Source organism: Nannocystis pusilla (assembly GCF_026626665.1).
GTDB lineage: Bacteria > Myxococcota_A > Polyangia > Nannocystales > Nannocystaceae > Nannocystis > Nannocystis pusilla.
The window spans coordinates 7,609,966-7,666,781 of the sequence record NZ_JAPNKE010000002.1 but is presented as its reverse complement, the minus strand read 5'-3'; the positions used below and the strand labels follow the sequence as shown (position 1 = coordinate 7,666,781).

The 56,816-nt window shown below is 72.3% G+C and carries 46 protein-coding genes and 5 pseudogenes (2 of these 51 only partly in view); 22 read left to right on the top strand and 29 right to left on the bottom strand.

Going from position 1 to position 56,816, the window contains the following annotated elements:
* The 7 genes and pseudogenes from OV079_RS33665 to OV079_RS59045 form a co-directional block, all read right to left on the bottom strand.
* Positions 1-436, bottom strand: the 5' portion of a protein-coding gene (locus OV079_RS33665) for a hypothetical protein (protein WP_267773376.1). Its footprint begins 134 nt before the window's first position; 436 of the gene's 570 nt are visible here — the first part of the coding sequence; it begins with the start codon at positions 434-436; its stop codon lies off the left edge, out of view.
* Between the two features lie 70 nt (positions 437-506).
* Positions 507-1,073: a hypothetical protein gene (locus tag OV079_RS33660; protein ID WP_267773375.1), complete on the bottom strand. Its 567-nt coding sequence runs from the start codon at positions 1,071-1,073 to the stop codon at positions 507-509.
* 184 nt (positions 1,074-1,257) lie between these two features.
* Positions 1,258-1,818 carry a hypothetical protein gene (locus tag OV079_RS33655; protein ID WP_267773373.1) on the bottom strand — a complete coding sequence of 187 codons (561 nt, stop codon included), beginning with the start codon at positions 1,816-1,818 and terminating at the stop codon, positions 1,258-1,260.
* The gene (locus OV079_RS33650; protein WP_267773372.1) at positions 1,791-2,423 is read right to left on the bottom strand and encodes a hypothetical protein; all 633 of its coding nucleotides are present in this window, start codon (positions 2,421-2,423) and stop codon (positions 1,791-1,793) included. Before OV079_RS33650 ends, OV079_RS33655 begins: the two co-directional genes overlap by 28 nt.
* Positions 2,424-2,483: 60 nt before the next feature.
* Entirely contained in the window at positions 2,484-4,046 is a 1,563-nt protein-coding gene (locus tag OV079_RS33645; protein WP_267773371.1) for a TolC family protein, read from the bottom strand.
* A gap of 142 nt (positions 4,047-4,188) precedes the next feature.
* On the bottom strand, positions 4,189-7,260 hold the full coding sequence (locus OV079_RS33640; RefSeq protein ID WP_267773369.1) for an efflux RND transporter permease subunit: 3,072 nt from the start codon (positions 7,258-7,260) through the stop codon (positions 4,189-4,191).
* A 148-nt stretch (positions 7,261-7,408) separates the two neighbouring features.
* Positions 7,409-8,047 (bottom strand): annotated as a pseudogene (locus tag OV079_RS59045) (efflux RND transporter periplasmic adaptor subunit); the annotation flags it as partial.
* A gap of 670 nt (positions 8,048-8,717) precedes the next feature.
* Here OV079_RS59045 and OV079_RS59040 point away from each other — a divergent pair.
* A pseudogene (locus tag OV079_RS59040) lies at positions 8,718-8,867 on the top strand (helix-turn-helix domain-containing protein); the annotation flags it as partial.
* Positions 8,868-8,908: 41 nt separating this feature from the next.
* Positions 8,909-9,307 carry a hypothetical protein gene (locus tag OV079_RS33630; RefSeq protein WP_267773367.1) on the top strand — a complete coding sequence of 133 codons (399 nt, stop codon included), beginning with the start codon at positions 8,909-8,911 and terminating at the stop codon, positions 9,305-9,307.
* Here the strand turns inward: OV079_RS33630 and OV079_RS33625 are convergent.
* Positions 9,250-10,176, bottom strand: coding sequence for a hypothetical protein (locus OV079_RS33625; protein ID WP_267773364.1), 927 nt, complete (start codon positions 10,174-10,176; stop codon positions 9,250-9,252). The genes OV079_RS33630 and OV079_RS33625 overlap by 58 nt on opposite strands.
* A 212-nt stretch (positions 10,177-10,388) precedes the next feature.
* Here OV079_RS33625 and OV079_RS33620 point away from each other — a divergent pair, with 212 nt between their 5' ends.
* Genes OV079_RS33620 through OV079_RS33610 form a run of 3 tightly spaced genes read left to right on the top strand, consistent with a single transcriptional unit; the run spans position 10,389 to position 17,364 of the window.
* A complete protein-coding gene (locus tag OV079_RS33620; RefSeq protein ID WP_267773361.1) occupies positions 10,389-16,337 on the top strand; it encodes an AAA family ATPase in 5,949 nt (1,982 codons plus the stop codon).
* Positions 16,337-16,996 carry a response regulator transcription factor gene (locus OV079_RS33615; protein WP_267773359.1) on the top strand — a complete coding sequence of 220 codons (660 nt, stop codon included), beginning with the start codon at positions 16,337-16,339 and terminating at the stop codon, positions 16,994-16,996. Before OV079_RS33620 ends, OV079_RS33615 begins: the two co-directional genes overlap by 1 nt.
* A complete protein-coding gene (locus OV079_RS33610) occupies positions 16,993-17,364 on the top strand; it encodes a response regulator transcription factor (RefSeq protein ID WP_267773357.1) in 372 nt (123 codons plus the stop codon). Before OV079_RS33615 ends, OV079_RS33610 begins: the two co-directional genes overlap by 4 nt.
* 413 nt (positions 17,365-17,777) lie before the next feature.
* Here the strand turns inward: OV079_RS33610 and OV079_RS33605 are convergent, their stop codons facing one another.
* The 4 genes and pseudogenes from OV079_RS33605 to OV079_RS59030 all read right to left on the bottom strand — a co-directional run bounded on the left by OV079_RS33605 (position 17,778) and on the right by OV079_RS59030 (position 19,825).
* Positions 17,778-18,062 (bottom strand): hypothetical protein, encoded by a 285-nt coding sequence (locus OV079_RS33605; RefSeq protein WP_267773355.1) that lies wholly within the window; start codon positions 18,060-18,062, stop codon positions 17,778-17,780.
* A gap of 207 nt (positions 18,063-18,269) precedes the next feature.
* Positions 18,270-18,683 carry a hypothetical protein gene (locus tag OV079_RS33600; RefSeq protein ID WP_267773353.1) on the bottom strand — a complete coding sequence of 138 codons (414 nt, stop codon included), beginning with the start codon at positions 18,681-18,683 and terminating at the stop codon, positions 18,270-18,272.
* A 212-nt stretch (positions 18,684-18,895) separates the two neighbouring features.
* Positions 18,896-19,505: pseudogene (locus OV079_RS59035) on the bottom strand (LysR substrate-binding domain-containing protein).
* 146 nt (positions 19,506-19,651) lie between these two features.
* Entirely contained in the window at positions 19,652-19,825 is a 174-nt protein-coding gene (locus OV079_RS59030; RefSeq protein WP_420829441.1) for a LysR family transcriptional regulator, read from the bottom strand.
* A gap of 205 nt (positions 19,826-20,030) precedes the next feature.
* Here OV079_RS59030 and OV079_RS33590 point away from each other — a divergent pair, with 205 nt between their 5' ends.
* Positions 20,031-20,498, top strand: a complete 468-nt coding sequence (locus tag OV079_RS33590; protein WP_267773351.1) for a MarR family winged helix-turn-helix transcriptional regulator — start codon at positions 20,031-20,033, stop codon at positions 20,496-20,498.
* 19 nt (positions 20,499-20,517) lie between these two features.
* Positions 20,518-21,309 (top strand): nuclear transport factor 2 family protein, encoded by a 792-nt coding sequence (locus OV079_RS33585; RefSeq protein WP_267773350.1) that lies wholly within the window; start codon positions 20,518-20,520, stop codon positions 21,307-21,309.
* 13 nt (positions 21,310-21,322) lie between these two features.
* Here OV079_RS33585 and OV079_RS33580 read toward each other — a convergent pair whose 3' ends face one another.
* The 3 genes from OV079_RS33580 to OV079_RS33570 form a co-directional block, all read right to left on the bottom strand.
* Complete coding sequence (locus OV079_RS33580; RefSeq protein WP_267773348.1) at positions 21,323-21,457, bottom strand: hypothetical protein; 135 nt, start codon at positions 21,455-21,457, stop codon at positions 21,323-21,325.
* Between the two features lie 16 nt (positions 21,458-21,473).
* On the bottom strand, positions 21,474-22,481 hold the full coding sequence (locus OV079_RS33575; protein WP_267773346.1) for an FG-GAP repeat domain-containing protein: 1,008 nt from the start codon (positions 22,479-22,481) through the stop codon (positions 21,474-21,476).
* A 79-nt stretch (positions 22,482-22,560) separates the two neighbouring features.
* Positions 22,561-23,079: a hypothetical protein gene (locus OV079_RS33570; protein ID WP_267773344.1), complete on the bottom strand. Its 519-nt coding sequence runs from the start codon at positions 23,077-23,079 to the stop codon at positions 22,561-22,563.
* Positions 23,080-24,343: 1,264 nt separating this feature from the next.
* Here OV079_RS33570 and OV079_RS33565 point away from each other — a divergent pair.
* Positions 24,344-25,195 (top strand): MYXO-CTERM sorting domain-containing protein, encoded by an 852-nt coding sequence (locus tag OV079_RS33565; RefSeq protein ID WP_267773342.1) that lies wholly within the window; start codon positions 24,344-24,346, stop codon positions 25,193-25,195.
* 250 nt (positions 25,196-25,445) lie between these two features.
* Here OV079_RS33565 and OV079_RS33560 read toward each other — a convergent pair whose 3' ends face one another.
* Entirely contained in the window at positions 25,446-26,081 is a 636-nt protein-coding gene (locus tag OV079_RS33560) for a glutathione S-transferase family protein (protein WP_267773340.1), read from the bottom strand.
* A 309-nt stretch (positions 26,082-26,390) separates the two neighbouring features.
* On the opposite strand from OV079_RS33560, the gene OV079_RS33555 reads away from it, so the two are divergent.
* A complete protein-coding gene (locus OV079_RS33555) occupies positions 26,391-27,407 on the top strand; it encodes an NADH pyrophosphatase zinc ribbon domain-containing protein (RefSeq protein WP_267773338.1) in 1,017 nt (338 codons plus the stop codon).
* Positions 27,408-27,842: 435 nt separating this feature from the next.
* Entirely contained in the window at positions 27,843-29,198 is a 1,356-nt protein-coding gene (locus OV079_RS33550; RefSeq protein WP_267773337.1) for a phosphatidylethanolamine N-methyltransferase family domain-containing protein, read from the top strand.
* A 46-nt stretch (positions 29,199-29,244) separates the two neighbouring features.
* Here the strand turns inward: OV079_RS33550 and OV079_RS59025 are convergent.
* Together OV079_RS59025 and OV079_RS59020 are read right to left on the bottom strand one after the other, a co-directional pair.
* Positions 29,245-30,335 (bottom strand): annotated as a pseudogene (locus OV079_RS59025) (aldo/keto reductase).
* Positions 30,336-32,441: 2,106 nt separating this feature from the next.
* Positions 32,442-33,341, bottom strand: a pseudogene (locus tag OV079_RS59020) (serine/threonine-protein kinase); the annotation flags it as partial.
* Between the two features lie 283 nt (positions 33,342-33,624).
* On the opposite strand from OV079_RS59020, the gene OV079_RS33535 reads away from it, so the two are divergent.
* On the top strand, positions 33,625-34,731 hold the full coding sequence (locus OV079_RS33535) for an ADYC domain-containing protein (RefSeq protein WP_267773332.1): 1,107 nt from the start codon (positions 33,625-33,627) through the stop codon (positions 34,729-34,731).
* A 48-nt stretch (positions 34,732-34,779) separates the two neighbouring features.
* Entirely contained in the window at positions 34,780-34,926 is a 147-nt protein-coding gene (locus OV079_RS33530) for a hypothetical protein (RefSeq protein WP_267773331.1), read from the top strand.
* Positions 34,927-34,931: 5 nt separating this feature from the next.
* On the opposite strand, the gene OV079_RS33525 is transcribed toward OV079_RS33530, so the two are convergent.
* Both OV079_RS33525 and OV079_RS33520 read right to left on the bottom strand, forming a co-directional pair.
* The gene (locus OV079_RS33525; protein WP_267773328.1) at positions 34,932-35,243 is read right to left on the bottom strand and encodes a hypothetical protein; all 312 of its coding nucleotides are present in this window, start codon (positions 35,241-35,243) and stop codon (positions 34,932-34,934) included.
* 304 nt (positions 35,244-35,547) lie between these two features.
* The gene (locus tag OV079_RS33520) at positions 35,548-35,844 is read right to left on the bottom strand and encodes a hypothetical protein (protein WP_267773326.1); all 297 of its coding nucleotides are present in this window, start codon (positions 35,842-35,844) and stop codon (positions 35,548-35,550) included.
* A 568-nt stretch (positions 35,845-36,412) separates the two neighbouring features.
* On the opposite strand from OV079_RS33520, the gene OV079_RS33515 reads away from it, so the two are divergent.
* The 5 genes from OV079_RS33515 (at position 36,413) to OV079_RS33495 (ending at position 41,543) form a co-directional block, all read left to right on the top strand.
* Entirely contained in the window at positions 36,413-37,339 is a 927-nt protein-coding gene (locus tag OV079_RS33515) for a sensor histidine kinase (protein ID WP_267773324.1), read from the top strand.
* The gene (locus tag OV079_RS33510) at positions 37,336-38,697 is read left to right on the top strand and encodes a sigma-54-dependent transcriptional regulator (protein ID WP_267773323.1); all 1,362 of its coding nucleotides are present in this window, start codon (positions 37,336-37,338) and stop codon (positions 38,695-38,697) included. The genes OV079_RS33515 and OV079_RS33510 overlap by 4 nt, the downstream gene beginning before the upstream one ends.
* Positions 38,698-39,259: 562 nt before the next feature.
* Positions 39,260-39,583, top strand: a complete 324-nt coding sequence (locus OV079_RS33505) for a hypothetical protein (RefSeq protein ID WP_267773322.1) — start codon at positions 39,260-39,262, stop codon at positions 39,581-39,583.
* A 738-nt stretch (positions 39,584-40,321) separates the two neighbouring features.
* The gene (locus OV079_RS33500; protein WP_267773320.1) at positions 40,322-40,543 is read left to right on the top strand and encodes a hypothetical protein; all 222 of its coding nucleotides are present in this window, start codon (positions 40,322-40,324) and stop codon (positions 40,541-40,543) included.
* 37 nt (positions 40,544-40,580) lie between these two features.
* On the top strand, positions 40,581-41,543 hold the full coding sequence (locus tag OV079_RS33495; RefSeq protein WP_267773319.1) for a hypothetical protein: 963 nt from the start codon (positions 40,581-40,583) through the stop codon (positions 41,541-41,543).
* Between the two features lie 866 nt (positions 41,544-42,409).
* Here OV079_RS33495 and OV079_RS33490 read toward each other — a convergent pair.
* Positions 42,410-43,123 carry a TSUP family transporter gene (locus OV079_RS33490; RefSeq protein ID WP_267773317.1) on the bottom strand — a complete coding sequence of 238 codons (714 nt, stop codon included), beginning with the start codon at positions 43,121-43,123 and terminating at the stop codon, positions 42,410-42,412.
* Between the two features lie 83 nt (positions 43,124-43,206).
* On the opposite strand from OV079_RS33490, the gene OV079_RS33485 reads away from it, so the two are divergent.
* Entirely contained in the window at positions 43,207-44,055 is an 849-nt protein-coding gene (locus OV079_RS33485) for a LysR family transcriptional regulator (RefSeq protein ID WP_267773315.1), read from the top strand.
* 315 nt (positions 44,056-44,370) lie between these two features.
* A complete protein-coding gene (locus OV079_RS33480; RefSeq protein ID WP_267773314.1) occupies positions 44,371-47,529 on the top strand; it encodes a carboxypeptidase regulatory-like domain-containing protein in 3,159 nt (1,052 codons plus the stop codon).
* 85 nt (positions 47,530-47,614) lie between these two features.
* Here the strand turns inward: OV079_RS33480 and OV079_RS33475 are convergent, their stop codons facing one another.
* The 3 genes from OV079_RS33475 to OV079_RS33465 all read right to left on the bottom strand — a co-directional run bounded on the left by OV079_RS33475 (position 47,615) and on the right by OV079_RS33465 (position 49,350).
* Complete coding sequence (locus OV079_RS33475) at positions 47,615-47,977, bottom strand: GFA family protein (protein ID WP_267773313.1); 363 nt, start codon at positions 47,975-47,977, stop codon at positions 47,615-47,617.
* Between the two features lie 182 nt (positions 47,978-48,159).
* Positions 48,160-48,354, bottom strand: coding sequence for a hypothetical protein (locus OV079_RS33470; protein WP_267773312.1), 195 nt, complete (start codon positions 48,352-48,354; stop codon positions 48,160-48,162).
* A 255-nt stretch (positions 48,355-48,609) separates the two neighbouring features.
* Positions 48,610-49,350, bottom strand: coding sequence for a hypothetical protein (locus OV079_RS33465; protein ID WP_267773311.1), 741 nt, complete (start codon positions 49,348-49,350; stop codon positions 48,610-48,612).
* 144 nt (positions 49,351-49,494) lie between these two features.
* On the opposite strand from OV079_RS33465, the gene OV079_RS33460 reads away from it, so the two are divergent.
* Complete coding sequence (locus OV079_RS33460) at positions 49,495-49,617, top strand: hypothetical protein (RefSeq protein WP_267773310.1); 123 nt, start codon at positions 49,495-49,497, stop codon at positions 49,615-49,617.
* Between the two features lie 55 nt (positions 49,618-49,672).
* Here OV079_RS33460 and OV079_RS33455 read toward each other — a convergent pair whose 3' ends face one another.
* The 5 genes from OV079_RS33455 to OV079_RS33435 form a co-directional block, all read right to left on the bottom strand.
* Positions 49,673-50,872 (bottom strand): NAD(P)/FAD-dependent oxidoreductase, encoded by a 1,200-nt coding sequence (locus OV079_RS33455; protein WP_267773308.1) that lies wholly within the window; start codon positions 50,870-50,872, stop codon positions 49,673-49,675.
* The gene (locus OV079_RS33450; RefSeq protein ID WP_267773307.1) at positions 50,869-51,066 is read right to left on the bottom strand and encodes a ferredoxin; all 198 of its coding nucleotides are present in this window, start codon (positions 51,064-51,066) and stop codon (positions 50,869-50,871) included. Before OV079_RS33450 ends, OV079_RS33455 begins: the two co-directional genes overlap by 4 nt.
* 33 nt (positions 51,067-51,099) lie before the next feature.
* On the bottom strand, positions 51,100-51,750 hold the full coding sequence (locus tag OV079_RS33445) for a TetR/AcrR family transcriptional regulator (protein WP_267773306.1): 651 nt from the start codon (positions 51,748-51,750) through the stop codon (positions 51,100-51,102).
* A 4-nt stretch (positions 51,751-51,754) separates the two neighbouring features.
* The gene (locus OV079_RS33440) at positions 51,755-52,960 is read right to left on the bottom strand and encodes a cytochrome P450 (RefSeq protein ID WP_267773305.1); all 1,206 of its coding nucleotides are present in this window, start codon (positions 52,958-52,960) and stop codon (positions 51,755-51,757) included.
* Positions 52,961-53,721: 761 nt separating this feature from the next.
* Entirely contained in the window at positions 53,722-54,213 is a 492-nt protein-coding gene (locus OV079_RS33435; RefSeq protein WP_267773303.1) for a hypothetical protein, read from the bottom strand.
* Between the two features lie 561 nt (positions 54,214-54,774).
* Here OV079_RS33435 and OV079_RS33430 point away from each other — a divergent pair.
* Entirely contained in the window at positions 54,775-56,142 is a 1,368-nt protein-coding gene (locus OV079_RS33430; RefSeq protein WP_267773301.1) for a serine/threonine-protein kinase, read from the top strand.
* Positions 56,085-56,816, top strand: the 5' end (the start) of a protein-coding gene (locus OV079_RS33425; protein ID WP_338089114.1) for a tetratricopeptide repeat protein. It continues 810 nt past the right edge of the window; 732 of the gene's 1,542 nt are visible here — the first part of the coding sequence; it begins with the start codon at positions 56,085-56,087; its stop codon lies beyond the right edge, outside the window. The genes OV079_RS33430 and OV079_RS33425 overlap by 58 nt, the downstream gene beginning before the upstream one ends.

Sequence of the window (56,816 nt, the reverse complement as noted above, 5' to 3'; positions counted from 1 at the left end):
CCAGCGAGAGGCGCAGCGCGTGGGCGACGTCGGCGACCGTCAGCGGGCCGCGCACGCGCGCGCCGAGGGCGAGGATCTGCTGCTCGCGCGCCGCGTCGAGGGAGCGCTGGCTGCCGCGCGAGAGCACGTGGATCACGCCGGCGGCGACCCACAGGGCGGCGGCGATCGCAATTCCCGGTAGATACAACAGACCCGGCAGCGACAAGCTGCTGACGAGGCCGATCCACGACAGCAGGACGACGCTGCCGAGCACGGCCACCGCGATCACGACGAGCCGGCCGTGCGTCGCCAGGCCGCGCTGGACCAGCCCGCGCGTGCGCGCGTCGGCGAGGCGCGCCTGCGGGACGGGCTCTCGCCGCTCGAGTGTGGCCTGGTGGATGCGGATGCCGTTCGGACCGCCGAGCGAGAGGGTGGCCGCGTGGTCGTGATCGTGCATGGAGACGTCGAGTCCTGGGAGAACGAGGGGATGAACGGGGCCGTGAACGCGTCGCGAAGGGCTCGCGCGGTCACTTCGGCTCGACGCGCTTGATGCCGCCGTGACGCGAGCAGCAGCCGGAGCGGGGCTCCGTACAGGTCGCCGAGGGCGTGCCGTCGTTGCACTCGATCCCGGGCTTGCCGAGGTCGGGGTTGTCGGTGCGGGCGAGCGCGCAGTAGGTGCCGGCGACGCCGATGGCGGTGATCAGCGCGGCGGTGAGGAGCGGCGGGACGGTGAACTGCCCGCGTCGGGCCGGCCTCGGCGGCGGCGGCGGCGGACGACCGGACGCGGCCATCGCCGCCTCGAAGATCGCGCGCAGCTTGTAGATCTCGGGGGCGCGCAAGGGGCGGTCGTCGGCCAGCTGCTTCCAAAACTCGGGCAGCGGGTAACCGGAGTGGCGCTGAATGAGGCCGCACAGGGTGTTGGCGTACTCCTGCGGCGAGACCCGCTCGTCAGGCAGCCGCGACCCGGCCTCGGCGAGCAAGGTCAGCTCGAGCAGGAGCCGCATGTCCTGATTGCTGTACGCTTCCGCCAGGTAATCGCGCAGCGCCTGCCAGGCGCTGGCGTTGGTGGTGGGAGAGCTTCGAGGCGAGGTCATGACGGATGCATGGCCGGCGAGACGAACGCGACCTCGAGCGGTAGTGCGTGTCCGCGGCGCATCCGGTCATGCCGGGCAACAATTTCGGGCCACGCGAACGCCGTCACGGACGAAGTGCGCGACGCGTTTCAGCGGGCCCCGGCCAGGATGTCGGACGATGGTCGACACCCCGCGGGCGCCGACCTCACAGCGTGTTCAGTGTGTACGACGTCTGCTCGAGGGTCGCCAGCTTGTCGCGCAGCTCCTCGGCGATCGCGTCGACCGTCGATTCGGGCAGCTCGCCCTCGACGGTCATCTGCAGCTCGAAGCCGCCGCGCACGAAGCGGACGACCACGCCGTCGACGCGGATGCGGGTGGTGTCGAACGAGTCGTCCTCGTCGGGCATGACTTCGTGGGCGACCGACGGGCGGTACAGGTGCTCGGCGAGGTCGAGGTCGGGCGGGGCTCCCAGCGCGGCGTCGAGTTTGGTGAGCTCCTCCGCGAGCTCCTTGGCCCAGCCGACCTGGCGATACCAGCAGGCCTGGCCGAGCTCCCACAGACGGTTGCGTTCGCCGTCGCTGCGGCGGAACTCGCGGCGAGGCCAGCGGCGATCGGTGAGACGCTCCCATTGCCAGGTGTCGAGGTCGAGGCGCCAGTCGTCGATGTTCTCGACGATCGATTGGCCCTTGCCGCGGTCGAGCTCGCCGCGCTGCACCACGATCGCGCGGCCGTCGTCCGTCAGCGTCGCGGTGTGTTCGAAATCCACCCGGGCGGGGTGCCGCCGGTGGGGATGGTGGAGATCGCGAAGGTCGCGAGGTCGAGCGCGAGCACCGGGGTGTGGCCGTACTTGCGCTCGCCGGTGTAACCGATGCTGCCGATGAGGATGATGCGGTCGCCGACCAGCGTGGCGGAGTGAGAGTCGGTCGGCGGGAAGACGTCGCGCGGGTAGCCGAAGATGTCGATGTGGCCGTCGGGGTGGCGCACGATCACGTCGTTGTAGATGTAGAAGTCCGAGTCGTAGTAATCCTCGTGCTCGCCGGCGATCTGAACGATCCGACCGTCGGGCAGCTCGGTGCTGCTGCAACCGAAGCGTTCGAAGCACCAGCCGGGGCCGGCGTAGAGGGCCGTGGGGCCGTCGAAGCGCTTGTTGGCGGCCCAGGCGTTGACGCCGGCGCGGATGATCCACACCCACACCGGATTGGTCATTCGCTCCGGGTTGGCGGTGCCGGGACGCGGCGAGCGCCACTCGAGGAACTCCTCGCGTCCGAAGGTCGGCTCGGGCGGCGGCTCGGGTTCGACGTCGTCGTCGTCGTCCTCGACTTCGGTCGCCTCGGTCTCGGGGTCGGTGTCGTCGTCGGCGCGGGTCGTCATCGGCTAGCGATGACTCTTAGCACGACGGGCCGGGCCGCCGCGGGCGCTGGCGCCCGCGGCTCACTTGGGGTTCAGGCGGCCGGTGGCGTACAGCAGGCGGGTCGTGGCGACGTGGAGGTCGATGCGCGAGTTGACGGCGCGCAGGGCCGCCTGGACCTGCTCGCCCTCGGCGGCGATGATCTCGTTGGTCGTCGCCGCGCCGAGCTTGTAGTTCTCGCTGGCGACGCGGTAGGCCTCGACGGACGAGGCGAGGCCGCGGGTGCTGAGCTCGATGGCCGCGAGGGCGCGCTCGCGGTCGTGGTAGGCCTGGGCGACCTCGATGGCGATCGCGCGCCGCATCAGCTCGGCCTGCAGGACGAGCTCGCGCTTGTTGGTCTTGAGCTCGCGGACCTGGGCCTTGGTGCGCAGGCTCTGGTTGATCGTGTAGCTGAGCTGCACGCCGACCGACCACGACGCGCGCCACACCGGCGACAGCGGGAAGAAGCGCTGGTTGGGGTTGGCGTACAGGGCGTCGGCGAAGGCGTCGAGGCGCGGGTAGTACTGGGCCCGGGTGGCGCGGATGTTCTGGTGCGTGCCGTCGACGGCGCGCTCGAGCGAGCGGACCTCGAGGCGATTGGCCTGCGCCTCGGTGATGAGGTCGTCGACGGACGGCAGCTCGCCGAGGTCGGGCGGCGGGGCGAGGATGTCCTCGCCGACGTCGTAGGCGCGGGTCGGCTCGTTCATCATGACCGCGAGGTTGCGCTCGGCGATCTTGCGGAAGGCGCGGGCGTCGGCGATCGCGCTCTGCTGCGAGGACACCAGGGCGTCGACGCGGAGCACGTCGGAGCGGGTCGCGGAGCCGGCGTTGAACAGGTTCTCGGCGTCGACGAGGCGCGACCGGGTCCGCTCCAGCGAGTCCTCGATCACGACCAGGGAGGCGACGCCGCGCAGCCAGTTGTAATAGGCCAGGCGGGCGTCGGTCTGGACCTTGACGCGCTCGGCGTCGCGGGCGAACACGGCCGACTCGCGCGCGGCGAGGGTGCCCTTGCGGGCGGGCGCGAGCGAGAGGATGTAGTCGGAGATCGGGACCGAGAGGTTGGCCGAGAGCGAGTAGGAGTTGAGGGGGATCTGGATCTTGAACGGCGGGGTGATGACGAGCGGCACGCCCTGGGGGTCGAGCGCGCACTGACCCTGGCCGCCGGGGCAGTCGCCGACAGTGATCGGCGCGACGCCCTCGGACGGGCCGTTGACGGCGGCCACGCTGGCGCCGCCGCCGAAGTTGATCGCGGCCTTCGACAGCCGCGAGTAGCTGGCCTTGACGCCGAGCGTCGGCAGGAAGCTGACGATCGCCTGGTCGACGCGGGCCGCCGCGCGCTCGATCGCCTCCTGCTTGATCTGCAGGGACGGCGAGGCGGCCACGGCCTTTTCGGCGACGGCGTCGTCGGTCAGGCCGCCGGCCACCGGCACCAGGCCCTTGCCGAGCGGGCTCTCGCGCAAGATCCGCTCGAGCTCGTCGGTGTCGACGGCGAGGGCCTGGGAGGCGGCCGAGTCGGGGCTGGCGGCCCGGCGCGGGTCGGGCACGGCGGCGGCGTCGGACGGCGGGGCGGCGAGGGCGACCACGAACAGGGAGGCGATGGCGATCATGCGGCAGTGCTCGATCTGGCGCCGCCGCGCAGGGGCGGGCGCCGGAGTCCGAAGTGACAGTGAAGGTGTTTCAGACGGGTCCGTCGCGGGGCGACGGCGGATGGCCCTCGGGACAGGCTGTCCCGAGGGCCATGTCACGGTGCTAGTCGAGCTTCTCGGCGGGGGCGTCGCCGAACAGCTTGCGGGCGATCCAGCGGGTCGAGCGGGCGGTCACCATGCGGTCGAACAGGAGGTACGAGACCGGGACGACGACGAGGGTGAGCACGGTCGAGGTGATCATGCCGCCGATGACGATGACGGCCATCGGCGCGCGGGCCTCGCCGCCTTCGCCGAGGGCGAGGGCGACGGGGACCATGCCGAAGATGGTCGCGGCGGCGGTCATGACGATGGGGCGCAGGCGGACGCGGCCGGCGCTGACGAGGGCGGGGACGATCTCCTGGCCGCGCTTGCGCTCGTCGTTGGTGAAGTCGACCAGGAGGATCGCGGTCTTGGTGACGAGGCCCATCAGCATGATGAGGCCGATGAACGAGAACACGTTGAGGGTCATGCCGGCGAGGTAGATCCCGCCGAAGGCGCCGATGACCGACAGCGGCAGCGAGATCATGATGACGACCGGCTGGACGAAGCTGTTGAACTGGGCGGCGAGGATCATGTAGACGAGCACGACCGCCAGGCCGAGCGCGAGGATCATCGCCTCGAACGACTCCTTCATCATCTCGGCGTTGCCGATGTAGCCGGTGTTGAGGTGGCCGGGGATGACGCGGGCGGCCGCCTCGTCGAGCAGCTTCTGCGCCTCGCCGAGGGTGGCGCCGCGCAGGTTGGCCAGCAGCAGCACCTGGCGCTGGCGGTTCTGGCGCTCGATCTCGCTGGGGCCCGACTCGCGCTCGATGCGGACCAGGCTGGCGAGGTCGATCATCTGCCCGGTGGTGGCGCGCACCTTGAGGTTGCTGAGCGCCTCGATCTGGGTCCGCTGGGCCTCCGGCATCTGCACGATCACGTCGTAGATGTCGGCGCCGTCCTTGAGGTCGGAGATGGTGTCGCCGGCCATCAGCGAGCGGATGGTGCGGGCGACGGAGGCGATCGGGACGCCGAGGTCGGCGGCCTTGTTGCGGTCGACGTGGACGGCGAGCTCGGGCTTGCCGCCGCGGAAGGTGATGTCGAGGTCGACGAACTTGCCGGTCTGGGCCAGCTCGTCGCGCAGGGCGGTGGCGGCGGCGGTGATCTCGGCGAGGTCGTTGCCGCGGATCGAGAACTGGATCGGCTGGCTGCGGCCGCCCTCGCCGCCCAGCGGGCTGATCTCGGCGACGGTGACCTGGACGCCCTCGATGCCGAGCATGCGGTCGCGGACCCATTGCATGGCGTCGCGCTGGCCGAAGCCGCGGTCGTGACGGCCGATCAGGATGACCTGGATCTCGGCCTTGTTGACCTGGGCCTGCTGGCCGCCGCCGATGGTGGTGAAGGTGGTCTTGACGCCCGGCAGGTGCTCGCGCAGGTCGGCGGCGACCGCCTCGGCGGTGTGGATGGTGGCCTCGAGGCCGGTGCCGGTCGGCAGCTCGACCTGGACGGCGAACTGCGAGCGGTCCTGGCTCGGCATGAACTCGCCGGGCACGCGGGTGACGAGGGCGACCGAGCCGACCAGCGAGAGGATCGCCAGCAGCACGGTGGTCCACGGCCAGCGCAGGGCCCAGCCGAGGATGGCGGTGTAGATGCGCTCGAACACGCCGAAGGCGCGGTTGAAGGCGCGCGCGAACCAGCCCGGCTGGTGCTCGTGGCCGTGGCGCATCAGCACCGACGACAGCATCGGCGTCAGGGTGAAGGAGACCAGCATCGACAGCAGGACGGCGACCGAGACGGTGATGCCGAACTGGAAGAAGAAGCGGCCGATGATGCCCTTCATGAAGGCGACCGGCACGAACACCGCGACCAGCGAGAGGGTGGTGGCGATGACGGCGAGGCCGATCTCCGACGTCGCGTCGAGGGCGGCGCGCATGCGGCCCTTGCCCATCTCGAGGTGGCGGTAGATGTTCTCGATGACGACGATCGCGTCGTCGACCAGGATGCCGATCGACAGCGACAGCGCCAGCATCGAGATGTTGTTGAAGGTGAACCCCAGGTAGCTCATGAACGCGAAGGTCGCGACGATGCTGGTGGGGATCGCCACCGCGGCGATGAAGGTCGCGCGGAAGTCGTGGAGGAAGATGAGGATCAGGAGGACGGTCAGCGCCGCGCCGAGGGCGAGGTCGAACTGCACGTCGTGGATCGCGTGCTCGGTGAACACCGAGTTGTCGGTCGGGATCGCCGCGGTGATGCCGTGCTTCGTCAGCTGCGGCTCCATCTCGGCCAGCTCCTCGCGGATCCGGTCGGCCAGGGCGACGACGTTGGCGCCGCTCTGCTTGCGGACGATGAGGCCGATGGCGGCGTTGCCGTCGAGGTAGGAGGCGGAGCGGGCGTCCTCGACGTCGTCGAGCACCTCGGCGCAGTCCTTGACGCGGATCGCGGCGCCGCCGACCCCGACGATGACGATGTCGCCGATCTCCCCGGCGCTCTTGATCTCGCCCTTCGTCTTGATGGTGAGCTCGTTGCCGCCGCTCTTGATGTAGCCGGCCGGCAGCTCGAGGTTGCCGGCCTTGATCGCGTTGATGACGTCGTCGACGGTGAGGCCGAAGCCGGTCATGCGCGCGGGGTTGACGAGGACCTTGATCTCGCGCTCGCGGCCGCCGATGACGTCGACGATGCCGACGCCGGGGATCTGCTGGATGCGCTGCTTGACCTCGTCCTTGGCGATGCGCGTCAGCTCGCCGATCGGCAGGTCGCCGGCGAGGGCGACCGAGAGCACCGGGGTGGCGCCGACGTCGAGCTTCTGCACCGTCGGCGGGTCGATGCCGGTCGGCAGCTCGCGCTCGATCGCGGCGACCTTGTCGCGGACGTCCTGCACGGCCTGGTCGCCGTTGACCTCGAGCTCGAACTCGAGGATCACCGCGGTGACGCCCTCGTAGTTGCGCGAGGTCATGCGCTTGACGCCGCTCAGCGACTGCAGCGCCTCCTCGATCGGGTCGGCGACCTTGGACTCCATGGTCGCCGGGTCGGCGCCGGGATAGACGACGGTGGTCGTCACGACCGGGAACTCGACGCTCGGGAACATCTCGACCCCGATGCGCGGCAGCGCGTAGAGGCCGAACACCATGAGCGCGGCGATCAGCATCGCCGCGAACACGGGCTGCTTGATCGATACTTCGGCGAGCTTCACAGCGGGCCCCCGCGGCCGAGGACCGCTTGCGCTTGGCGCTGGCGACGGGCTGGGCCTTCTGGGCCTTCTTGGCGGGCTCGGCGGGGGCGGCGGCGACCTCGGCGGCCGGCGCGGCCAGCTCGACCTCGACGTACATGCCGGGGCGCAGCAGGTTGTCGGCGTTGTCGACGTCGGCGACGATCTCGATCGTGCGCGTCTGCGCGTCGACGGTCGGCTGGATGCGCACGACGGTGGCGCTGCGGGCCAGCTCGAGCGCGCTGAAGTGGGCGGTGATCGTCTGACCCTCGCGGATGGTCTTGAGCGCGGTCTCGGGGATCCGCGCGCGCAGCTCGATGACCGACTGGTCCTGCACGACCATCACGACGGTCGGCGGCATCATCGTCACCGACTCGCCGACGTTCTTGAGCTTCTTGGTGACGACGCCGTCGATCGGGGAGGAGACGGTCGAGTCGCCGCTGTTGCGCCTGGCCATCGACAGGGCGACCTCGGCCTGGGTGATGCCGTTGCTCGCCGCGGTGAAGGCGTGCTCGGCCCGCTCGAGCACGGCGGGGGAGATGCTGCCGCTCTGGGCCAGCTTGCGCTGGCGCTCGAGCTCGCGCTCGGCGTTGTCGCGGCTGATGGTCGCGGCCTGCAAGGAGGTCTCGGCCTGGGCGATGCCGAGGCGGCTGGCGCGGGCGTCGAGGCGGAACAGCAGCTGGCCCTTCTTGACCCGCTCGCCCTCCTCCACCATCACGTCGACCAGAGTGCCGCTCATGCGCGGGCTGAGGTCGGCGCTGTGCTTCGGCAAAGCAGTGGAGACGTAGCGGCCGGCGGCGCTGGCGACGGCCGGACCGGCGGCGACGCCCTGCTCGGGCCGCGGCGGCGGACCCGGGACCCTGGGCGCGTCAGCCCCGTCGGCCGCCCGCGCGGGCGGCAGCCCGATCTTCGGCTGGTCGCCGCTGTCACACGCGAATGGAAGGAACAGCGCCGCCCCGAGCAGCAGGCGCGAGAAGTGCACGGATGTCATGGTGCTGGCCGCCTCAATTGGTGAATCGCTACGGTTGTCCGCGCGCGTATCATTCACGCGCCACAATGCATCGACCAGGGCCTTGTCATCACAGGTGATGACAATGTCCGGCGATTTAGGGCAGGCGCAAATCGCGCCTTGGGAGGGAGTTAGTTAGTGAGTGCCCACGTTCTAACTCGGGCCCAGGGCGGGTGCAAGAAAAATAAATGAGCCATCACTTACTTTGAATTCTGCGGCCTGACCGGGGCTGAGAGGCCGTTCGCTGCATGTGCGGAATCGCGCCGGGTCCCGCGGCGCCCGGGCCGACCCGGCGAGGGCGAGCGCGTCCACACGCACCGCGGCAGGCGCGCGGGTGTGAGCGACCGATGATTGACGAGGGTGGCGTGTTCAATGGAAGGTGGCACCCTCCAATCGGCCAATGCGACCGCGTTCCTTCACCGACGAGGAGCTCCTCGACACCGCGCGCCGGTGCTTCCTCGAGCACGGCCCGAGCGTGTCGACGGACGTGATCGCCCAGGAGCTCGGGGTGTCGCAGGCAGCCCTGTTCAAGCGCTTCCGGACCAAGCAAGAGCTGATGGTGCGGGCGCTGATCCCCGCACGCCGCCATGGGTGGCGGAGATCGAGCAAGGCCCCGACGCCCGCCCGGTGCTCGAGCAGATGCGCGAGCTGGCGGCCAAGATCGACGCGTTCCTGGTCCAGCAACTGCCGTGCATCTCGGTGCTGTCGGCGGCCAAGACCCACCCGGCGAAGGTGCTCAACTGGGAGAAGGAAGGCTGGCCCGGGATGCCGGCCCACCGCGCGATGGTCGGGTGGTTCGCCCGCCTGGCCGAGCAGGGCCGCATCGTGGCGCCCTCGCCGACCGCGCTAGCCACGGCGTTCAGCTCGAGCCTGCAGGTGCCTCACTTCATGAAGCACGCCCTCGGCTCAGCCGCCCCCGAGCTCGGCGAGGATTATCGCGAGCGCGTGGTCGAGACGTTCTGGCGCGGCATCGAGCCGCGCTCGGCCTGAACCAAAGGGCATGTCCCACGGGACATGTTCGGAGAGACATCAACTCCGCAGCCCGCGGCGGACGTACCAGGGCCGCTCGCTCCACGCCGAGGCGACGGCGCCGACGATCGCCGAGCGCGAGACGAGGATGACCCAGAAGTAGACGTCGATTGCAGCGACGGCGGCGGCGCGTCGGCGACGAGCCAGGCCACCGCGGCGAGGTAGACGTCGAGGTAGAGCAGGACGCCGATCCCGAGGAGGACCAGGAGGATCGCGCAGCGGGCGAAGAGGTCGTCGGCCCGGCGCTCGAGGGCGCCGCTGAGCGCCTCGGTCGAGAGCACGAGTCGACGCCGCGGCGGGGCGGAGAGCACGAAGGCCTCGGCGCCGCGATACGGGTCGCCGCCCCGCGGGTCGCCGCTGACGCGCAGGAGCCCGCGGACGAACACGGGCTCGTCCGCGGACAGCCGGGCGAACCGCTGGCGGCGGGCCTCGCGGGACCCCTGGGCGGGCCCCAGCGCGTCGAGCAGCAGCGGGTCCGCGCCGGGCTCGACGCGCACGGCGACGCCGCCGGCGAGGCGCAGGACGAACGGGCGCGCGGTGACGGTCCGGCTGACCTCGCGCCAGTCGGTGCCGTCGCGTTCCTCCGCGATGACGACCTCGACCGGCGCGGCCCCGCCGTCGGAGACCTCGACGGTGCCGGCGAGCGCGGCCGGTCCGCTCGCCGGCGGCGCCGTCGTCGGGTCCAGCGAGGCCTTCTCGAGCGCCGCCTGGCGCCGCAGCCGCCGCGACAGGGCCCAGAACACGAGCGCGGGGATCAGCAGCGCGAGCGCGGTGCCGCCGACGCTGCCGAGCGCCGCCGCTCCGGTGATCTCGCCGACGCCGCGAGCCATGCCGATCGACGATACCGCCTCGCGGGCCGCCTGCGCGACCGGGGCCCGATCCCGCGCCGGCGGATGGCTACCCGACCAAGGTCGGGTTTCACGAGAGTCGGGGTTCGTCGCCCTCGGTTAGACTCCGGTTCGCCCGGACGATCGCGCGTTCGCGGGCCACACACATGGCACAGACCACGCTCGAGAGTCCTGGGGGAGCCGGCGGCGAGCCGATGGCCGTCGATGTGGAGCGCCTGCAGCGGCTGTGGGAAGACGGCGAGGTCGCGCTGTCGCGTGGGGTCCGGCGCGGCGACGGAGCGGCCGTCCTGATCGCGCTCGGGCCGGTCGCCCGCCTCGAGCACGAGCACGCGCTGCGGCAGGCGATCGAGCCGTCGTGGGGGGCCCAGCCGCTGGGCCTCGCGCGCGACGGAGGGCGGCTCGCGCTGGTCCTGCGCGACCCGGGCGGCGAGCTGCTGGAGCGCCTCGTCGGCCGCGCGTGGGACATGACCGCTTTCTTGCGGGTGGCGATCGGCCTCGGCATCGCCCTCGACCGCGTGCACGAGCGCGGCATCACCCACAAGGATCTGCGGCCGGCCAACATCCTCGTCGACGCCCGCGCCGGCGCGGTGTGGCTGACCGGCTTCGGGGTCGCCTCGCTGGCGCTGCGCGAGCAGCAGAGCGCGGGCGGGCTCAGGCCGGCGAGCGCTCTGGCGTACGTGGCTCCGGAGCAGACCGGTCGCATGAACCGGTCGATCGACGCGCGCAGCGATCTGTATTCGTTCGGGGTCACGCTCTATCAGTTGCTCACCGGGGCGCTGCCGTTTGGCGCCACGGACCCGGCGGAGCTGCTGCACGGGCACCTGGCGCGCGAGCCGAGGCCGCCGCACGAGCTGCTGCCGGACATCCCGCGGCCGGTGTCGGCGATCGTCACCAAGCTGCTGGCGAAGGCGCCGGAGGACCGCTACCAGTCGGCCCGCGGGGTGCTCACCGACCTGCGGCGCTGCCTCGCCGAGTGGGAGTCGTTCGGCCGCGTCGAGCCGTTCCGCCTCGGCGCCCAGGACGTGGCGCGGCGGCTCCGCGTGCCCGAGAAGCTGTACGGCCGCGAGCGCGAGACCGACGCGTTGCTGGCGAGCTTCGCCCGCGTCGAGTCGGGCGGCGCCAAGGAGCTGGTGCTCGTCAGCGGTTATCCGGGCGCCGGCAAGTCGTCGCTGGTCGGCGAGCTGCGGCGCGAGCTGCTGCCCGCGCGGGCGCTGTTCGCCAGCGGCAAGGCCGACGAGTCGACCCGCGCCGTCCCGTACGCGCCGTTCGCCCACGGCTTTCGCACGGTGATGCGCGGGATCCTGGCCCAGAGCGAGGGCGAGGTCGGGCGCTGGCGCGAGTCGCTGCAGCGCGCGCTCGGGCCGCACGGCAAGCTGATGGTCGACCTCGTGCCCGAGCTGGCGCTGGTCGTCGGCGAGCAGGCGGCGGTCGCCGAGCTCGGCCCGGAGGAGGCGAACAACCGCTTCTACGCGGTGTTCCGCCGCTTCCTCGCGGTCCTCGCCACCGCCGAGCGTCCGCTCGTGCTGTTCCTCGACGACCTGCAGTGGGCCGACGAGGCGACCCTGGCGCTGCTCGAGCACGTGGTCCGCCAGGACGACGTGAAGCACCTGCTGATCATCGGCGCGTATCGCGACCAGGAGGTCGGCGCCGATCACCCGCTGGCGCGGACGCTCGAGCGGATGACCGCCGCCGGCGCGACGCTGCGCGAGATCGCCGTGCCGCCGCTGCAGGTGCAGGACGTCGAGAAGATGTTCGCCGGGGCGCTGGGCTGCGGCCGCGAGCACGTGCGCCCGCTGGCGCGGCTCGTCTACGAGAAGACCAGCGGCAACCCGTTCTTCACCATCCAGTTCGTCACCGCGCTCTACGACGACGCGCTGATCGGCGTCGACCCGGCGAGCGGCAGCTGGACCTGGGATGTCGCGCGGATCCAGGCCCGGAACTTCACCGACAACGTCGTCGAGCTGATGCTGACGCGCTTCGGCGGCTTGCCCACGGCCACGCGCGAGGCGCTGAAGGACCTGGCCTGCCTCGGCCGCACGGCGTCGGCGCGGACCCTCGAGGCCGTCCACGGCGAACACATCCACGCGGCGCTGGCGGAGGCGATCCGCTCGGGCCTGGTGTACCAGCTCGACGGCGCCTACACGTTCCTCCACGACCGCGTGCGCGAGGCCTCGTACGCGCTGCTCGGCGAGGCGGAGCGGGCGGTGGCCCACCGGCGCATCGCGCAGCGCCTGCTGGCCAGCACGCCCGGCGAGCGGCGCGAGGAGGCGGTGTTCGACATCGTCAATCAGTACAACGGCGGCGCGGCGCTGGTGGTCGACGACGACGAGCGCCTGCTGCTGGCGGAGCTGAACCTGCTCGCGGGCCGGCGGGCCAAGGCCGCCAGCGCGTACGCCCAGGCGCTCAAGTACCTGACGCAGGCCCACGCGCTGCTGCCGGCCGACGCGTGGGAGCGGCGCCGGGCGCTGGCGTTCCCGATCGAGCTGGCGCTGGCGGAGTGCGAGTGGCTGAGCGGCGCGACCGCTCCGGCCGAGACGCGGCTTTCGTGGCTGGCGGCGCGGGTGACCGACCCGGTCGACCTGGCGGCGATCGTGTGCATGCAGATCCACCTGTACACGACCACCGATCGGTTCGACCGCGTGGTGCCGATCTGCCGCGATTACCTGCGCGGGGTCGGCGTCGTCCTGCCGGCCGCGCTGACGGGCGACGAGGTGCGCGCGCACTACGAAGGTATGCGCGAGCGCATGGGTGAGCGCTCGATCGAAGCATTGCTCGATCTGCCGCTCATGACCGACCCGCGGCGCCGGGCCGTGATCGACGTGCTGTCGCTGGCGGCGACGCCGACGTACTTCGTCGACAAGGACCTCTACGCGCTGCTCATCATCCACATCGTCCTGCTCAGCCTCGAGTACGGCAACACCGACGGCTCGGCGCTGGCTTTCTCGCTGCTGCCCAGCATGATAGGTCCGCGCTTCGCCGCGTACCGCGACGGCTACCGGTTCGGCCGCCTGAGCGCCGACCTGGTCGAGACGCGCGGGCTCGACCGCTACGCGGCGCGGGTGCTGATGGTGTACGCGATCAACGTGATCCCGTGGACCAGCCACCTGCGGGCCTGCCACCCGATCGTCAAGCGGGCCCGCGACAAGGCGCTCGAGAGCGGCGATCCCTACGCGGCGTACTGCGGCGGGTTTGCGATCAGCTTCCTCATGGCCGCGGGCACGCCGCTGGCCGAGGTGCTGCGCGAGGCCGAGAGCGCGCTGGGCGTGGCCCGTCAGGCCGGCTCGGCGTTCGCGATGGAGCTGATCGGCGCCCAGCTCGACCTGATCCGGACCTTGCGGGCGCCGCTCGGCGGCGACGAGGCGCCGGAGCAGCGCCGCTTCAGCGACCCGTACGACTCGGGCGCGCTGCTCGCGGTGTTCCGGTGGGTCCGCGAGCTCCAGGGCTGCTTCCACCGCGAGCGCTACGAGGAGGCGGTGGCCGCGGCCGCCCGCGCGCGCGAGTGCCTCGACGTGGCGGCGCGGTTCTACGAGGAGGCCGAGTTCCACCTGTACTCGGCGCTGGCCCACGCGGCGGTCTGCGACGGGAGCGAGCACGTCGAGCGGGTGGCGGCGCACCACGCCCAGCTGGGCCTGTGGGCCGAGGAGTCGCCGCAGACGTTCGGCTGCCAGGTGGCGCTGGTCGGGGCGGAGCTGGCGCGCCTGCAGGGCCGCGAGCTGGCGGCGGAGCGGCTCTACGAGCAGGCGATCCGGCGCGCGCGCGAGGACGGCTTCGTGCAGCTCGAGGCGGTCGCGGGTGAGCTGGCGGGGCGCTTCTGGGAGCGCCGCGGGTTCGCCACGATCGCGGCGGCGTACACCCGCGAGGCGCAGGCGCTCTACGACCGCTGGGGCGCGCGCGGCAAGGTCGAGCTGCTGGCGCGGCGGCTGCGGGCCGGTCGCTCGCCGGTGTCGACCGGCGAGGGGCTGCTCGAGCGGCTCGACGTCGCGGCGGTGCTCCGCGCGTCGCAGGCGCTGTCGAGCGAGATCGTGCTCGAGCGCCTGATCGAGGCGCTCATGCGCACGACGGTCGAGAGCGCCGGGGCGACGCGCGGGGTGCTGGTGACTCTGGCGCGCGGCGAGCTCGAGGTCGCCGCGGTGGCGACGACCTGCGAGGACGGCGTGGCGGTGCAGCTGTGTGGCGCGGCGGCGCCGGCGGAGGCGCTGCCGGAGACGGTGATTCAGTACGTGGTGCGCACCCGCGACAGCGTGCTGCTCGACGACGCCCTGCAGGCGCACCCGTTCGCGGGCGACCCGTACATCGCCAGGCACCGCTGCCGGTCGCTCCTGTGCCTGCCGATCGCCAAGCAGTCGCAGCTGGTGGCGATCTTGCTGCTCGAGAACACGCTGACGCCGCACGCCTTCACGTCGGAGCGGATCGCGGTGCTCACGTTGCTGGCGTCGCAGGCGGCGATCTCGCTGGAGAACGCGCGCCTGTACGCCGAGGTCGGCCGCTCCGAGAGCCGATTGACGCGGATCATCGACACCATCCCGACGCTCGCGTGGTCGGCGGGGCCCGACGGCTCGGCGCTGTTCTTCAACCGCCAGTGGCTCGACTACACCGGCCTGTCGCTGCGCGAGGCGCAGGCGCAGCGCCACCCGAGCGCGACCCACCCCGACGACACCGAGGCGGCGCGCTCGCACTGGCAGCGGCTGGTGCAGTCGGGCGAGCCGGGCTCGTTCGAGGCCCGCCTGCGCCGCGCCGACGGGGCCTATCGCTGGTTCTTGACGCGGGTGCAGCCGCTGTACGACGAGCAGGGGATCGTCGAGTGGTACGGCACGAGCACCGACATCGAGGACCGCAAGCAGGCCGAGATGGAGCTCGACTCGCGGGTCCGCTTCTGGGCGCTGCGCTCGTCGATCTCGAGCCGGCTGGCGGCGGCGCCGACCGACCGCCTCGACGCGGAGATCGACAAGGCGCTGGCCGAGGTCGGCGGCTTCTTCGAGGTCGACAGCATCTTCATCTTCTGGTTCTCGCACACGGGCGCCGACGCGATCACCACCCACACGTGGGCCAGGTCGGGCGTGGCGCTGCCGCCGAACACGGTCACGATGTTCCCCGACAGCGTGGACGAGATGCGCCGCGCCGAGGACGTGCCGGTCCACGACGTGAAGCTGATGCCGGAGCACAAGCGCGAGGAGCAGCTGGCGCTGGCGGCGATGGGCATCAAGTCGGTGATCGGCCTGCCGCTGATCGTCGGCGGGGTGACGATCGCGTCGCTCAACCTGGCGTGCACCTCGCGCTATCAACAATGGACCGGCCCGATCCGCCAGCGCCTGCGGATCCTCGGCGAGGTGTTCGCCAACTCGCTGGCGCGGCGGCGGGCCGAGCTCGACCTCGAGCGCTCCGAGTCGGCGCTGCACCGGGCGCAGACCGACCTCGCCCACGTCACTCGCATCACCACGCTGGGCGAGCTGGCGGCCTCGATCGCCCACGAGATCAACCAGCCGCTGACCGCGATCATCGCCGAGGCGGCGGCGTGCACCAACTGGTTGTCGGCGCCGCAGCCGAAGCTCGACAACGTGCGCGAGTCGCTAGCGGCGATCGCCAGCGAGGGCAGCCGCGCCGGCGAGATCTTGCGGCGGATCCGGGCGCTGCTGTCGCGCTCGTCGATCGAGACCAACCCCTGCGACCTCACCGCGGTCGTCCACGGGGTGCTGCCGGTGGTGCGCCGCCAGCTGCTGCAGGCCGAGGTGGTGCTCGAGACGGCGCTGGAGCCGAACCTGCCGGCGGTGGTCGGCGACCAGGTTCAGCTGCAGCAAGTCGTCCTCAACCTGGTCCTCAACGCGAACGACGCTTCGCGCGACGTCGAACCCGGTCGTCGCCGCATCACAGTTCGTACGTTCGTCGAGTGGGGCGAGGCCGAGGCGTCGGTCGTCGTCGAGGTCGAGGACTGCGGCGTCGGCATCGACAGCGTCGATCTGACCAACCTGTTCCAGCCGTTCTACACCACCAAGGTGCACGGCCTGGGGATGGGGCTGGCGATCAGCCGCTCGATCATCGAGCGCCACGGCGGACGTCCATGGGCCCGCCCCAACCCGTCCGGCATCGGTGCTACATTCGGCTTCTCGCTCACGGCGATCTCACGCCCCTCGCAGCGGAGCTCCTGATGAACGCGACCTCGACCCCCTCTCCCGCGGCCCCGAAAGTGTTCGTCGTCGACGACGACCCGTCCGTGCGCACGAGCCTGAGCCGGCTGCTCGCGTCGGTCGACCTCGAGGTCGAGACGTTCTCGTGCGCCGAGAGCTTCCTGTCCACCGACCGCTCCGACGCGCGCGGCTGCGCGGTGCTCGACGTCAAGCTGCCGCAGCTCGACGGCCTGGGGCTGCAGCGCCGCCTGGCCGACGCGCGGGTCGGATTGCCGATCATCTTCCTCACCGGGCAGGGCGACATCCCGATGTCGGTGCGGGCGATGAAGGCGGGGGCGGTCGAGTTCATGACCAAGCCGTTCCAGCCGGCCGACCTGATCGCGGCGGTCCGCGGCGCGATCGAGCGCGACCGGCTGGCCCGCATCGAGCGCGACGACCTGGCGGCGCTGACGGCCCGCCACGAGTCCCTCACGGCCCGCGAGCGCGAGGTGATGCGCGGGGTGGTGGCCGGCCAGCTGAACAAGCAGATCGCGGCGGAGTTCGGCACGCGCGAGGCGACGGTGAAGGAGCAGCGGGCGAAGGTGATGGAGAAGATGCGGGCCGGCTCGGTCGCCGAGCTGGTGCGCTTCGCCCTGCGCCTCGGGCACCTCGAAGCGGCCGACGAAGGACGAGCGAAATGACCGACGAACGGTTGATTGCGATCGTCGACGACGACGCGTCGCTGCGCCGCTCGCTCGGCAACCTGCTGGGGTCGACGGGCTTCAACGTCGAGACGTTCGCGTCGGCCGAGGCGTTCCTGGCCGCCGGCAAGGTCGCGGCGATGGACGCGCTGGTCCTCGACGTGCGCATGCCGGGGATGAGCGGGGTCGATCTGCTGGTCGAGCTCGGCCGCCGCGCGTCGCGGCTGCCGGTCGTGGTCCTCACCGCCCACGGCGACGACGACGTGCGCAAGCAGTGCTTCCGCGCCGGCGCGCTGGCGTTCCTGACCAAGCCGTTCCAGGCCCAGGACCTGCTCGACGCGATCGCGCGGGTCACGAGCGGCGCGTGAGCGCGCTGCGGCGGTGACGAGCTGCGGGGCTCATCGTCGCCGGATCGCGCGGTATGTGCATAGCCGGAGCGGCAGAAATAATTGCAGGGCCGATCCGCGAATGGCACGAGAGGCCGGCAATGATAGCGGCCTGGATCCGTCGAGACGCTCGCGTAGCACGGAGGCGTCCCGATGTCCGTGTGTCATCCTCGCGTCGCCGCACGCACCGCCTTGGCGCGTCACACGAACGACGCGGCGCTCGCGGTGCGACTCGATGTCGCGGCCTCGCCCGCGTCCGGCGAGACTCTGCTAGCGTCCTGACAGTGGACTTCTCTGCCGAAGCGCGTCAACCGCTGCTCCTGCTCGCGGCCTTCGTGGCGACCGCGATTGCCATCTTCCTGATGTTCGTGCAACCGAGCGGATGAGCCGCGGTCTCACGCGCACCCGGTCTCGACCCGGCATTCCATGGTGACGAACTTGCTCCCGACGGTCTCGACGATGCACTCGGGCGCGTCCACGGTCTCGGGCCCGCCGGACTCCTCGACGTCGAGGTACTCGTTGCACAGCGCCTCACACTCGTCTGTGGACAGCTCGCCGTCGTCCTCGGCGGCGTCGTAATCGGCGCGCGGCACCTCGACCTCGGGGCTGTAGTAGCAGGGCCCAGTCTCGGTGTTCTCGCCGAGGTGGTTGCAGGCGCCGAGCAGGAGCAGGAAGGACACAAGCCAAGGAGTCTTCGACATGACGCCGGAGGTAGCGGGCGGACCCAGGGCGGCGGATCGACGCGCCCGCGGCCGGCCGCTCACGACGCGGATGTCGCTGACGACCGCGACCGCCATGACACCGGTGGTGCGACGCGATGCTCGAAGCATCGCGCGTTCCCGCGCCGCTCGCCTCACCGCGGCCCGTCATCCAGGACAGAAAGCGACCTAGGCGTCCTCGCGGTTCGAATGGTCGAGGCGGAAGAAGTTGCTGGGCTCGCCGCTGGCCTTGTGCTCCTGGTAGAGGAACACCAGCCGCCGCTCGTCGAACGGCTTGAACCACTCGTCCCACTCGATCTCCTCGAGGTTCTCGCCGCCGAAGCCCGGGAAGTCGAAGCGGAGCACGCCCGCCCGCCCGCCGTGCTCGGTGCTGCTCACCGTCGCCGGGTTCGCGCGCCGCTCCTCGGCCCAGCGGCAGATGACGTCGTGGTTGCGCGTGGCCAGGGTCTGGCCGGGCCGGTCTTCGTGCTCGTCGACCGAGTGGATCCACTTCGCCCGCCGGGTCGACTGCGAGAGCCCCTCGTCTTCTTCGCCCGCGCTGGTCGTTCGCTCGCTACGCTCCTTGTCCCGCTTCGACGTCATGTGCGCTCCTCCGCTCGGCAGGTGGACCGCGCAGGTTCGTAGCATCGCCGGCACCCCCGTCAAGCGAGCCTGGCGGGCGGGCGCGCGGCCACGGGGGCGCTCTGGGCCGGCTCCGGCGCGAATGATGAGACCGGCCGTCGCGTGCGGGCGGGGCGCGGGGCGCGGCGGCGGGATGAATGCACGACGTCGGTCGGGCGCGGCTTTTGATGGCTCTACGGACATGTCTTGAAGGACATGTCCGAGAACTTCCCCAGGTCGGTGGCGAACAGCGCCTCGACCCAATCGACGAACACGCGCAGCTTGGTGCTCAGGTGGCGGTTCTGCGGGTACGCGAGGTAGAGCGGGTGAGGCGGGCGCTGCCAGTCGGTCAGCACGGGCACGAGCTCGCCGCGCTCGAGGTGGCGGTGAGCCATGCACTCGAGGATCTGGAGGACCCCGAGGCCGGCCACGCCGGCGGCGAGGTGCGGGTTGCTGTCGTTGATGGCGAGGCGGCGGCGGCCCTTGATGGCGAGCGTCTCGTCGCCTCTTCGAAGTGCAGCACCATCGGTCGGCCGGTCCGCGGCGGGACGTACGCGACGATGAAGTGGTCGCCGTCGAGGTCGCGCGGGTGCTGCGGCGCGCCGTGGCGCGCGAGGTAACCGGGGAGGCGCAGGTGACCCAGCGGAGCGCGCCGAGCTTGCGCGACACGTGGGCCAGGTCGTACGCGGTGCCGCGGATGACACAGTCGATGTTGTCGGCGATCGCGTCGGCGACGTGGTCGCTGGCCTCGAGCTCGAGCTCGATGTCGGGGTAGAGCGCGTAGAACCGCGGCAGCGCCGGCACGATGAGCAGGCTGGCGGTGATGCTGCTGAGGTCGACCCGCAGCTTGCCCCGCGGGCTCTTGTGCGCGCTGCTCAGCGTCGCCTCGATGTCCTCCAGCTCGCCGAGGAGGCGCCCGGTCTGCTCGTAATAGGCGGCCCCGTCGGCCGTCACCGTGACTCGCCGCGTGGTCCGCTCGAGCAGCTGCACCCGCAGCCGCGCCTCCAACCCCTGTACCAGTTGGTCACGGTGGCCTTGGGCAGCTGCAGCGCGGCCGCCGCCTTGGTGAAACTGCCGGCCTCGACGACGCGCGTGAAGACCCGGATCGCCAACAACTGATCCATTCCCTGGAGCTTCTCCCGTCGGCGAGTATTCCCCAGCGGGAACCGCAAAGCCATACGTACGGCGTTCCGTTGCCCCGCCAGCGACCGATGGTCCGACGGCGAGACGGCCGCCCCGCCGAGCAGCCCCTGCGGTTTCGCGCCTCATGAGGCGATCATACCGGAAGTGCTTGACGTTAGTTTCCAAGGAAACTAGTATGACCCAGCGATGACGACGAGCGGGCGGGAGGAGGTCAGCGGGCTCCAGGCGCACCTCGGATACTGGTTGCGGCTGGTGTCCAACCAGGTCTCGCACGCCTTTCGGCTCAAGGTCGAGGCGGAGGGCGTGAGTGTGTCCGAGTGGGTCGTGCTGCGCGAGCTGTACCGCCTCGGGAGCGGATCTCCGGGGGCGCTGGTGAAATCCCTGGGGATGACGAAGGGGGCGGTGTCGAAGCTGATCGACCGCCTCGAGGACAAGGGCCTGGCGACGCGTCGGCCGTCCGAGGTCGATCTCCGACAGCAGGCGGTGGCCCTGACGACGGCCGGGCAGGCCCTGGTGCCGCGCCTGGCCCGCCTGGCCGACGCCAACGACCACGAGTTCTTCGGCCAATTGCCGCCACCGGTCCGCGACGAGCTGCTGCGCGTGCTGCAGCAGCTCGCGCAGACCCATCACCTCACGAGCGCCCCGCTCGATTGAGGGGCCAGGAGTGCGAGACATGACGAATCAGAGCGCGAACGATCGGACGATCGAGGACTGCGCCCGCCAGTCACACGCGGGCACCATCGACTTCGGGACAGTGGTCGAGCGGCTGACCGCGGCCGGGGTGGAGGCGTACCACGTCGATTACCGCGCGGGCCGGTCGACGTATTACACGACCGACGACCAGGTCCACACGTTCGCGCTGGCGCTGCGCGAGCCGGCGATCGCCGACGCGTTCGACGGCGCCGCGGTCCAGGCCGCGGTGCGCGGGGCCCAGCGAGGCGAGGTGAAATACCCCGAGTTCGTCCGCCGCACCCGCGCCGCCGGCTGCGTCGGCTACGACGTGTGGATCGGCGGGAGACAGGTGATCTACCACGGCCGCCGCGGCGAGCAGCACATCGAGTGGATGCCGGGCGCCCCGCCCGGGCGCGACAACGTCGAGGTGGTGAAGCAGGTGTACGCGGCGTACGCCCGACGCGACCTGGGGGCGGCGCTGGCCCTTCACGCACCGGCGGCGCAGATCGATCAATCCCGCGAGTTGCCGTGGGGCGATCACTACGAGGGCGAGGCAGGGGTGCGCGAGTTCTTCGCCCGCCTCCTGCGCTCGGTCGATTCGACGCTGGCGCTCGAGCGCTTCATCGACGCCGGCGACCACGTGGTCGCCCTCGGCCGCTCGCGCGGGACCGAGAAGGCGCACGGCCGCCGCTTCGACGTGCCCATCGCCCATGTGTGGCACATCCGCGACGGCAAAGTCGCGGGCGTCTATTATCATATCGACAACCCGACGATGCTCGCGGCGCTGGGCTGAGCGCGGGCCGCATTCACAGCAGCGAGGACGCGAGGTAGACCTCGACGCGCGGGGGGTAGCCGGCGGCGTGGGCGACGAGGTCGGCCCGTCCGTCACCGTCGACGTCGCCGAGCTCGAAGCCCAGGAAGCCCCAGCCGTCACGGGCCATGGCGGGGCTCCAGCCGTCAGGGCGGCGAGGTAGAACTGGAAGCGCCAGGCGTTGTTCGGGATGTCGGTGGCGGCGTCGGCCCGGCCGTCGCCGTCGATGTCGCCGAGGTCGAGCCACGAGAATTCGAACACCTCGGCGACCGCGGGCTCGCCGACCCCGCCCGCGCCGTCGCCGGGGTAGACGCGAGCTGCGGCGGGAAGCCGGCGCCAGCGGTGACGAGGTCGACGTGGCCGTCGCCGGTGACGTCGCCGCTGCGCAGCAGGGCGTAAGTCCACGGGCTGGCCTCGAAGACAGGTGCGTCGGCGATCCCGTCGGCGGTGCCCGGCCACACCTGAATCCACGGCGAGGGGCTTTCACCCCTGCCGACGAGCAGATCGGCGTGACCGTCGCCGGTCAGGTCGCCGGCGTGCATGTGGTCGAACTCGAACAGCTCGGTGGTGGCGAGCTCGGCGAAGGCGAGGTCGTCACCGCCGGCGTACACGGTGATGCGCGGGGGGCTACCTGTCCCATGGGCCAGGACGTCCGCGCGGCCGTCCCCGGTGACGTCGGCGACGACGAACTGCGAGAAGGTGAAGAGCGCGGTGTCGACCGCGGCGTCGCGGTCGAAGGTGCCGTCGCCGCGGCCCGGGTAGACCGTGACGCGCGGCGGCGCACCCGTGCCCGCGGTGACGAGGTCGAGGCGGCCGTCGCCGTCGACGTCGCCGAGGTCCATGGCCTCGAAGTCCCACACCTCGGTGACGACCGGTTCGAGTGATGGGTCGTCGCCGGTGAGGTCGGGGCCGCTCGGATCGGGCAAGTCGTCGCCGGTGTCGTCGGGGCCGGTGGTCGGTGCGCCGGAGGTGGTGGGATCTGCAGCGGTGGCGGAGGCCTGCGCGCTCGTGGCCGGATCATCGTCGCTCGTGGCGGCGGTGCCGGGCGTGGCGGTGCTCGCGTCGGTGGCCGTGGGGTCGGGCGAGAGCGGGAAGATGCAGCCGGCGCAGGCGACGGGCAGCACCGCGGCGACGCGGCAGAGGCGGCGAGTCACGGGGCACAAGCGTGGCACGCCGCACCGGCGCCCGCAAACCGGCCGGAGCGCCGGGTGACGTGTCCGAAGGGACATGTCTTTAGAAGTAGAAGGTGAGGCCGAGCTGACCGCCGGCGGCCATCATCGCTCGCGCGACCACCTGCACCGATTGACGGGTGATGTCGGGGCCGATGGCGAACACGCCCTGGCCGTAGAGGCTGACGCGATCGGCGAGGTAGTACTCGATGCCGAGGATCGGGCCGACGGAGAGGTTGACGAGCCAGTTGTCGGGGCCGGGGGCGTCGATGTAATGGACGTGCAGGAAGGCGCCGGTGTACGGGGCGATCCGCCGCCACACGCGAAAGCCCTTGAGCACGGCGATCGAGCCGCTGACGCCGGCGGAGATCTCGGGGCGAGTGGTGCCCTCGCGCGTGCGATGAGTGATGCCCGCGCCGAACGAGAACGGCAGGACGAAGCGTTTAAAGACGCGACGGACGCCGATCTCGGTGAACATCAGGCCGTCGGCCAGCGGCTGATCGCCGTGGCCCGCGACCGACAGCGGACCGAGGCCGCCGAAGATGAAGGTCATGCCCCAGTTGCCGGGGGCAGCCCGCACCACGGGCGGAGTGTCGGGCGGCTTGCCCTCGACAGGGGCGAGCTGGTGCGCTCGGGGAGGCAGGAGCTGCGGCGGTCGGCGCAGCGGGCTCGGCGGTGGCATTGGAGGGCTGTCCTGAGAGACAGGTGACTCGGCGGTGGTCGGCTCGGCGGCCGGCTGCCAGGTCGCGATCGCGGAGTCGGTGGTGGCAGGGGTCGCGGCTTCGGGGGAGCGCTGGAGAGCGCGAGCGCCAGGAGGGTGAAGAAGGCCATTGCACCGATGCTACCGATCGTTTTTCGCTCGAGGTGAGCGACCTGCCTGCGCAGAGCGTGAACGAGGCCGCGCGGGGCCGCGGTGATGCGCGCCCTCGCTCGACCCCGCGACGGCCGGCGATGAGGGCTGGCACGGGGTTTGGGCGCGGTCGCTCGCGGTCGCGCGGGTGCTCGACGCATTCCTCGGTGCGCGCCCGGGCTTCAGCGATCTCGATCCATATCACTCGACCCGCAAGGTGCGTGTGTATCGAGCGATGTGCCCGCGTGGCGCCGGATGTCGCTGCGGGTACTCGAGTGATTCACGGAGGCGCACCGGAATAGCGACAGCGATCCGGGAAGTGGTGCCGCGAGCGATCGGGTCGAGCACGACGAGCCACCGTGTCTACACGACGAGGCGGCGAACGAGCGGGGTGACTCCGCAGCGGCGACCCCCTGCGAATGCGCGGCGCGTCGCTGCGCCGCGAGCTCGCGCTCAGGACGCGAGCCGCAGCGGCGACCCCTGCGATTACGCAGTCCGTCGCTGCGCCGCGAGCTCGCGCTCAGGACGCGAGCCGCAGCGGCGACGCACTGCGATTGCGCGGCGCGTCGCTGCGCGGCGAGCTCGCGCTCAGGACGCGAGCCGCAGCGGCGACCCCCTGCGATTGCGCGGCGCGTAGCGAGCTCGCGCTCAGGACGCGGCAAGCTCGCGATGGCGGTGAAGAGAAGGATCATCGGGTGGCCGATCGGCGGGCGCTGGGCGAGGACGTCGACGCGAGCGGGGAGATCGGAAATCGTCGCGTGGAGATCGGCGGGGCCGCGAATTGCGCCGGGCGGGGTCGGCGGAGCTTCGGGCGGCCTCGGCTGCTCGTTCGTCGCCCGCTCGCTGCCCGGTGTGTCGCGAGAGACTCGAGTTCATCCGTTGCACGGACGGCATCATCACGGCTGGGCTCGCTCGGCGGAGCTTCAGCGCACGCTTCGGCGCTGGCCCGGCCGTCGATCGCGTGCAATTGCATCGACGCTTCCCACGAGGTCTCATCATGCGACGCACATTCTCCGTCCTCCTCCACACCCTGGCTCTTGCGACCCCGCTGCTGCTGGCCGCCGAGGTCCAGGCCGCGTCGACGCTGGCGCCGTGCGGCGAGATCTTCGTGCAAGGCGGGGCCGAGTGCGAGATCTACGTCGGCCCCGTGTGCGAGGGCATGTGCAAGCCGGTGAGCCTGACCGCCGCCTGCGCGGCCGAGCTGCGGGCCGAGTGCGCGGGCGAGTGCAACGCGGAGGCCAGCGTCGAGTGCGTCGGCAGCTGCGAGGCCGATTGTCAGGCCGACTGCGAGGTCGATCCGGGCGAGTTCAACTGCCAGCTCGAGTGCCAGGCCGACTGCAGCGCCAACTGCGACGGCCACTGCTCGGCTTCGGAGAACATGGCCGAGTGCAAGGGCTCGTGCGAGGCGACGTGCTCGGCCGATTGCGACGGGCAGTGCAAGGTCACGCCGCCCGAGGTCGACTGCGAGGCCAAGTGCCAGGCGGCCTGCACCGGCTCGTGCGACGCGCAGGCCGACCTCGACTGCCAGATCGACTGCCAGGCGGGCGGCTACGCCAACTGCCGGGCCGACCTCGAGGGCGGCTGCAAGCTGCACTGCCAGCGGCCGGAGGGCGCGCTGTTCTGCGACGGGCAATTCGTCGACGTCGGCGATCAGCTCGACGCCTGCGTCGACGCCCTGAAGGCGCTCCTGGAAATCGAGGTGTACGCGGAGGGCAGCGCCTCGTGCGAGGGCAACACCTGCCAGGCGGAGGGCGAGATCGGCTGCCAGTGCGACGCGAACGGCTCGCCGGCGGGCAGCGTGGCGCTGCTCGGCCTCGGTCTGCTGGCGTGGCGGCGCCGGCGGTCCTGAGCGGCTGAGGCGAATCGTCGGATCTGCCGGCGTCCCCGGGTCATCGTATCCCGGGCGCGGATCGCCGGAGGTTCGCGGTGTCGTCCCCGCGAAGGTCATGCGATTCGCGCCGATCGGCGGGTGCGAATCACAGGACGCTTGCGGTGTCGTCCCCGCGAAGGTCATGCGATTCGCGCCGATCGGCGGGTGCGAATCACAGGACGCTTGCGGTGTCGTCCCCGCGAGGATCCTGCGACTCGCACCGACGGGCTCAGTGGGACTGCTCGGCGGCCATCTGCGCGCAGCCGGCGGGGCGCTTGGCGCCGCGCTCGAGCCAGGCGCTCAGGTGCGTGTACTTGGAGGGGTCGACCTTGGCCATCTGCAGGCCCCAGCCGAGCACGCTCCACACGTCGGAATCGACGAGGGTCCACTTGTCGTGGACGATGTTGCCGACCTCGCCGATGCGGGCGTCGAGGACCGCGAGCGCCTTGTGCAGCTCGACCAGAGAGGTCTCGGCCTGCTTGGCGTTGCGCGCCTCGGGGGGCGCCCACTCGCTGGTGTTGTGCATGTAGGTGAACAGCGGGGTGCCGAGCGAGACCTGGGCCCAGCACAGCCAGGTGAGCGCCTGCATGTGCTCGCGCGAGCCGAGGGCCGGCCACAGGCCGCGCTCGACGCCGAAGCGCTCGCCCAGGTAGATCTGGATGGCGATCGACTCGAACATCGGCTGGCCGTCGATGACGATCGTCGGGATCTTGCCGTTGGGGTTGAGCGCGAGGAACTCCGGCTTGCGCTGATCCTGGGCCTTCAGGTCGACGAACACCTTCTCGTGGGGGATGTCGAGCTCCGCGAGGGTGAGCTGGACGCGAGAGGCCGAGGACATGGGGTTGTAGTAGAACGTGATCGACATGTGGGGTGTCTCCGCGCCCCTTGTACGCGTTATCGCGCGCCGATGCTAGTCTTTTGTTCAGGGGTTTGTCGGCGACACCTCCCGCGGATGCGGGCGCCCTGCGTGCCGTGCGCGATGCGGATTCGCGGGTGCGGAGCGGTGAATGTGGGGATGGCCGATGGGACATGTCATGACAATGGCGCGGGCTCACCGGCGGGGTCGCCGCGGGCGCGGCCCATGGGCCGATCGGGCCTGAATCGGGCGTCGCGGGGGTTCGAGGGCGGGGCTGCTGGCGCGGCGCGGACGGACGCGGCATGCTGCCCGCCGCCCATGCATCCGCGTCCCATGTACCGCGCGCGCTCGCGGCTGCGCGCGCAGGAGAGGTTGACCGTGCCGACCAGCGCCCGCAGTCGCAACAACGTGTTCGCCGGGCTGGCGCTCGACCGCGCGAGCGAGCGCCGCGACGAACAGGAATTCATCGAGACGCGCAGGAGCGCCGCGACGACGCGGTTCACCGTGGTGCGGCCCGACGGCAAGGCGCTGGTCGACGCGGCGCGCCGCGGGCTGCGACAGCTCGCGGAGGCGGAGCGGGCGGCGTGGCTGGGCGCGGCGCCGGTGTGGTACCTCGGCGAGGCCGACGAGGTGGCCCACTTCGCGGTCGCCCACGCGAGCGACGAGGAGGAGCCGCTGGCGAGCGCGCTCGGCGGACAATGGATGGACCTGCGCGCGGCCGGGCTGGCGCTGCCGGCCTTCGACGCGGGGCTGTTCGCGTACGCCCGCGGCCTGCTCCACTGGCAGTCCAGGGCCCGCTTCTGCGGCGCGTGCGGGTCGCCGACGATCTTCGTGGCGGCCGGGCACAAGGCCCGCTGCACCAACCCGGCCTGCGGCGTGGTCCACTTCCCGCGCACCGACCCGGCGATCATCGTCATCGTCGGCTGGCGGGACGCGTGCCTGCTCGGGCGCCAGGCGAGCTGGCCGCCGAACCGCTATTCGACGCTGGCAGGGTTCGTCGAGCCCGGCGAGACGCTCGAGGACGCGGTCCGCCGCGAGGTGTTCGAAGAGCGGGGTGGTGGTGGCCGAGTGCGACTACCACTCGTCACAGCCGTGGCCGTTCCCGGCGTCGCTGATGCTCGGCTTCACCGCCGAGGCGCAGGGCCCGGAGCTGCGCGTGGGCCCGGAGCTCGAGGCCGCCCGGTGGTTCACGGCCGACGAGATCGTGCGCTCGCTGGCCGACGGGTCGCTGATGCTCCCGCCGCCGCTGTCGGTGTCGTTCCGCCTGATCGAGCACTGGCTGCGCGAGACGGCCGGGCTCGAGCTCTCCGAGCTGCGCCGAGCGGGCAATTCTGAGGTGTCCGTCCGAGAATGGCGGATGAAACATGTCCTTTCGGCCCTGGTTGAGAGGACATGATGGAAGTGACAGGCCGCGACGGGGCGTCGGGCGGTGATCGGCGCCGCACGACGGCGCCGGCGCGGCGGCGGGACGGAGCGGGGTCCGGGGGGCTGCGCAAGTTCGTCGTCGCGGCGGCGTGGCAGGCGGTCTGCGCGGGGCCGTCGCGGGTGTTGGTCGCGCTCGGGATCTCGCGGTGGTCCTGTCGAGGCGAAGCGCAGGTGGCTGCGGCTCGTGCCGGAGCCGCGGTCGCGCGAATCGCGGGGACCGCGGCACGGGGCCGGGAGATCTACCCGGCGCGTGCGTCGTGCTCGGGATCACCATGAGCGGCGGCGCGGTCGAACAGGGCGCGGACGAGGGCCCGCGCGCCCGGACGCGTCGCGCGGGTCGCGAGGGTGAGGCGCGACGTCGGCGGGCATGGCCTCGCGTCGGGTCCGGCCGGCTGGAGATTCGCGGCGCCGGCCACTATCGTCCGTGCCGATGACGACCGGCCATTCGGAGCCCGCGCACGACAAGACCCGACCCGACCAGTTCGGCGGCCCCTGGGGGCGCTGCTGCTGACGATCGTCATGCCGACGGTCACGTTCTACCTGTGGTCGGCGGTGGCGCAGCACGGCGGCTCGCTGTGGTTGCCGCGCTCGCTCGCGGAGCTGGGGGCGATGGTCCCGGCGCCGACGTGGGAGGCCGCGGCGATGTTCGCCGGCTGGCTCGGGCTGCAGGCGCTGCTGTACGTGGTCGTGCCGGGGCGGGTGGTGCACGGGCGGCTGACCGAAACCGGCGAGCGGGCCGAGTACCGGCTCAACGGGCTGGTCGCGTTCGGCTTGACCGTGGGGCTGCTGGTGGCGGGCATCGCCGCCGACGTGGTGTCTCCCGTCGCCGTGCTGGGGCAGCTCGGGCCGCTGCTGACGATCTCGGTCGCGTTCGCGATCGGCGCCGCGGCGTCGACGTACGTCGCCGGCCGTCGCCGGGCGCACCTCGAGCGCAGCACCGGCAACCCGGTCTACGACTTCTACATGGGCGCGATCCAGAACCCGCGGATCGGTCGCCACGACCTCAAGTTCTTCTTCGAGTCGCGCATCGGCATGGGCACGTGGGGCGCCTTCGCCATCCTGATGCCGGCGGCCGAGCTGCAGCAGCACGGCGAGCTGTCGACGGCGATGCTGGTCGTCAGCCTGTGCCAGCTGTTCTACATCTTCGAGTTCTTCGTGTTCGAGGTGGCGCTGCTGTCGACCATCGACATCATCGAGGAGAACCTCGGCTTCATGCTGTGGTTCGCGTTCCTGGCGTGGATGCCGTTCAACTTCACGCTGCAGCAGCAGTACGTGCTCGCGGTCCGGCCCGAGCTGCCGACCCTCGCGGCGGCGGCGATCATCGTCATGAACTTCGCCGGCTACTACGTGTTCCGCAGCTCGAACCTGCAGAAGACCCGGTTCCGCAGCGATCCCCGGCGCCCGATCTGGGGCGAGGTCCCCGTCGCCATGGACACCGCCCGCGGCACCAAGCTGCTGCTGTCCGGCTGGTGGGGCCTCGCGCGTCACGCCAACTACCTCGGCGACCTCACCATGGCGCTCGCGTGGTGCCTCGCGTGCGGGGTCGGCAGCGTCGTGCCGTACTTCTACTTCATCTACTTCGCGCCGCTGCTGCTCAACCGCGAGCGCCGCGACCACGCGATGTGCCAGCGCAAGTACGGCGCCGACTGGGACCGCTACTGCGAGAAGGTGCCGTACCGCATCGTGCCGTTCGTGTACTGAATCGCGGGGCGCGCGTCCGCGACGGGACGCGCGCCCGCGATGCGGGTCAGCGCGGCCAGTACCAGGCCGGGGCGGACTGCACCGCGGTGCCGCCGGTGAGCATGCCGCGCATGCCGGGCGAGAAGAAGTGATAGGGGTGGACGGTCTCGGGGCGGCTGGCGGCCTCGAGCCGCGCGGCGAGTTCGGCGGGGATCGTGAACTCGAGCGAATTGAGGTTGTCCTGGAGCTGCGCGGGCTTGGTGGCGCCGATGATCGTCGAGGTGACGCCCGGGCGGGTGGTGACCCAGTTGAGCGCGACCTGGGCCGGCGAGCGCCCGAGCTCGCGCGCGACCTCGACGAGGACGTCGACGATCTGCCAGTTGCGCTCGGAGACCAGCTTCTCGAAGGCCGGGTTGCCGCTGCTCTGCATCATCACCAGGCGGCCCTCGCCCTCGGCGCGGACGCCGGCGCGGCCGTACTTGCCGGTCAGCATGCCGCTGCCGAGCGGGCTCCACGGGCACAGGCCGAGGCCGAGAGCCAGCGCGGCGGGGATGTGCTCGCGCTCGATGTTGCGTTCGACCAGCGAGTACTCGAGCTGCAGGCCGGCGAGTCGCTCGCTGCCGCGGAGCTCGGCGATCGTCTGGGCGCGCGCAGGTACCACGCGGGCACGTCGGACAGGCCGATGTAGCGGACCTTGCCGGCGCGCACGAGGTCGTCGAGGGTCGACATGACCTCCTCGACCGGGGTGAGGCCGTCCCACGCGTGCAGCCAGTAGAGGTCGACGTAGTCGGTCTGCAGGCGCCGCAGCGAGGCGTCGAGGGCCCGGCGGATGTGCTTGCGCGAGTTGCCGCCGGCGTTGGGGTCGCCGGGCTGGACGCTGAAGGAGAACTTGGTGGCGAGCACGACCTGCTCGCGGCGCCCGCTGTCCTTGAGGTACTCGCCGATGAGCTTCTCGCTGGTGCCGCCGGTGTAGCCGTCGGCGGTGTCGATGAAGTTGCCGCCGGCGTCGAGGTAGCGGGCGAGCAGCTCGAACACGGTGTCGCGCGGCGAGCCGAAGCCCCACTCGGTGCCGAAGGTCATGGTGCCGAGGCACAGCGGGCTGACGCGCAGGCCGCTGCGGCCGAGGAGGGAGTAGGACGCGAGGGTCGGGATCGACATGCGGCGGGAGGATACGCGCCGACCGTCACGGACCTGACTCGGATTTCTGGTGTTCGGCGAGCCAGGCGGTGACGCGGCGGACGTCGGCCGCACGCGACTTGGCGCGGAAGGCCGCGAGCGCCTCCTCGGCGAGCTCGCGGGCGTTCGCGGGGGCGACCGGCGCGTCGGCGGCGAGGGCCCGCGCCAGGGCGAAGCGGGCGCGGGCTGCAGGCGTGTGGTCGGGCTCGGAGAGGTCGTCGTAGATCGCCAGCGCCCCCGTGGCCGAGCCGGCGGCCTCCTCGAAGCGGCCGCGCGCGAGCGCCGCTCGGCCAGCGCGGTCAGGTTGCCGGCGAGCAGCAGGCTGCGCGGCGGGGCCGTGCGCTCGAGATCGGCGCGCGCGCGCTGCAGGTCCTGCTCGGCCTCGTCGAGGTGGCCGAGCTCCAGGCGCAGCTCGCCGAGCAGCGACGTGATCTCGGCGGCGTCGACGGTCCGTTCGGCGCCGGAGAGCGCGGCCTGCATCTGCTCGAGCGGCGCGAGGGCCTCGGCGGTGCGCCCGAGCGCGACGAGCGAGCGGGCGTAGGCGAACAGGATGAATTGCAGCCGGCGGTCGAGCGGCTCGGGCGCGGCGGGCAGGCGGGCCAGGGCTCGCCGGTGCTCGGCCTCCATCGCCGCGCCGTCGCCCTCGGCCGCGAACAGGCGCATGCGCTCGACGAGCACGGTGTCGTGGACCTCCGATGATTCCGGCACCGCCGCCAGCGCCTGCTCGAGGTGCGCGCGGGCGGAGGTCAGCGCGCCCTCGTCGACCTCGATCATCCCGAGGTCGTGCAAGATCTGCCCGCGCAGATAATTGCTGGTCACCCGGTCGAAGCGCTGCACGATCTGCTCGAGGCGCGCCCGCGCCTGTCGCGGTCGCCCGAGCCGCCACTCGCTGTTGGCCAGCGCCCACGCGTAGCGCAGGTGGGCCACGTGGTGGGGCCCGAGCAGCGCCTCGGAGATGGCGACGGTGCGGCCGTAGATCGCGGCCATGTCCTCGTCGCGGCGCTCCTCGCGGGCCAGCCAGCCGAGGTTCGAAAGAGTGTTCAGGCCGGCCAGCGTCTCGCCGCGACCCTTGCGCTCGCGCAGGGCGACGGCCTCCTCCCATTGGCGGCGCGCGAGCGGCAGGTCGGCGGACATGGCGTGGACGACGCCGAGGTTGGTGAGGAACTCGGCGTACAGGTCGACGTCGGGCTCGACGCGGTGGTTGAGGGCGGTCGCCAGCGGCACCTGGGCGCGCGCCTGCTGCGGCTGGTTCAGCGGCACCGCGAGCAGGTAGAGCTGCTTCGAACTGGCGACGGCGGCCACCGCCGCGTGGCCGGAGCCGACCGCCGCCAGCAGCGCGTCGGTGTAGTGGCGCTCGGCCGTCGGGTGGTCGCCGGACTCCATCGCCAGGCTGCCGGCGCGCAGCAGCGCCTCGGCGCGCAGCGGCTCGTAGGCGAGGGCGGTGCTGTCGGCGAGGACCTCGTCGACCAGGGCCTGGCCGAGCGGGTACTGGGCCGCGTCCTCGCGGACCTTGGCGCGCGCGAGGGTCTCGCGGTGGGCCTGGACGCGCAGGCCCAGCCGCGCGTCGTCGGGCGGCGGGAGCTGTTCGTTCAGGGCCGGGGCGTCGGCGCAGCGCGACAGCGGCGGCAGCTCGGCGAGCGCCTTGACCGCGCTGTCGAGGCTCGCGGCGTCGACCTGCGTGAGCGCGGCGGCGAGGGCGTCGAGGCTGGCGCGCCGCTGGTCGAGGCAGGCGGTGCGCAGGTCGAACAATGGCGTCGATTGTCGCGCCTCGGCGTGCGCGCGGCAGGCCTCGTTGCGCATCTCGACCCACGACGCGGCGTAGCGGTCGAGCCGCGGCAACGCGGCGGCGAGCGCCTCGTCGGCCGCGGGCGTGTGCAGGGCAGCGAGTGCGTCGCGGACGCTCTGCGCGCGGGCGCCGTCCCACACGCCCGCGAGCTCGGCCTGCGCGTCGGGGCACACCTGCGCCCCCGGGTCGCCGGAGTTCGCGGCCCAGAAGCCGGCGAACGCGGTGACGCCGGCGGTGGCGACCAGCGCTGCGACGCGGCGATAGGTCGCGCCGGGGTCGCGCTCGAGCGCGGCCAGCAGCGCCGTCATCGACGGGAAGCGCCCCTCGGGCGTCGGCGCCAGGCCGCGGCGGATGGCGCGGAAGATCCGCGCCGGCACCGGCGTGCCTGCGGGCGGCGGCGCGATCCGGCCGCGCCGCAGATCGGCGAGCAGCGTCGCCATCGAGGTGGTGTCGAACGGCGACTGGCCGTAGAGGCACTGGTACAGCGAGACGCAGAAGCTGAACTGATCGCTGGCGGCGGTCGACGACTCGCCGCGGTGGGCCTCGGGGGACATGTACGCGGGCGTGCCGAGGACCACGCCGGTGCGCGTGAGCGGGGCCAGGGCCGAGGTGCCCTGGGCGATGTGACGCGGCAGGTCGGGCTCGCCGGGGGCGCTGTCGTCGGCCGCGCGCGCGAGCCCGAAGTCCAGCACCTTGACCCCGCCGTCCTCGCCGACCATCACGTTGGCGGGCTTGAAGTCGCGGTGGATGAGGCCCGCGCGGTGGGCGGCCTCGAGCCCGCGGCCGGCGCGGACGAAGGTCGCCACGAGCTCGCGCCACGGCCGCTGCTCCTGCGCCCACGCGTCGAGGGTGACGCCGCGGACGAACTCCATAGCGACGAACACCTGGCCGTTGTCTTGCCCGACCTCGTGGACCGTGACGATGTTGGGGTGGGACAGGCGGGCCATCGCCTGCGCCTCGCGCATCAGTCGGCCGCGCGACAGGGTCATGTCGCGCACCGACTCGGCGAGCAGCACCTTGACCGCGACCTTGCGGTCGAGGAGGTCGTCGTATGCGGCGTAGACCACTCCCATGCCGCCGCGGCCGACGAGCGCGAGGATCTGGAAGCGCCCGATCTGCACCGGCGTCACGCGGCGCGGGAACAGGGCCCGCTTCACCAGGTTGCGCTCGATCGGGTCGTCGACCTGCTTCAGCGACTCCATCGCCCGCGGCACGGTGTCGCCGTCGCCGCGCACCGACACGGGCGTGCGCTCGACGCTGCGCTCCGGCCCGCCGGGGGTGAACTCGTCGGTCCCCATCCGGCACATAGTGTCTCCGAACTCGAGATCAATTCTGCCGATCTGCGGACACGTAGCGCGCGCTACAGGTCACATGTGCGAGACCGCGCCATGCGCGGGAGCCCGGTCTTCATGCTCGAGAATTCGCGGCGGCAGGAAATTGTTCGGCGGGGGACGGTCACCTGCCGTGCGTAGTTCGGGCACTACGATGCGCAATTCGACCACCACCGTCATTCTCCTCGCTTCCACCCTCTCCTTCGCCGTCGGCTGCGACGACGAGCTCTCCGTCGGCTTCGGTGACGGCGACGACGTCGCGCTGCGCTGTCCGACCTCGGACTGCACCGGTGGGCCGCTCAACAACACCTCGCTGATCGGCGATCACCCGCTGTCGAACCTCTCGGAGACGCGGCTCGAGCCGGCGGCCAACGACACGGCGGACGTGCGGATCGAGGGCGGCACGCTCCAGCACCTCGGGTCGCCGGTGAGCATCACCGAGATTGACGTCGAGGCCGACGGCGAGCTGAAGCTCAAGCTCGGCACGCTCGGGTGGTTCGGCGGGACGGCGGTCAAGGGCGCGACGTTCTACATCTACATCGACCCGCTCGGCGGCGACCCGACCATCCCCGCGGAGCTGAAGATCGCCGACGCCTGGTGCTCGCCGGGCGCGTACGACCCGACGATGACGATCTGCCGCTACGAGTTCGTGACCAACGTGAAGCCGAAGGACCCGGAGAGCTACCCCGAGAGCGAGAAGGTGGAGGGTTACCACCACATCTGCCCGAACGAGGACGAGGGCGGGGCGCTCGGCGCCGACTACAAGTTCAGCTCGGTGCTCAGCCCGAACGTGTCGGTGTTCGCGAGCGGGAAGACCGGGCCGTACATCGCCGACACGCCGGGCATCTTCATCAACGGCTGCATCAACGGCGCGGTGTCGAAGGGGCAGTTCCAGCTCAACGCGTTCTACGACCCGACCGCGTACCGCGGCCTGCAGGTCAGCCAGCGCACGGCGATGCTGCGGGCGTGGATGGCCTGGTTCGAGGACCAGCCGCGCACCGTCCCGGGCAAGCACATCTCGATGCAGGACCCGCTGAACGACCTGTTCGACTGGACCTCCGACCCCACCTGGGAGCTCGAGGCCGGCTACGGGGCCCTGGGCGCGCGCTGCCGCGGCGGCGACCCGACCACCGGCGTGCACCGCAATTACGTCGACCCGGTGATCAGCCTGCCCGGCTGGGACGCGCTGCCGACCTGCGACACCAGCAACTACACGGGCTCCGGCGCCGTGCTCGGGGTCAAGGTGCCCACCAGCCCGTGACGATCGCCCCGCGGGCGAATGATGGCACCTCGAGGGCCGCGGACGCACATGTCCGCGGCCCTCGCCGCGTTGGTTCTCCGGCGATTCGCGTATCTGCCGGTGTCCGACCGCCTGCATTCTCGCGGATATGCATCGAGCGGCGAGGGCCGTATCAGCGCCGAGTTCATGCCGCGGATGTTCGCCGCCCAGGCGTGAGCGAGTCACGCGTCGTAAAAGACGAACCCGCAGCACGCCTCGGCGAGCTGCTCGAGCTGCTGCACCGCCTCGAACTCGCCGCACACGCCGTTGCCGGCGCACTCGCGCTCGAACTCCTCGCCGGTCCAGCAGGTGCAGGTGTCGCCGTCGCAGGAGATGCTCTGGACCGGTTCGCCCGGGCACTCCTGCGACAGGCCGCAGGTGACCTCCGTGCCGATGCTGGCCGCGAGGTCGCAGGGCGCGTCCCGGTCCGCGAGGGGCGCCGTGAAGGCGGCGAGCACGAGCGAACAGGCGAGCAGCGGCGCGCGACGATGCATGCCGCGAAGCTGCACGAGCGCGGGGCGCGATCTCTACGGACGGCCGAGCAGGCGCCCGGCCGGCGGCTGTCGAAGGACCTCGTCCCGGGGCCGACGGGCGCCTCGAGCGTCGGTGGTGCGGGGCGTCACGCGTTCGCCCCTGCACGGGGAGGACGGCCCTGCTTCGCCAGCGCGGGCCTGCCGCCGGCGAGCTCGCGGCCTGCGGCTGCGCGAGCTCCGGGCGTCGCAATCACCTGTCCCCGGGGACATGCGGCCGGACGACCCGCGCGGCTGTCCCGGAGGACATATAGATGGTGCGGGACGCTCACGCCTTGAGCGCCCACTCGCGGCGGATGAGGTAGGCGAGCGGCCCGAGCGAGCCGAAGGCGAGCGTGGCGACGAGGTAAGGGAGGACGCCGAGGCCGTGCTTGCGGGCGTCGACCAGCATCCAGCCCATGATCATGAAGAGGGCGATGGTGAGGTCGAAGGCGGTGAGGATGCCGGGCCAGGTCGAGAGGAGGTCGGCGAACATGCCGACGTAGCCGTGGTCGGCCACGACGTAGACGGTCATGGCGAGGAAGTCGAGGGCGACGATGGTGAGGACGATCTGGCGGGTGTTCATGCGGTGGTTTCCCTTCGTGCCTGACCATGAGCAACCGGCGTGCCAAGGCCCGATCGCCGCCGCTGCGGGGCTCCGACGCTCGCGTGGCGCGGGCCACGTTGCAGGCCTGCAACACGCGTTGCGGACCCGCATCCTCGGCGGCCGGGAGCGCCGAGCATCGGCGGGACTGCGGCTCGGTCGGCTCAGCGCGTCGGGCAGCAGGGGAGCGAGAGCTGCGGAGCGACCCAGCGACGCGAGAAGGTCGATCTGCCAGAGGGCCGCGCGAGCGCTGGACGGAGCCTCACTGCCGGGTTTAGGTATTTCCTCGCCGATCTTCGCCTCGTGATCGCAGGTCGCGAGCGGCGGCGCCGAGGAGATGTGCGGTCGAGCCGCGGCGCGAAACTGCTGCGGAGATCGTTCGGGCTTCGCTCCGAAGTTCGCCTGGCTGCGCACGCCGACGGCGCGCGGTATCGGCGCTGTCTCTCGCTGGCACGCCGCGTGCTCTTGCCGACTCGTGACCCTGCCGCCGCGTCTCGCCTATAGTCGTCTCCGCGCCCTCGCGCTCGCCCCGACCGGAGACAAACCCCTCGTGCCTGCCGCGCCGCCCTCGCTACCCTCCTCGCGCCGCGCCTGGCTCGGCGCGCTCCTCGGCTTCGGCGCCGGTCTGTTCGACTTCCTGCTCTTGCGGCTCGCCGGGGTCGACGTCTCGCCGGTCGTCGTCGGCTTCTTCGCGGTCACCTTCGCCGGCTTCGGCTACGCGATCGCCCTCCTGCTCGACGCGCGCGACCGGCTCCGAGCCAGCGCCGCCGCGCTCGCGGCCAGCCACCGCCGCGAGGCCCACAGCGAGAAGCTGGCGGCGATCGGCCGCCTCGCCGCCGGCGTCGCCCACGAGGTGCGCAACCCGCTCGGCGTGATCCGCTCCTCCGCCTCGCTTGTCCTCGAGGACATGCCCGAAGGGACAGACAACCACCAGGCCGCGCGCTTCATCGTCGAGGAGGTCGACCGCCTCAACGCGGTCGTCACCGCGCTGCTGGACTACGCGCGGCCGCTGGCGCCGCGGCGCGAGCCGGTCGACCTCGCGGGGCTCGTGACCGCGGTCGAGCCGCTGGTGCGCGACGCGTTGCGACCGAAGCGCGGGCGGCTCGGCGCCGCCGAGGGCGACGGCCCGGCGCTGCGCGGCGACCCGGACCTGCTGGCGCAGCTCGTCTACGGTCTGGCGCTGAACGCCGCGCAGGCGATCGGCGACGGCGGGCGCATCGAGCTGCAGGTGCGGCGGCGCGGCGAGGTGGTCGAGCTGCTGGTGCGCGACGACGGCCCCGGCGTGGCGCCCGAGCACGCGGCGCGGCTGTTCGAGCCGTTCTTCACCACCAAGAAGACCGGCACCGGCCTCGGCCTCGCCACCGCCGCGCGGATCGCCGAGGCCCACGGCGGCGCGCTCGAGCTGGTCCCGGGCGGCGGCCTCGGGCCCGAGGGCCGCGGCGCCTGCTTCTGCGTGCGCCTGCCGGAGGCCGCATGAGCGCCGCGCAGATCGCCGTCGTCGACGACGAGCCGCGCATGGCCGAGGTCCTCGCCATGCTGCTGCGCCGCGACGGCCACAAGGTCGACGTGTTCGCCGGCGCCGAGCCGTTCCTGCGCGCGCTCGCCGAGCAGTCGTACGACCTCCTGCTCACCGACCTGATGATGCCCGGGATCGACGGCCTCGAGCTGTTGCGGCGTGCGCGAGCTGTCTCTCCGGACATGCCGGTGGTCCTCGTCACCGCGCACGCCAGCGTGCCGACCGCGGTCGCGGCGATCCGCGACGGCGCGTTCGACTTCGTCGAGAAGCCGTTCGACAACGACGCCTGCCGCGCGCTGGTCCACCGCGCCCTGCAGGTCCGCGCGCTCACCCGCGAGAACCGGCGCCTGCGCGCCGCGCTGCAGCGGGCCGGCTCGCCCGACATCATCACCCACAGCCCGGCCATGCGCGAGGTGCTCGACCTCGCGGCCCGGGCCGCCCGCAGCCGCGCCACCGCGCTCGTCACCGGCGAGAGCGGCACCGGCAAGGAGCTGGTGGCGCGCACGATCCACGACCACAGCGACCGCGCCCTCGGCCCGTTCGTCGCCGTCAACTGCAAGGCCTTCGCCGCCGGCGTGCTGGAGAGCGAGCTGTTCGGCCACGAGAAGGGCGCCTACACCGGGGCCGCGGGGGCGCGCGCCGGCGTGTTCGAGCGGGCCGGCGGCGGCACCTTGTTCCTCGACGAGATCGGCGAGGTCGACCTCGACTTCCAGGCCAAGCTGCTGCGCGCGCTGCAGACCCGCGAGGTGCTGCCGGTCGGCGGCACCAAGGCGAGGCCGGTCGACGTCCGCATCGTCGCCGCCACCAACCGCGACCTGCGGGCCGAGTGCGCCGCCGGCCGCTTCCGCGAGGACCTGTACTTCCGCCTGGCGGTGATCCCGATCCGCCTGCCGCCGCTGCGCGAGCGCCCCGAGGACGTGCTGCCGCTGGCCAACCACTTCCTGGTCCGCTTCGCCGCCGAGCTGGGGCGCGAGTTCGTCGGCTTCCACCCGACCGTCGAGACATGGCTCAAGGGACATCCGTGGCCGGGCAACGTGCGCGAGCTCGAGAACCTGGTCGAGCGGGCCGCCGTGCTCGCGCGCGGCGAGGTCATCACCCGCGACGACCTGCTGCTCGAGGCCGTCGCGTCGCCGCCCGCCAGCGCCGACCCGGACGACGCGCTGCCGCTGCAGGCCCACCTCGACCGCGCCGCGGCCCGGCGGATCCGCCTGGCCCTGGCGCGCGCGCAGGGCCGCCGCAACGACGCCGCCGCCGAGCTCGGGGTCGAGCGCACCACGCTCTACCGCCTCATCAAGAAATTCGGCCTCGACGACGATTGATGCGGCCGCGGAGCGAGCGCATCGCCGACCTTCGCGGACTCGCTCGGCCGGCAGCGACCGCTCGCGCGTCGCCGATGGGTCTCGGGCCCGCTCGCGCGGGTCGTCCGCTCGGCCGGCACAACGCGAGTGCATCGGAGCTCTCGTCCGCTCGCTCGGCCGGCATCGGAGCTCTCGTCTGCCCGGCCGGCCGGCAACCACGCGAGTGGCATCGGAGCTCTCGTCCGCTCGCCCGGCCGGCGACCACGCGAGTGCATCGGAGCTCTCGTCCGCTCGCCCGGCAGACGCGAGTGCATCGAATTCGGGTCGCCCGCTCGGCCGGCATGACGCGAGGCGTCGCAGTGCGTTCGCCGGCCGGTCGCTCGGCCGTTCGCTCGGCCGTCGGTGACGGCGTGGGCGTCGCCGATGCACGGTCGGTTCGTCGTGTACGCAGGCGGCCTCCGCGAGCGGGCCGGCCCGCGAGGAACGACGCGGCGGTCCGCGACGAGGCCGCGCCGGTGGTTCGCCCAGCCTGCTCGACAGCCGCGGGGGTCGATACACACTCGGCGGCGAATCGAGGGATGCCATGTCGATGATCGTCGCGCTGCTCTTCACCCAGACGATGCTGCTCGCCGCGCCGGCGGAGGCGACGCCGGCGCCCGACGACGCCGACGCGGAGCTGCGCATGCGCGAGGGCTGGTGCGCCGCGCCGTCGTTCCAGGGCCCGTGGTACTGCCTCGCGCGCTGCACCGGGTCCGCCGAGTTCTACGTCGCCGACGCGAACCCCATCACCCCGTCCGGCGATTGGGACGCCATGCGGGCCGACTGCTATTTGAAGGCGGCGGACTTCTGCACCACCGCCTTCTCGCAATACCTCGATCGGTCGTGCCTCGGCGGCGCCGTCGAATGAGCGGTGCGGGGCCGAGAGGCCGCGGCGAGGGTGAACGACGCTCCCTCACGCCGGCTCGTCCGGCGCGATTCGTCGCCACGGCGTTCGCGGAACGCGGTCACGCTGCGCCTCGTCGATGCATTCGTCGTTCGTACTCCGTCCCGACGCGAATGCAGTGACTCGCCCGATCGGCGCGCAGCGGCGCGCGGGGCGATAACTCCCGTTGATCGCGGCACTCCGCTTTGAAAGCATCCTTTTCGCCGCGGCTCGGCGCGGCGGGAAGGAATCGTTCGATGCCGTCACTCAACCAATTCGCGTACGTCCCGGGGTCCACCATTATCAGTTCGGGTACAACAACTCGATCCCCAACATCCCGATCACGGGGGCGCCCGCCGACGCCAACCTGGCCCGCTGGTCGATGCTGCACGACAACGCGGCCTATCGCCTGTACTGCTTCAAGGGCAGCAGCCGCGACACCATCTACCAATTCAGCTTCAACGGCACCAGCTACGCCTTCGGTCACAACTCGATCCCCGAGCTGCGCCTCGAGGGCTTCCCGGCCGACGTCGACCCGAGCAGCTTCGCGATGCTGCACGACGGCGCCGACTACCGCCTGTACATGCGCCGGCTCGGCTACCGCCAGACGCTGTACCAGGCCGCCTGGGTGCCGGGCACCAACGTCTACCGCTTCGGCCACGATCGCTGCCGCAGATCCCCGTCATCGAGTTCCCGGGCGACACCGACTGGTCGCGCTGGACCATGCTGCACGACGGCGCCAACTACCGGTTTTACGCCTTCAAGCTCGGCAGCAACACCCAGTTCTACCAGGGCGCCTTCAGCCGGGCCAACAACACCTACCAGTTCGGCTTCGACTCGATCCGCGAGCTGACCCTGGTCGGCACCCCGTCCGGCAGCGACACCGGCAGCTGCGCCATGCTGCACGACAACAGCGCCTATCGCTTCTACTTCCAGACCCGCTGAGCCGCGCGGTCCGGCCCGTGCTAGCCTCGGCGCCGGCATGGACGAACTCGACGCTTACGGCCGCGACTACGTCCCGCAGGCGGCCGCGAGCGTCGCCGACCACGCGATCCGCAGCGGCGACCGCTACGTCGGCCAGCGCGACCTGTTGCGGGCGATCGCGGTCGCCGACTCCGGGGCCGAGGCCGACGTGCAGCTCGGGGTCGACCCCGGCACCTTTTATTGCGCCGACCAGCTGGCCAACCTGATCGCGCTATCCGGCGAGCCGGCGTTCGCCGGGGTGCTCACCGGCTTCATCCACGTGCCGCCCGACCGCAGCACCGGCGCGGCCGCGGCCGCGGCGACGCACCTGCTGCCGCGCGGCGACAACCTGCAGCAGTGCGCGCGGGTGGTCGCCGCCGCGGCGCGCGAGCTGTCCGAAGAGACATCTTATTCCACGATCGTCCTCACCGCGTTCGGACCGTTCGCGGGCGTGGTCGACAACCCGACCGCCGCGTTCGTCGCCGACCCGGCGAACCTCGACAGGGCGGTGCGTCTGGCCGCTCCGGGCCTCGCGCCCGTCGGCCGCGATCCGTTCGCCGCGGGCGCGCTGCACCGCTACGCCGGCGACGGCCGCGAGCTGGTGCTGGCGACCGCGGTGCTGCCGCTGGCGGCCGACCCGGTGGATGCGCTGGCCGGCCGCTACTTCGACCCCGACACCACCGCCGACAACTTCCGCCGCGCGCTGGCCGAGATCGCCGCGGTGCGGCCGCCGCGGGCGATCGTCAGCCTGGGCGTCGACAGCGGCCAGGTGCTGCGCCCGGCCCGCCCGGCCTTCCGCGTCGAGACGCAGACCCGCGGCTTCCACGGGGCCACCCGCGGCCGCACCGCGAGCGACGGGTTCCAGCGCCACCTCGAGCTGGCCCGCCTGTTCCTGCGGGCGCGCGCGCGGGGCGACGGACCGCTGCGCTTCCGGCCGGGCCGCGGGAGCGATCCAGAACATGGCCGATCGGACATGCTGTAAAATACATGTCGTAAGAGACATCTGTGAGACGGGCGCCGTCGGTCTTCGGGTCGCGCGGCGCCAGCGAACGGCCAGTCAGGGTCGTACGCGGTCACACGAGCGGCAGCGCTTGCGGCTCGTCCGGATGGAGTGTATTCGGGTATCTCGAGTGGCGGGCGTGCGCGGCACAGGACGACGGCGAGCGAGCACCGCGAGGACGATGTGCGCCGGCCTGGTCGGCTCGCTCGCATGGTTCGCTTGCCAGGCTCCGGTGGAGCCCGCGCCCGCACCGAGCCTGCCGCAGCCGGTCGAGCCCGGGGTCGCCGCGCCGGCGGTCGAGAGACCGGCGAAGTCGACGGTTCGGCTCGTGGGCTTCGAGGGCAGCAAGTACGAGTACAAGGGCGTGGTGCTCGACATCGTCGCGGTGAACGAATCGTGGGAGCCGGCCTGGGCGGTGCTCCGGATCTTCGCCAGCTCGCCCGCGGCCACGGCCGGAGAGGTGGTCCGACGCCGCGGCGCGTCGGTGCGCCCCGGGACGATGGACACGGGTGATGCCACGCCGCAGCTCTTGATCTGCGGCGGCGGTCGTTGTGACGCGGCGTTCTACCTGGAACCCGGGCAACGGTTGTCGCTGGCGAACTTCACGTACCAAACCCCCCAGCAGACCCGTCAGCCGCGGCTCTCGGTGGAGCTGTGGCGCCTGGCGACGCTGCGATTCGACGGCCTGCCCGCGGAGCGATGGATGGCGACCGGCAAGCCGTCCGGCGGCAAGCCGACCGACCTCGCGGAGGTCGAGCTGGTACTCGCCGAGAGAGCGATCTTCGCCGTGCAGTTCCCCGAGCCAGGCGCGACCGACTGGTCCGACGCGGTCCAGGCGCTCCCTGAGCTCACGCCAGGCCGAACAGCGCGAGCGCGACGCAGGCGAACAGCACCCCGAGCTCGATGCGGGCGCCCGCGCGGGCCGACAGGCGCTTGCGGAAGCAGCCGCCCGCGAGGTTGCCGGCGAGGATCGCCACGGCCAGCACGGCCGAGGGCACCATCGTCTCGCTGGTGACGAGGCCGCCGAGGCCGTAGGCGGCGATCCGGCCGACGTGCATGGCGACGGCGGCGGCGGCGGCGGTGGCCACGTAGGCCGCCCCGGTCAGCCCGGCCGACTGCAGGACCGCGCCGAGGGCCAGGCCGGCGCCGCCGGTGGTCGCCGCCATCGCGCCGATGGCCGCGCCCGCAGGCACCAGCGCGGCCGCAGGCGGGCGCGGCAGCCACCAGCCGAGCGCGCGCGCCAGGGCCAGCGCGGAGGTCAGCACCAGCAGCAGCTGCAGCACGGCCGGCGGCATGGCGAGCACCAACAGCCCGCCGAGGGCGCTGCCCGGCAGGGCGCCGAGCGCGAAGGGGACGGCGATCCGCCGGTCCACCTCGTCGCGGCCGGCGGCCAGGCGGTGCAGGTTGCCGATCAGCAGCGCCGGCGACGACAGCGCCAGCGCCTCCGCCGGGCTCATCCGCAGCGACAGCGCGAGGATCAGAAACACCCCGCCGCCGAGCCCGGCGACGGTGGTCAGCCACCCAGCGACCCAGCCCAGCACCAGCAGCAGCCCAATCTCCACGACGCGACCTCCTGGGCCTGGTGTAGTGCCGAGACCACCATTCGCCCAATCGAATCTTCGGAAGGCTGCTATAGAAATAGCTGATGATCGACGAGCTCCATCACTTCCTGCTCATCGTCGAGCTCGGCACCTTCACCGAGGCCGCGCGGCGGGCGCATCTGTCCCAGCCGGCGCTCACGGCGTCGATCCAGCGGCTCGAGGGGGCCTTCGGGGCCCGGCTGCTCGACCGCGGGCCGGGCGGGGCGACGCCGACGGCCGCCGGCGCCGCGCTGGTGATCCGAGCGCGGGCGGTGTTGGCGGCGCTCGACGACGCGAAGCGGGCGGTGGCGGAGATCGAAGGCCTGCACGCCGGCGAGGTGCGGGTCGGCGCGGGGGCGACCGCGTGCACGTACCTGCTGCCGCCGACGCTGGCGCTGTACCGCGCGGAGCACCCGGGCGTGCGCTTCTTGCTGCGCGAGGCCAACACCGACGAGGTGCTCGACGCGCTCCACCGCGGCGACCTCGACCTCGGGGTGATCACCACCGACCGCGGCGAGCCGTGGTTCGTCGACGAGCTGATCCTGGTCGCCGCGCCCGAGCTGCCCGACCCGACGCGCGCGCCGTTCGTGACGTTCGCCCGCGGCACGACCTCGCGCGAGCTGCTCGAGCGCCACTTCCCGGGCGCGGAGATCGTGATGGAGCTGGGCAGCATCGCCTCGGTCAAGGGCAACGTGCGCGCGGGCATCGGCGTCGCGCTGATCAGCCGCGCCTCGGCCCGCCACGACCTGTCGCAGGGCCGATTGGTCGAAGTGCCCGACCCGCGGACCCCGATCGCCCGCCCGCTGCACCTGGTCCACCGCGGCATCGACCGCCTGCCGCCCGCCGCCGCCCGCCTGCGCGAGCTGCTGCTGGCCCACCCGCCCGACCGCCCACCGGTGCGGCGCGCGAGCTGATCGGCGCACGGCGAGCCGCGCGAGCTGCTGGCCATTCGCCAGGACTGCCCGCCTGGACGGCGCGCGAGTCGATCGGCGCCCGGCGAGTCGCGACACGGCGGGCGGGCTCCCGTCCGGCGCGCGAGCGGCTGGCCATTCCCTGGAACGCCCGCCCGCGTCCGCGAGGAACCGATCGGGGACCTCCCGCGAGGGACGCGGGCGTTTCGCCGGGGCGATCGGGGCGGTCAGAACCACGGCGACGTGTGTCTTCAGGAACATGTCCAAAGAGACATTCGATGACTTGCGCCCGGACCCTCGCTGGTCGAGACTGGCACCGTGTCGCGCAAGTTTCTGGCAGGCGTCGCGGTCGCGCTGGTGTTGTTGGCGATCGCCGTGTGGACCTTGCTCGCACGGCCCGGGCCCGAGGCGGCGCAGGCCGAGCCGAAGGTCGATCGCGTGGCGCGGGCGGCTGCCATCACCCAGGAGCGCGCGGCGGCGCGGGCCCGCGGCGAGGTCGACGTCTCGCCCTGCTCGGCCGCGGGGCGGGTGTACGACGCCGCGAGCGGGCGCGGCCTCGCCGGCGCGGTGGTGATGCTGCGGCCGAAGGGCCTCGGCGTCCCGGTCGAGTTCGGCGACATCGGCGCGCCGATCACCGTGCGCACCGACGCCTCGGGCGACTGGTCGGTGCCGCTGGTGCGGCCCGGGCACTACATCCTCAGCGCGTCCGCCGGCGGCTATCTCCCCTATGTCCGCAAGGACCTGTCGCTTCAGGCAGGTACGCCGCACACCGGCCTCGACGCCGCCCTGGTCGCCGGCGGGCACCTGCTGCGCGGCACCGTGAGCGACATCGGCGGCGGACCGGTCGAGGGCGCGATCGTCAGCGTCGACCGCCAGGGCGAGGGCAACGTGATCCAGTTCAGCCGCGCCTCGTTCCCGGCGGTCAGCGATGGCGAGGGCAAGTTCGCGGTGCAGGTCGACGACGGCCTGTACCAGATCACCGCCTGGCACGCCGACTACACCGGCGACAGCGAGAGCGTCGACGTGGCCGGCGGCCCGCGCTCGGTCGACCTGCGGCTGGTGCCCGCGGCCTCGATCGAGGGCACGGTGCGCGCCGACCCGGGCGACGCGCCGGTCGAGGGCGCGGTGGTCAGCGTCGGCGAGTTCGGCGGGTTCGGCGACGCCGCGGCGGTCAGCGACGCGCGCGGCCGGTTCCGCCTCGGCGGCATGGCCTCGGGCGCGCACGCCCTGTCGGCGACGGCGGCCGGGCACGCCTCGCGCGAGCCGACGAAGGTGGAGCTGGGGATCGGCGAGTCGCTCACGGGGGTCGAGGTCCGCGTCGAGCGGGCGTTCAAGATCTCCGGCTTCGTCGCCGCCAAGGACGACCCGCGCAAGGCGCTCGACGGGGTCATGGTCGGCGCGCTGGCGCTGAGCCCGTTCGCGCTGCGCCCGGCCACCGGCCCGAGCGCGGTCGACGGTTACTTCGAGGTGCTCGGCGTCCGGCCGGGCACGTACATGCTCGGCTCGGTGGCCGAGCAGGCGCTGCCGGAGATCCTCGGCGGCCCGTCGGTCACCGTGGCCGACGCCGACGTCACCGGGGTGCTGGTCGAGCTCGACCGCGGGGTCGAGGTGCGCGGGCGGGTCGAGCCGCCCGCGATGGCGGCGGTGTCGCTGACGTTGGCCGACGACGAGCCCGGCTTCATGACCTTCCTCGCCAACCTCGGCAACGTGCTCGTGCGCAGCCGCGCCGACGCCCGCGGCGAGTTCACGCTGCGCCCGGTCAAGCCGGGCCCGCTGCGCCTGGTCGCCGAGGCGCCCGACGGCAGCCGCGGGCAGCTCGACATCGACGTCGGCGCCGACGGCCTCGAAGGCGCGGTGGTGGTGCTCGAGCCGCGCGCGACGGTCACCGGCCGGGTGGTGGACGCCCGCGGCGCGGCGGTCAAGGGCGGCAGCGTGCAACTGCTGCCGGTGACGCCGAAGCAGGGCGGCATGATGATGTCGTTCGACGCCGGCCGCCGCGACCGCTCCCCGATCGCCGAGGACGGCACCTACGCCGCGCGCGGCCTCGACGGCGGCGAGTACGAGGTGCGGGTGCTCGACCGCGCGGGCAACGTGATGCGCTGGGATGTCCCTGCGGACAGGTCGTACGAACCTGTCCGCAAGACCATCTCGGCGGGGGTCGTCACCCCGGGCGTCGACCTGGTGGTGGAGCTGCGCGACGGGGTGCTGCGCGGGGTGGTGCTCGGGCCCGACGGGGCGCCGACGCCCGACGCGTGGGTCACCGCGACGCTGGAGCAGCGCGACCCGGCCGAGAGCCTGTTCCACCGGCCCGAGGCGGCCCGCTCGGGCGAGAAGGTCGGGCTCGTGCCCGAGCCGCCGAAGGACCCCCAGGCGCAGGCGTCCCCGGGCTTCTCGGGGCGCAGCGAGCCGGCGCTGTCGGGCGAGGACGGCCGCTTCGAGTTCACCGGCCTGGCGCGGCGGACCTACACCCTGCGCGCCGAGGCCCTCCGCGGCAGCGCGCGCGTCGAGGTGTCCGGCCTGTCCCCGGGGACAGACGTGCGCCTGCAGGTGGTCCCGCTGGCCGAGCTGACGATCACCGCGCGCGCCGGGGGCGAGCCGGTGCCGCGGTGGGAGCTGCACGTCACGCACAAGAAGCCGGGCGGCGGCACCAGCAGCGACCTCGAGATCGTCGACAGCGCGACCGGCAGCCGGCGCCTCGACCACCTCGACCCCGGCGCCTACGAGCTCGTCGCGGTGGCCGACGCCGGCCGCGTCGAGCACCCGCTCGAGCTGAAGCCGGGCGAGCGCGCCGCGGTCACCCTCGAGCTGCAGCCGTGGGCCCGCCTGCGCGGCGTCCTCCTCGACTCGCGCAGCGGCCAGCCGCTGGCCGGCATGTCGGTGATGACCTTCGGCAAGAACGAGCGCACCGGCAACCTCATCGGCAGCCTGTTCGGCAAGGGCCCGCGCACCGACGCCACCGGCCGCTTCGAGCTGGCCAGCGTCAGCCCCGGCGCCGGCGAGCTGCACTTCGTCGACGGCGACCTGTCCGACGTCGGCATCGTCGCCCGCGCCGACTACTCGGTCGCCGCCGGGGTCGAGGCCGACCTCGGCACGATCTACGGGGTGTCGAACGGCAAGGTCGCCGCCGCCGAGCGCGGCGAGCTCGGCCTGCGCACGCGCCGGGCGACCGAGCTCGGGCGGCCGCGCCCGCTCGGCGAGCAGCCGCCGCCGCTGAAGGAGAAGGAGGACCCGAAGGCGCCGAAGCGCTTGTGGATCGAGGCGGTCACGATCGACGGCCCGGCCGACAAGGCGGGCGTGCTGCCCGGCGACGAGGTGGTCGGGGTCGACGGCCTCGCGGTGTCCGTCACCAACTCGGAGAACGCCGAGCGCATGCTGGCCCCCGCGAGCGTCCGCCGCGGCCAGAGCGTGACGCTCGAGCTGGCCCGCGCCGGCGGGCGCGAGACGGTGACGCTGGAGGCGACGGCGCGGCGTCGCTGAGGCATGTTCCTCAAGACATGCCTTAAAAGACATGCCCCCTTCGGATTGTTCCCTGAGGCATGTCCCGACGGACATGCCTGGAAGATCAGGCGCTCTTGCCGTCGTACTTGTTGACGCTGAGCTTGTCGAGGTCGACGTCGTCGAGGCAGCGGACGTTGATGGCGACCATCTCGGTGCCGTCGGGGCCGACGCCGTGGGCGAACGAGCGGATCCCGCAGGTGTTGCAGAACAGGTGGTGGATGGTCTTGCTGGCGAACTGGTAGTCGGTCAGGCCGTCGTCGCCGGCGGTCAGGCGAAACTCGCTCTTGGGCACGAACGTCAGCAGGACGCCGGTCTTGCCGCAGATGCTGCAGTTGCAGGCGAGGACGGGCTGGCCGAGGTCGGCGTTGACTTCGTAGCGGACCTTGCCGCAGTGGCATCCGCCGGAGTGCTTGGTGGCTTGGGTCATGGCGCGCTTATACTCCCGCGGCGCGCTCCTGACACGCCCCGCGCCGGGAGCAGCGCGCCGCGCATCGGCCGCGTTCTTGCGCCCTCCTTGCATCCACACGGTCCAGCCCGCTCGCCGCCGGTCCATTCAATTCGTGGTGGCACCCGATCGCGTCGAGGTCGGCGTGTGATTCGCGCTTCGCCTCACGGCTTGCCGGCCTCGACGATGTAGCCGCGCGGCATGCCGGGCGCGTCGGGCGGGAGCGCGGGGAACGGCCAGCGGCCCCGCTGCGCCGCGAGCACGGCCGGATCGAGGACGACCGTGTCCCAGCCGTGCTGGCCGATCAGGCGCGCCGGCTCGTCGGTGGCGAAGCGCCACGGCGCCCCCAGCTCGCGCATCAGCGCCAGAATGGGGGCCAGCAGGGCGACTCGAGCAACGCGCGACCGAGCACGTCGTAGAGCAGCCGCGAACCCGGGGCCGACAACCCAGGCGCCGTCGCGGCGGTCGAGCGAGCCGCGCGCGGAGGCATCGCCCGCGCAGGCGCGGCGGGCTGCTTCGACCTGCACCCGTGCTCGAAGCTGCCTTCCCCGCCCGCCCTGACGACGAGCATGTCTCTCAGGGAATGTCCTGAAGAACATGTCTATGCAGACATCTCACTCGAACGCGACCTCGACCCCGGTCTGCGTCGGGTAGACGAGCTCGGCCTCGGCGACGACCTCGGCGCCCATGGCGAAGCCGCCGTTGAACACGCAGCTGCCCTCGGGCCCCGGCTCGCAGGTGCAGGGCTCGCAGTCGACGACCGCGTCGAGGGCCCGCGCGCTCACGGTGTAGGTGCCCGCGGGGGCCTGGGCCGCGGCGAAGCACTGCGGCGCGCAGCCCTCCATGGGGCACTCGGCCGGCAAGCCGTGCTCGTTCCAGACGCGGCCGGTCCAGCTGGTGACGAAGGTGCCGCCGGGCTCGAGCTGGACCACGTCGCCGGGGCCGCAGCCGGCCGGGCAGCCGCATGCGCCGGCCAGGACGTCGCCGCAGTCGTTCTCGCAGGCGTCCTTGTTGATCTTGACCGCCACGTCGCTCGCGTCGCGCAGCGCGATCGGCAGGACCGGCGTGCACATCTCCTGGAGGTTGAGGAACAGCCGGGTCGTCCCGCCGTTGCGCAGGGTGACCTCGACCGCCGGCCCGAAGTCGCTCAGCGAGGGATCGACGCAGGCAGGCTCGCCGGTGGTCGGGTCAGTGGTGCCGTCGGTCGAAGGACTCGTGGTGGAATTGCCGTCGGTGGGATCGGTGGTGGTGGTCGTCGTGGTGCCCGTGGGGGTGCCCTCGGTGTCGTCACCCTTGTCGCCGCACGCGGCCGCGAACACGCTCAGGACCAGGAAGTTCAGGCGAAGCAAGTTCATGCCCGCAGTCTACCGCGGATGCGCTTCATCCACGCCGTTTCACCCGCGGGTCGGATGCATTCTCGCCTCACGAGGCCCCGCGGGCAGGGCATGAAAGCGCGTGAAATGGCCATCGGCGCGAGGATGCGAGCCGCTGCGGGTGACATGACCCAAAAGACAGCATCGCAGGTCGTGATCCCGCGACGGCGGACGCTCGGCGCCGCACCCATCCCCCCAGCCACGAGAAACAAGAAGGCCTGCGAGACCCTGGCCGAGAAGAAGAAGTAGGACGCGGCGCGCTCGCGCGGGTGGCGATCCGACCCTCGTTCGAGCGCGCTCGGCGTCAGGACTTCCGCAGCGAATTCACCAGCGACCAGTCGGTGGCCTCGACCACGTGCTGGCGCAGCGCGCGGGTCTGCTTGACCATGTTCCACCCGAGCACGCCGGTGACCTTGCCGGCGCTGCCGTACAGCGCCGCGAACTGCCCGGCCTCGGGCGACCCCTCGACGATGATCACCTGGGCGTCGGCGCCGGCGAAGCCGTGGACCTGGATCTTCACGTCGTACTGGTCGGTCCAGAAGAACGGCACCGGCGTGTAAGGACGATCCTTGCCGAGGATGTTCGCGGCCACGGCCGCGCCCTGCTCGACCGCGTTGCTGCGGTTCTCGAGGCGCAGCGCGGCGCCCAGGCCCTCGTGGTGCCAGCGCGCGACGTCGCCGACCGCGTAGATGCCCTCCGCGGCGCGGCAGCGGGAGTCACAGACCACCCCGTCGCCGAGGCGCAGCCCGCTGTCGAACAGCCAGTCGGTCGCCGGGCGCGAGCCGATCGCCACCACCACGACGTCGGCCGGCAGCACCTCGCCGCCGGCCAGGCGGACCCCGCGGACGCGCGCTTCGTCGCCGACCAGGGATTCGACCGCCGCGCCCAGGCGCAGCTGCACGCCCCGGCCGGTGTGCAGGGCCGCCAGGTGGCCGCCGATCTGCGGCCCCAGCTGGCTGGCGAGCAGCGTCGTCTGCGGCCCGACCAGAGTCACCGCCAGGCCCATCGCGCGGGCCGTCGCCGCGGCCTCGGTGCCGAGCACGCCGTCGCCGACGACGACCACCTGCGAGGCTGCGAGCAGCGCGGTCCGCAGCGCCACCGCGTCGTCGAGCGTGCGCAGCACGTGGACGCCCGGCCACGGCGCCTGGCCGGGCAGGCGGCGCGGCTCGAGGCCGGTGGCGAGCACGATCGACTCCGCGGTCAGGCGGCGGCCCGACGCCGTCGTCACCGCGCGGCCGAGCACGTCGAGGTGGACCGCCGGGTCGCCGAGGATCGTCGTCATCTCGAGCTTGGCCAGCGCCGCGTCGGCGCGCAGCCGCGTGCGGTCCGGCTCCCACTCGCCGGCCAGCACCTTCTTCGACAGCGGCGGCCGGTCGTAGGGCGGGTGGCGCTCGGCGCCGAGCAGCGTCAGCGCGCCGGCGAAGCCGTCGCGGCGCAGCGACTCTGCCACCGCGAGGCCGCCCACCGAGGCGCCGACGACCAGCACGCTCGCGGGGTGCGTCATGCCGGGTCCTCGAGCTTGATCGCCGCCCCCGGGCACACGCAGGCCGCCTCGCGCACCGCCTTGTGCAGCGCCTCGGGCGGGTGCTCGTCGAGCAGGATCACGATCCCGTCGTCGCGCTGGTCGAACACCTTCGGCGCGAGCAGGACGCACTGGCCTGCACCGCAGCATTTTTCCAGATCCACAATCACGCGCATGGTCGTCGCTCTCCGTCGGTCTTGTCGGTGATGTCAGCGGGTGGGGGTGAACGGGGCTTGCCACAGGCCCGCCAGGGCGTCGATGAGTCCGACCGCCGCGCCCTCCCAGGTCGCCCGCGGCGTCGTCGTGCCTTCTTGCAGCGCGCGCTCGCGTTCGGCGCACACGTGGACGATGAGGTGGCGGCTCATGTCGGCGCGCTCGGCGATCACGTCGGCGGGCAGCACCGGCATCAGGCGCATGAGGCCCTCGGAGACCCCGCGCATCGACGGCGACGCGCTCGTCTCGTCGATGACGATCTGGCGCAGCGCCGGGTCGGTGGTCGCCTGGGCGATGAAGCGCGCGTACCAGCTCGGGTTGCCGAGCGAGGCGAGGTGTTCGGTGGACGGCAGGACCAGGCAGCCGAGCCAGTCACGCAGCGTCTCCGAGCGCTGGATCGCCTTCAGAAGGTCCAGACGGCGGCGCTCGATCTCCGGCGCGTGCCGGCGCACGATGGCGGCCACCAGGTCGGTCTTGGTGCCGAAGTGGTAGCCCACGGCGAAGTTGTTCGCCTGGCCCGCGGCCTCGCTGATCTGGCGGTTCGAGACCGCGGCCACCCCGTGTTCGGCGAACAGGCGCTCGGCCGTGGTGAGGATGAGCTCGCGGGTCTCGGTGGCGTGGGCGTGCCTCGTGCGTGGTCCGGCCATGGGGTCACCAGCGTACTGGAACCCGCTCGAGTCCGCCGATGAGCAGGCCCTCGCGGCGGGCCAGTTCTTCGGTCGGGACGGCGAGCGCGAGCGTCGGCAGGCGGCGCAGCAGCACGTTCAGCGTGGTCTGCAGCTCGGTGCGGGCCAGGGCCTGGCCGACGCACGAGTGCGGTCCGACGCCGAAGGTCAAGTGCGGATTCGGCGAGCGGGTCAGGTCCATGGTGTCGGCGCGCTCGTAGGCTTGCTCGTCGCGGTTGGCGGCCGCCATGTTGCAGACCACCGTCGTGCCGCCCGGCAGCTTCTGGCCGCTGACCTCGATCTCCTCGGTGATGAAGCGGGGCAGGCCGAAGCCGGCGTTGGCGTCGAAGCGGAGCGCCTCTTCGACCGCGGTGCGGACTAGCGACGGGTCGGCGACCAGCTGCTCCCAGCGCGAGCGCTCGCTGAGCAGCATCGCCATCATCTTGGCGATCGTGTTGGAGGTGGTCTCGTGGCCGGCGACCAGGATGCCCTGGCCGATCATCATCAGCTCGCGTTCGGTCAGCGGGTGGCCGTCGTCGACCGCGGCGACCAGCTCGCTCAGCAGGTCCTCGCCCGGCGCGGCCCGCTTGGCGGCGATGTGCGCCGTCATGTACTCGGCGAACTCCATCTGCGCCTGCTGCATCTGCTCGCGGGTGAACTGGGTCATGTTCAGCATCGCGTTCGACCAGAAGGCGAGCTTGTCGCGGTCGATGTCGGGGATGCCCAGGAGCTCGCAGATCACCCACACCGGCAGCGGGAAGGCGAGGCTGCTGACAAGGTCGGCGGGCGCGCCCTGGCGCACCATGTCGTCGATCAGCGCATCGGCCATCGCCTCGATGCGCGGCTGCATCGCCGAGACGCGCTTGGCGGTGAACGACTTGTGGAGCAGGCGCCGCCACCGCTCGTGGCCCTCGGTCAGCGAGGCCGCGTCCTCGGTCTCGAACACGCTGCCGCCGTCCTCCGACAGCTTGGCCGCGCCCTCCTGGCCGAGCTGCCGGGTGAACCGCGGGTCGGCCAGCACCTGGCGAACATCGGCGTAGCGGGTCAAAAGGACCGCCTGGTCCCCGCTGGGCAGCCGCACGTGCGCGACCGGGCAACCCTGCCGCAGCCTGGCCCACTCCTCGGGCGGCTCCAGCGGGGCGGGGGCGCGAAGGGGATAGTCCAAAACCTGCTCGCTGCTTTCGGTGCTCATCAGAACCTCCGCGGGAGGGTCTAAGTCATACGACTGATTAAGTCAATCAACTGACTGAATCTTCATCTTCGCCGCGCACCGAGAGCGAGCTCGAACCGCGAGGCGCGGCAGGCGAGCACTCGCCCGAGCGGTGAAAACCTCATTCGAGCGCGAACTGGGGCTCTCCGGCCCCGGCGATGTGCATACGCGAAGGGGTCGCGCGCGCGCGGGCGGCGATGCGCAGCGCGGTCAAGGGGGCGAGCTCGAACAGCGGCGTGCTCGCAAGGTGCTCTTTAACACATGTCCTGAAGGACAGTACGCGGTGTGTCGCCATGGCCGGCGCGTCGACAGGCCGCGCAGGTGACATGACCAAAAAGACATCTCGAACACCGCCGCGGCGCCGGCGTGCGGGCGAGACGGCCTCGATCAGCGCGGCGGGCCGCCGGCGGCGACATCGCCGAGGCGAACGATACGGGCGATCCCATCGCGCGCGTCGGACGGGGGTCGGCGCGCGCGTCCGGGTGCGGCGTCATCGAGCGCGGCAAGACTGTTCGTCACGACAGCCTCCGCGCGTCCAGGGACGGCGCCCTCCGGCGCGCCGCAAGGATGTTCAGCAAGACAGGCCGCCGCGCGTGCAGCCGCGGCGACACCGGGCGCGCCGCAAGGATGTTCTTCAAGACAGACTGCACGTTCAGGGGCGGCGTCGCCGGGGGCCGCGTCAAAGATGTCCTTCAAGACAGGCCGCTGCGCGTGCAGCCGCGGCGACACCGGGCGCCGCGGGCTCAGGTGACCTCGCGGTGCTTGACCTGTCCCTTGTGAGACGTCCCGCCGGCGTCGCGGCAGGTGACGGCGACGCGGGCGAGGCCGACGGGCATGCCGAGCACGCGGTGGGCGATCAGGCGGGCCGCGTCGAGGCGGCAGCGGGGGACGTGGCGGCCGTCCTCGGTATCGATGGCGACGAACGCGTGCAGCTCGCCCGACTGGGCCAGCTTGACGACGAACGCGAACTCCTTGCCGTCGCCGGTGACGGTGATGGTCAGCGAGCGGCTCGAGCTGCGGTGGTATCGCAGCTTGACCATGCGCTCGACCATCGGCCCGAGCGGCTTGCGCCGGTCCTGCTCGGCGGTGTTGACCCACCACAGGCGGGCCTCGTCGAGGCGCGTGGCGTCGGCGCTCAGCCACGCGTCGATCGCCAGGTCGAAGTGCGGCTTGCCGAAGTCGCGTTTGACCCGCACCACCTCCGTCCCCGGCGCGGCCTGAACGCTGTCCTTCACGTTCGGAGCGGCGCCCGCGAGTGCGAGCGCGACGACAGACGAGATCCAGTTCAAAGCATCCCACGGTAGCAAGCGACGCGCGCGCCGACAATGCAGCGACCGCGATTCACCATAGTGAAGCCCGCGTCCCGAAGACGCCTGCGCGACGCGAGCTCGGCGCGTTCGCGAGATTTCGCCGCGGGGCGGCGAATGGGACGGCGAATCAGGCCGGTGGTCGAGACAGGAGCCGGCGACGCGGCGGCCTCCGCGTTCAGGATACTCGCCGGTGAGCGCGTGCGAGGCGTCGAGCCCTGGCGTCGAGCCCCGCCGGGCACGCGCGCCGACGCGATTTCGAACCGAGGCGACGCTCGAGGCGAGCGCTCCGAACCGCTGACCTCGGTGAGGTCAGCCCCGAGCCGACGACGCGGCCCCGCGCTGCGAACCGGCGTTTTCGCGGCCCTTTTCGCCCGATCTGGCGCGGATCCGAGCCGTTCGCGCGCGGGCGCCCGCGCGGGGAGGTTGGTCGCGCGGCCGGCATGACCGATGATGGGGGCGAGAGGGCCGATGGACGAGCGCAATCAGATGTCCAAGAGGACATGGCCCGAAGGTCAGGCGAAGGACGCGCTCGAGGAGACCACCGCGCCGGGAGCCGCGCCCGCGAGCGTGAGCGTCGGCAGCGTCGAGGAGACGGTGGTGCGGCCCGACAGCCTCGACCGCGTGCGCACGGTGGTCGACGTCGAGAGGACCACGGCGAGCGTGCCCGCGGGGGGCGACGCGCAGCCCCCGGAGCGCACCCTGGGGCGCTATTTGATGATCAAACAGCTCGGGGCGGGCGGCATGGGGACGGTCTACAAGGCCTACGACCCCGACCTCGATCGCACCGTGGCGATCAAGCTGCTGCACGGGGCGGCCGTCGGCGAGGCGCGGGCGCGGATGATCCGCGAGGCGCAGGCGATGGCCAAGCTGTCGCACCCCAACGTGGTGCCGGTGTTCGACGTCGGGGCGCACCGCGAGGACCAGGTGTTCATCGCCATGGACCTAGTCGAGGGCACCGACCTGCGGCAGTGGATGGCCACGCGTCCGCGCTGGACCGAGGTCGTCGACGTGTTCGCCCAGGCCGGCGCCGGGCTGGCGGCCGCGCACGCGGTGGGCCTCGTCCACCGCGACTTCAAGCCCGACAACGTGCTGCTCAGCACCGACGCCGCGACCGGCAAGCTGCGCGCGCAAGTGGCAGACTTCGGCCTGGCTCGCCGCGACGAGGAGCACGAGTCGCCGGCGCGCGCGGCCGAGGCCGCCAGCAGCAGCGCCCTCGACACCCAGATCACCCGCTACGGCGCGATCGTCGGCACGCCGGCGTACATGTCGCCCGAGCAGCACGCGGGCGTCGCGGTCGACCCGCGCACCGATCAGTTCAGCTTCTGCGTGGCACTGTTCGAGGCCCTCTACGGCAAGCGCCCGTTCGCCGGCGCGACGATCGAGGAACTGGCCCGCAAGGCCCGCAGCAGCCAGCGCGAGGCGCCGCCGCGCGGCAGCGAGGTGCCCGGCTGGCTGCACCGGATCTGCCTGCGCGGGCTGCAACCTGACCGAGAGGCCAGGTACCCGCGCATGGACGCGCTGCTCGCCGACCTGCAGGCCGGCCGCGCCCGCCGGCAACGTCGGGCGCTGGCCCTCGGCGGGACGCTGCTGGCCGCGGCGGTCGCCGGCGGCACCGCGTGGGCGATGACCGGCCCGGGGTGTGCGGCGGCGGAGCCGAGCGCGTCGGCGAGGTCTGGCACGCGGGTCGACGCGCGGCGATCGAGGCCGCCTTCGCCGCCACGGGCTTGCCGTACGCGGCGGGGGCGTGGGTCGAGGCGGCGCCGCAGATCGATCAATACGCGCAGGGCTGGAAGGACATGTACGAAGAGACATGTTCCGCGACGCTGGTGCGCGGCGAGCAGTCGGCCGAGCTGATGGACCTGCGCATGGCCTGCCTGCAGCATCGCCTGAAAGATCTCGACGCCCTGCTGGCGCTGCTCGAGCAGGCCGACAAGCAGGTGGTGAAGCGGGCCACGGAGGCGGCGGTGGCGCTGCCGGGGCTGCAGGCCTGCGCCGACGCGGAGGCGCTGCGCAGCGGAGCGCTGGCCTCGCGGGCGGTGACGGACCCGGCCCGCAGCGAGGCGGTGCGCGAGCGGCTGCGAGCGGCGCGGGCCAAGGTCAGCGCCGGCAAGAGCAAGGACGCGCTGGCCGAGCTCGAGGCGACCGCGACCGAGGCGATCGCGCTGGACGACCCGAGCCTGACCGCGGCGGCTCGCCACGCGCTGGCGAGGGCGCAGCGCGAGGCGGGCAACGACGAGGGGGCGCGGATCACCGAGGCGGCGGCGATCTGGCAAGCAGTGGCCGACCGCGACGACGAGACGCTGTGGGATGGCCTGCTGAACCAGATGTTCGTGGTCGGCTACAAGCTCGGGCGCAAGGCCGAGGCCCAGCCGTGGGTCGACCACGCCGAGGCGCTGCTGCGCCGCCGCGGCCAGCCTGACCGCGAGCGCGCGCAGTGGCTGCACCACGTCGGCATGATCGCCATCGCCGCCGGCGACAGCGCCGGCGCCGAGGCCTTCGTGAGCGAGGCGATCGGCCTCTATGAAAAA

Bases quoted from the DNA above. Each gene is read 5' to 3' on its own strand.
- OV079_RS33660 (WP_267773375.1), bottom strand. From the start codon at position 1,073: ATGACCTCGCCTCGAAGCTCTCCCACCACCAACGCCAGCGCCTGGCAG.
- OV079_RS33650 (WP_267773372.1), bottom strand. From the start codon at position 2,423: ATGACGACCCGCGCCGACGACGACACCGACCCCGAGACCGAGGCGACC.
- OV079_RS33645 (WP_267773371.1), bottom strand. From the start codon at position 4,046: ATGATCGCCATCGCCTCCCTGTTCGTGGTCGCCCTCGCCGCCCCGCCG.
- OV079_RS33625 (WP_267773364.1), bottom strand. From the start codon at position 10,176: ATGGCTCGCGGCGTCGGCGAGATCACCGGAGCGGCGGCGCTCGGCAGC.
- OV079_RS33620 (WP_267773361.1), top strand. From the start codon at position 10,389: ATGGCCGTCGATGTGGAGCGCCTGCAGCGGCTGTGGGAAGACGGCGAG.
- OV079_RS33615 (WP_267773359.1), top strand. From the start codon at position 16,337: ATGAACGCGACCTCGACCCCCTCTCCCGCGGCCCCGAAAGTGTTCGTC.
- OV079_RS33610 (WP_267773357.1), top strand. From the start codon at position 16,993: ATGACCGACGAACGGTTGATTGCGATCGTCGACGACGACGCGTCGCTG.
- OV079_RS33600 (WP_267773353.1), bottom strand. From the start codon at position 18,683: ATGACGTCGAAGCGGGACAAGGAGCGTAGCGAGCGAACGACCAGCGCG.
- OV079_RS59030 (WP_420829441.1), bottom strand. From the start codon at position 19,825: ATGGATCAGTTGTTGGCGATCCGGGTCTTCACGCGCGTCGTCGAGGCC.
- OV079_RS33590 (WP_267773351.1), top strand. From the start codon at position 20,031: ATGACGACGAGCGGGCGGGAGGAGGTCAGCGGGCTCCAGGCGCACCTC.
- OV079_RS33585 (WP_267773350.1), top strand. From the start codon at position 20,518: ATGACGAATCAGAGCGCGAACGATCGGACGATCGAGGACTGCGCCCGC.
- OV079_RS33580 (WP_267773348.1), bottom strand. From the start codon at position 21,457: ATGGCCCGTGACGGCTGGGGCTTCCTGGGCTTCGAGCTCGGCGACGTC.
- OV079_RS33565 (WP_267773342.1), top strand. From the start codon at position 24,344: ATGCGACGCACATTCTCCGTCCTCCTCCACACCCTGGCTCTTGCGACC.
- OV079_RS33560 (WP_267773340.1), bottom strand. From the start codon at position 26,081: ATGTCGATCACGTTCTACTACAACCCCATGTCCTCGGCCTCTCGCGTC.
- OV079_RS33555 (WP_267773338.1), top strand. From the start codon at position 26,391: ATGCATCCGCGTCCCATGTACCGCGCGCGCTCGCGGCTGCGCGCGCAG.
- OV079_RS33535 (WP_267773332.1), top strand. From the start codon at position 33,625: ATGCGCAATTCGACCACCACCGTCATTCTCCTCGCTTCCACCCTCTCC.
- OV079_RS33530 (WP_267773331.1), top strand. From the start codon at position 34,780: ATGTCCGCGGCCCTCGCCGCGTTGGTTCTCCGGCGATTCGCGTATCTG.
- OV079_RS33525 (WP_267773328.1), bottom strand. From the start codon at position 35,243: ATGCATCGTCGCGCGCCGCTGCTCGCCTGTTCGCTCGTGCTCGCCGCC.
- OV079_RS33520 (WP_267773326.1), bottom strand. From the start codon at position 35,844: ATGAACACCCGCCAGATCGTCCTCACCATCGTCGCCCTCGACTTCCTC.
- OV079_RS33510 (WP_267773323.1), top strand. From the start codon at position 37,336: ATGAGCGCCGCGCAGATCGCCGTCGTCGACGACGAGCCGCGCATGGCC.
- OV079_RS33505 (WP_267773322.1), top strand. From the start codon at position 39,260: ATGTCGATGATCGTCGCGCTGCTCTTCACCCAGACGATGCTGCTCGCC.
- OV079_RS33500 (WP_267773320.1), top strand. From the start codon at position 40,322: ATGCTGCACGACGGCGCCAACTACCGGTTTTACGCCTTCAAGCTCGGC.
- OV079_RS33495 (WP_267773319.1), top strand. From the start codon at position 40,581: ATGGACGAACTCGACGCTTACGGCCGCGACTACGTCCCGCAGGCGGCC.
- OV079_RS33485 (WP_267773315.1), top strand. From the start codon at position 43,207: ATGATCGACGAGCTCCATCACTTCCTGCTCATCGTCGAGCTCGGCACC.
- OV079_RS33475 (WP_267773313.1), bottom strand. From the start codon at position 47,977: ATGACCCAAGCCACCAAGCACTCCGGCGGATGCCACTGCGGCAAGGTC.
- OV079_RS33470 (WP_267773312.1), bottom strand. From the start codon at position 48,354: ATGCGCGAGCTGGGGGCGCCGTGGCGCTTCGCCACCGACGAGCCGGCG.
- OV079_RS33465 (WP_267773311.1), bottom strand. From the start codon at position 49,350: ATGAACTTGCTTCGCCTGAACTTCCTGGTCCTGAGCGTGTTCGCGGCC.
- OV079_RS33460 (WP_267773310.1), top strand. From the start codon at position 49,495: ATGACCCAAAAGACAGCATCGCAGGTCGTGATCCCGCGACGGCGGACG.
- OV079_RS33455 (WP_267773308.1), bottom strand. From the start codon at position 50,872: ATGACGCACCCCGCGAGCGTGCTGGTCGTCGGCGCCTCGGTGGGCGGC.
- OV079_RS33450 (WP_267773307.1), bottom strand. From the start codon at position 51,066: ATGCGCGTGATTGTGGATCTGGAAAAATGCTGCGGTGCAGGCCAGTGC.
- OV079_RS33445 (WP_267773306.1), bottom strand. From the start codon at position 51,750: ATGGCCGGACCACGCACGAGGCACGCCCACGCCACCGAGACCCGCGAG.
- OV079_RS33440 (WP_267773305.1), bottom strand. From the start codon at position 52,960: ATGAGCACCGAAAGCAGCGAGCAGGTTTTGGACTATCCCCTTCGCGCC.
- OV079_RS33430 (WP_267773301.1), top strand. From the start codon at position 54,775: ATGTCCAAGAGGACATGGCCCGAAGGTCAGGCGAAGGACGCGCTCGAG.